This is a genomic window from Proteus sp. G2626 (assembly GCF_009915985.1).
In the GTDB taxonomy this organism is placed as follows: domain Bacteria; phylum Pseudomonadota; class Gammaproteobacteria; order Enterobacterales; family Enterobacteriaceae; genus Proteus; species Proteus vulgaris.
This window is the reverse complement of record NZ_JAABNH010000009.1, coordinates 57672-115342: the sequence shown is the minus strand read 5'-3', so window position 1 is coordinate 115342 and position 57671 is coordinate 57672. Positions and strand designations below refer to the sequence as shown.

Genomic DNA, 57671 nt, shown 5'->3' with positions numbered 1-57671 from the left:
AATTCTCTTTTTAGCGCAGGCGACGCCAAAGCCACAATCCTTTTTAGATGAAATAAACCAACTATTATGTGAGTTTAGAGATGAACATAATATGTCTACAGGATTAGTGGTTGCACAAGGTAATAAGCTATTTTTAACACGATATAATCGCAGCTTTAAACATGTCGATATCGATTTTCTACCCGATACGCCTGTACCTTATAAAATTAGTGCCGCAGGCGCTATTTTTGCTGTTTTTAGTGATTTAGAGATAGATGCAGGCTTGTCAGAAAAACAGAAAAATACGATCCGCCAACAAGGTTTTGCTATTCGCCATGAGCCAGCTGATGGTATTCCTGGTGCTCAATCTATTTCATGCCCCGTGTTTAGTAAAAAAGGAAATATGGTTGCGGCAGTATTAACGATGGGTTTTATTGAACCTGATAGGCAAATAGAGCTTGGTAATGCATTAAAAGCAAAAATGACATCTTTTTCACATTAGCCAAATAAAATCATGATATTAGGCACTTTGCTTTGCCTGCCAAAGTGCCTAATATGCAGAGAAGAATTAATCAAATAGCCCTTTTGCAAGGGTATCACCTTGGTGTGAAATACCGGGTAATACAAAGTAGTATCCACCACCAAAAGGCTTTATATAGCGCTCTAAAGGTTCACCGTCTAAGCGTTTTTGGGTATCAATAAAGCCTTTTTTAAGGTTATTTTGAAATGAGATAAAAATCAGCCCCATATCTAGTTGACCTGAAGGTGTTAAACCTAATGAATAGCTGTAACTGCGTCGGCGTAGTTTTGCACTGTAACGCTCTGGATTTCTTGGTTCAGCTCTTCGCATATGAGAATCAAACAGCACTCGGTCGCCATGAGGATCTTTTTCAAACTGTGGATCGTCCATCTCTTGCTTCATACCTATTGGGGCACCTGTTGATCGATGACGACCAAAGTTATTCTCTTGATCTTCAAGAGGTGTTCTATCCCAAAATTCCAATGCAAACCGAATAAGACGCACTGCTTGATAGCTTCCGCCTAAACACCATTGCGGCTCTTTTTGTTCTTCCGTGATCCAGACTAGCGAGTCCATCAAGCTATTATCAGATGAAGGCGCGTTGCCTGAACCATCTTTAAAACCAAAAAGGTTAATCGGTGTTTGGTGATTATCAATATCACGAGCAGGAAGAAAACCATCAATTTTCCACACAGCATAAACTTGACCAGAAAGGTATTTTAAAATATCTCTTAACGCATAAATGACGCTTTCTTGGCTATTAGCACAAAACTGGAGTAGAACATCGCCACCACACCATTTAGGATCAAGTCGGTCATTAGGAAAGGGTTTCATGGGTTCTAAGCGTTTGGGTTTTTTAGGTTGGAAACCAAAACGATTATCAAAAAAGCTATCACCTAACGCGACAGTGATGGTTAATTCATCTGGGTGTAATTGAGTGCCCAGAATACCAGATTCAGCAGGGGGAAGATGAGGGTTTGTTCTCTGCTCTAGTTCACGAGGTTGTGTTAAAAATGCAATTCGTTGTGTCAGAGTTGCGAATATTTTTTTCACTTCATCAATAGTCGTGACCGTTAGATTAAGTGCAATAAAGGAGGCATGTTTTTGTTCTGGTGTAATAACACCGGCTTGGTGTTTACCTAAGTATGCAATAGCACGCTTATAGCGCGGTATTGATACTCCATGAGTTGAGGCTTCTGTTTTTGCACCAATACTTGCCAGTAATAAGCTCCCGCCTAGCCATTTTAGCGTCGTACGTTTTTTCAGGTTAACGGGCATTTTTATTAATGATTTAACGAGATTTTTATTTTTCATCACTTGTTTCTTTATAGTGATAGTAAACATCAATATCGAGCATGCTACGTAAATTTGCCACTTGCTCTGCTAATTGCGTTACTTGAGAGAAAAGCCAACTTCTTTCTGTTTTAGAAAGTGTATTCAAAGGTTGAAATAAACCGTCATCACGCTGATATTTTAAAAGCAGAGCACCAATATCATCATATTGCTTGATCAGAGATTGATATTCAGTGGAGGGAATATGCTCGGATAAGATCTCCACAATTAAGCGTGATCCAGATAAATTTGCATAACTATCACCCAGATCGCTATTTGAGTATCGGTTTTCGATCCCGGCTAATTTATCCGTTAAAATAAACTCTAAGTTATCACCCGCCGATTGGACTAATTTAGGAATGGGAATATCTTCAATAGTTAAACGTTTCTTTAAATCACTAATGCCTCTTAATAACGCTTTTGCGGACTCTGTGGTTTTTTGTGTGTCTTTTAATTTAAAGAGTTGATATTCAACTAAATGAAATCCTGAAAAACGAGGTGAATTCTCTCTTTCAAGAAAGAAATCAGCTCGGTTATTTAATAAACGTTCACTTGATCCAAAAAGCGCAATAATAGGGCGGATGACTTCATAATGATAATGCGCTTGTTGATAAGCATTTTGAGCATTAATAAGCTGATTTTTTTCGCTACTTACTATTAACTTATTGAGCGCTTTTTCAACTTGGGTTAATTGCTCAACGGCCTTTTCTCGATATGTTAAAATATCGGTTTTAAATTTTTCAGGAGTAGGAATATCTCCTTTTGCTACGATGATATTTTCGCTATTTTGAATAATACCTTGAATGATTTTTTCAGCGTAAATAGGTAGAGAAAACAGCAAAAGAAAGAAAAAAATAGCCATGTTTTTACTTTTAAATTGTGTGTTATTTAGCATATTTAGCACCTCGCTTAAATAACAGTGCAACAACCACCCAATACACAATAAATGTCACTACACTTAAACCAATGGGTTGAGAGCGATAAGCGAAGAATGAGACTAAGAAATTACCAAAGACACTTGAATCATCCAGAATATGGCTGATATCCCAAAGCGGATATATCAAGAAATCAGGTAATTCAAAATCTATTTCAATGAGTAGATTTGCAATTTCTTCTACGGCTTTTAAGAGCAAAGAAACAGCAAGGAATAGCAGTAAAAAACCCGTTACAGTAAAGAAATAACGCCACGAAATAACTTTTGACGTCAGTAAAAATAGCCATAGAGTGAATGCTGCAACAAATAAACCAATAAAGACTTCAATAAAGAAAGGCAGTGCTGTTTGTGCATTTAAGGCCATTATATGGCTAGATAAAAAGACCACAACCTCGCTACCTTCTCGGGCAATAGCGATGGCAATAATCAGTAATATTCCCCATGCACTTTGTTGCTGTGTCTTTTGTGTGAGCTCATTTTCTATATTGGTTTTTAATGACTTTCCTTGCCTATTCATCCAATAAACCATTTGAATAATAAGTACACAGGCGAGGATCTCCATGGCGATCATAAATAGAGATTGCCACACATCCTCTAGTGAGCTAAATACGCCATAAATGCTCAGCGCTAAGATAACAGCAAGAAACAGCCCTAATATAACGCCACTCCATAGGTATTTCATACCTTGTTTTGGCGTTGGAGAGCGTTTTATCCACGCATAAATAATGCCAATAACTAATAGCGCTTCAAAACTTTCTCGCCACACAACAAACAGAACTTGTCCCATATTTACTCTGCCTTTTCAGTTGCAACAATTTCACCGTGAGGGTGAGAAAGGTGAAAATCATCAAAGAAGGTATAACGACCCGGTTTTAGTGGCGCTATCACAATGACAGAATTTGCGCCGGGTGCTAATACTTTTTCTTTACGTAACTGTGTACTTTCAAATTCAACAGGGCTGGTGCCTGTATTACGGATTTTTATTCTAATGGGAGTTTTGGCAGGTACTTCAAGTACTTGAGGAATAAGTTCACCATCTTTCATTTCTAATTCAACGGTGTATTTCTCTGCAGCAAAAACAGAGCTTGTTATCATTAATAGCAGTAATAACGTGTATTTATAGAGATGTTTCATCATCAGCATTTCACTTAAAAAAAGAGAAAAAGGATAAACCCTGTTTTGTTGGGTTTATCCGTTATCAAGCTAATTAATAACTACCTTTGCGACCTGTACCGCTGTAGGTGAAATCCCATGAAACTTCAAAGGGTTCAAACCAAGGCGCAACACCGGTTTCTTTATCGATATGGCGACCAAAAGCAATATCTTTATTGTATGAAGGCGGGTAAATCTTATAAGTGACATTATATTGACCATTACCATCGAGTTTTAGATTCTCGCCATAGTGAGGGCCATCATTAGCCACCATTGCCATAAAAACGCCTTGTTGTTTTTTCGCTGGCGCATCTGATTTTGTCACGGTGTATTCAACAGTGAGGTAAGGGATCCAGTCACCTTCTGCAAAGCCATTAGGATTATCTTCTGTAGCATGGATATCGGCTTCTAAATGGATATCAGCTTTATCCGCGGCGAGATGGTTCATTGCATGATGACCTTCTTCGGTATCCATCGTGATAGGTTGAAGGTAAACCCCTTGAATTTCCATGCCATTTTTAATAATCGGATGGCCTACTGGGTACTCTAGAGCAAAAGCCGAGGTGGAGAGAAACGATAATGCAGTAAGAGAGAGTGCATAGCGATATTTCATATTTAACCCTTATTTATTGAATGATAATTGTTATTATTCTTAATAAGGTTAACACAATTGGTGTTAGGAATAGGAGATAATCGATACGAAAAATATCGCTTAAGTTTAGGAAAAAACCAGTAAGAAATGTATTAACATTTTCTTTTATAAAAGAAAAAAATTTGTTGTTTTAAATGGAAAGGATAAATAGAGTTGATCGTTATAAGTGATAATAACCATAAAAATCATCAAATTAAGAATGGCATATGGAAATCTTATTTATTATAGCAAGGTGATAAAAAGACAGATTTCCATATATGACATTAAATTTGGCTTTGAGCGCTCCAAAATTGTTTGGATTGTGTCAGCGCTATAGCAGAAACTTGTTCTTCATTAGGTGGTAAAAAAAAGGCAGGTGTCACTTTGAGTTCTTGCGCAATATGAAAAAGCATATCAACATCAATTTTGCAGAGCCCATTTTCATATCGTGAAAATTGTTGTTGGCTAATACCTACTCTTTCAGCAACAACCTTTGCTGATAAGCGAAGTTGCTGACGTTGCTTACGAATTTTATGCCCAATAATTTGAGAAATGGGATAAATCTTTGACATTAGTGACCTCATTCTTCCTATCAACCACCAATAATATTCAATAATTTGAATATCCTGTTTCTGTGATGGATCTTCAAAGTAAACAAGCACTCCGGCTTGAATGAGTAAAATCCATTCTATAGTGTTATCGGTTAATGGGATGAATTATTTATACCCGTCAAGCTATAAGATGATATTAATTTTCATTAAACAATTTTGATATCTTTCTTTTTTCTAGCAGGATAATCGAGATAATTTTGATAAACAGTGCTATATATTGCCTAAATACCATTTTATCTATTATTTGTGCTCGCATTTATGATTAATAAAGAGTAAATAATGACGCTATAACAAAAAAGATAAAGCCCTCTTTGACTGTGTTTATACTCGAAAATACCTTTTATATATTTTTTATGATGGTTATTTTTGAGTTTTTTTTTGTATTGGCGAAATGTTGCTTCTTAAATAGCGCAAAATCTAAATACCTCTTTTTACTTTATTGAAATTAATAAAATTACATTCACTTCTAATAGCCTACGGCGTTAAGATTGTTAACTATAATACTTAGGCAAGATTATAAGTATTACAGGGTTATTATCTATTTATCGTCAAGGTCGAGATTATGAATGTAAAAGATATCATTCGTCATGAACCATTTGGAACATTGCTAGGTTATGCGCCTGGTGGTGTCGCGATTTACTCATCTGATTACAGCAGTATCGATAAAGAAGACTATGCCGCTAATGATTCATTTCGTAGCTATATTGGTAATGAATATATGGGGCATAAGTGGCAATGTGTTGAGTTTGCTCGCCGTTTTCTCTATTTGCATTATGGCGCTGTGTTTACTGATGTAGGAATGGCTTATGAGATCTTCTCATTGCGTTTTTTACGTAAAACGATAGATGACGATATATTGCCATTACAAGCCTTTGCAAATGGTAGCAAACAACCGCCTGTAGTGGGAGCTTTGCTGATTTGGCAAGAAGGTGGTGAGTTTAAAGTAACAGGGCATGTTGCGGTTATTACTGAAGTACTTGAAGATAAAATTCGTATCGCAGAACAAAATGTTATCCACACGAGACTGCCGGCAGGGCAACAGTGGACACGAGAATTACCTCTTAAAGTGACGGATAACGGTTACTTTATTCAAGATACTTTTGACAATACAATACTATTAGGTTGGATGATCCAAACAGAGCCTAATGCTTACAGTCTTCCTCAACCTAAAATAGCTTCCGAACTGTTAAATATCCATGCCGAACAGCTTGATAATCAAGGTCAATTAGATGGCAAATGGTTAGATGAAAGCTCTCCATTAGAAAAAGCGTATGTCCTTGCGCAACATGGTCATGTTATCAACCAAAATAGCTATGAATACTTCACTATTTCAGAAAGTGCGGAGCAAGAGCTTATTCGTGCAAGTAATGAAATGCATTTGATGTATTTACATGCCACAGAAAAAGTGTTGAAAGACGATAATTTATTACGTTTATTCGATATTCCAGAGGTGTTGTGGCCTCGTATCCGTTTATCATGGCAAAATCGGCGTCATCAAATGATCACCGGACGATTGGATTTTTGTATGGATGAACGCGGTGTCAAAGTTTATGAATATAATGCGGATTCCGCCTCTTGCCATACAGAAGCCGGTTTAATTATCGAGAAATGGGCACAGAAAGGTGGCGTTAAAGAGGGTTTTAATCCGGGGGAACGCTTACTTGATGCATTGGCCGATGCTTGGAAACACAGTGATGCGAAACCTTTTGTGCATATTCTTCAAGATGATGATAGTGAAGAAGATTATCATGCTCTTTTTATGCAACAATCGCTGACGCAAGCAGGCTACGACAGTAAAATTCTACGTGGATTAGATGAGCTTCATTGGAATAGTCGTGGTCAATTAATTGATGCAGATAAACGGGTTGTTGAATGTGTCTGGAAAACATGGGCTTGGGAAACGGCTTTAGATCAACTCAGAGAAGAGAGTGAACAACAAGCACTGATCCCTATTCGTACAGGGCACCCAGATGGTGAAGTACGTTTAGTCGATGTGCTTTTGCGTCCTGAAATTACGGTTTTTGAGCCACTTTGGACGTTGATCCCAAGTAATAAAGCGATTTTGCCGATTTTATGGCAACTTTTCCCAGATAACCCTTATCTGCTAGATACGGATTTTACGATCACTTCACGTCTTACACAAAGTGGTTATGCCGTTAAACCGATTGCTGGCCGTTGTGGTAGCAACATTGGGTTAGTTGATCATAAAGAGAATGTACTAGATGAAACTAATGGCCAATTTGATCACCAAGAAAATATTTACCAAGAATTATGGTGCTTACCAAAAGTCGCTAATCGTTATATTCAAGTTTGTACCTTCACTGTGGGTGGGCATTATGGCGGATGTTGTTTACGTTCAGATCCTACAAGGGTCATTAAAAAAGAGAGTGATATAGAACCGTTGATTGTGGTTGAAGATAAATACTTTTTAGAAAAATAAGACAACCATATTTTGGTATTAATAATAGCCCGCCTTATTGGCGGGTTTGTTTTAAATAACAGTCGATTGTGAGGTGAATAAATAAAAATGATAAAAACATTCTTAACCCTTGATGAATTATTAACGTCGCTCTCGATACTTGAGCCAAATGAATGGATATATACTGAGATTACAACATGGAATAGTTATCCTGAGCAGGCTGTTTTTTATTATATTCCTTGGGATTACATCCAAGAATTACCTGATGATGAAATTTATCTGGATGATGAAGATATGGAAATGCCAAAAGCTGTTGAAGATAAAAATTTATGGGGCTGGATGGTGGTTTGTGATTTGGTTTTATTTTATCAAATCCAACAAGCCGAACAAAAAACCTTGCAGTGGATCATTGAAGAAATTAACTATTATCGTGAGTATGATGCTTATCGATGTTTGAGTTAGGTTTTATTTTAACGTTATGTTTAATAAAGAATAGTCTCAATATTAGGCCAATCATCAGCATAATGATCTGTCATTAATAAAAAACATTCGGCAATAGCACGGTTGAGTGATTTATGTTCAACAGTGTCTTTTTCTACTGAAGTGACAGACCATACTTTGTTTTTTTGATGATAAGAGCATGTCATTTCACAATCTTCTAATAAAGAAAGCGCATCATCTGCATTTTTGAGTAAATCAAATGGTGCACCATCGGGATCTAAAGCGCTCCAAACTTTTTCGGTTTCTGCATCAAATTCGATTTCATAACCATAACGGCGATAGATAGCGGTTAGGTTTATTTGAAAATCCGTATAATGACTATAGTGATGAATAGGTGGCTGATAGGTCTCTGGCTCTTGGGTTTCTCGATTATTTTTATAGTCTTGAATTTGTTTCTCGCGAGCTTGTGCGCGTTGATAGCCCTCGTCGCTAAATTCTAAAATACCTGCTTTACGATGAACGTTACTAAAATCCAGTATCGCCGCTCCGTAATAAAGTCCTTCCTCTGTTTTCACATCCAGCAAATCAACGAGGATATAGCGTTTATTTTCTGTGATATTTTCTTTATTAGTGATCGTTAGCCCTGCATATTCCGAAATAGCAATAATCTGTTGTGTTGTAAAGGTCATCTCTTTCATCAGATTTTCCTTAAAAAATTACATGCTTTCCTTGATTTGTTTTTTCAGCCACTGAATGAATAATTGTACTTTAGCATTATTTTTTTCATTTCGGGTCACTAGGTAATAACGCTGAGCACAAAAAAGCTCACAATTATCAAAAGGAATAATTAATTCTTTATTGGCCAATTGTTTTTGTACTAAACGCTTTCTTCCCATTGCGACGCCAGAGTGATTAATGGCGGCAATCACAGCAAGATCAGAACGATCAAAACAGATATTACTGCGATTAGGAAAGAGTGAAAGATCCATATATTCACTCCACGCTCGCCATTCATCAAAATCAGAGTTATTGCTCCATGCTTGTCTATCATGTAGTAAAGTGCAGTTAGAAAGATGATGAATATTATTTATAAGCTCATGTTTTTTAGCATATTCTGGGCTACAGACAGGAATAATTGATTCTGAAATTAAGTCTTCACAATACAGATTTTTTAACTGTTTATCGTCAAAATAAATTGCAAGATCAATACCATAACCTCGAAAGTTAATATCATCATTTCCTGTGAGTAGATTTAATTCAATGGATGGATAACGTTCCGTAAAATCTGAAATACGAGGAACTAGCCAACATTGAGCAATGGAAGGGCGTGAATAAACAGTTAGCACACCAGAGATTTCTTGATTATGAATATCCAAAATTTCTTGGTTAATATCTTCTAACGTTTTTTTAAGTGCCCAATAAATACGTTCACCTTCTTCTGTTAACTCAATTCGACGATGAAAGCGATTAAAGAGTTTAATGCCCAACTCTTCTTCTAATGTATTAATACGGTGACTAATGGCACTGGGGGTTAATGATAACTCTTCTGCAGCTAAAGCAAATGAAAGGTGACGCCCTGTTGCTTCAAAAGTGTGAAGTCTGGCTAATTGATAACTGGATAATCGTTTATTTCTTAAAATCACGCTAGAAGATTCAAACATTCTTTTATTCTCATTTCATTATTGATAGTAACCATGGTTAACAATCAAGGTAATATTAAGATGAAACACTATGCCACTATTCGTCATAATATGATTATTTGTGATTTTTATCACCTAATTGAGTTAATTGAGTTCATCTTAGTGCAAGTTTTCATCATTTGTAAGTACCGAATGATTAATATTCAATATGTTTAACAATAAATAAAATGTTTGGGATGGATATATGGATTCAACGTTATGGGTACTAGGTACTCTTATAATTAGTATCTTGCTCATTGTTTTTACTATAATAAAACTTAAGTTTCATCCGTTTTTAGCCTTACTATTGGCTAGCTTCTTTGTCGGTACCGCAATGAAGATGAACCCTTTAGAAATGGTCAATGCGATTGAAAATGGTATTGGTGGTACATTAGGGTTTTTAGCGGCAATTATTGGTTTAGGTACCATTCTCGGTAAGATGATGGAAATATCAGGTGCCGCAGAGCGCATCGGTATTACATTACAAAAATGCCGTTGGTTATCTCCAGACGTTATTATGGTATTGGTTGGCCTTATTTGTGGTATTACACTTTTTGTTGAAGTGGGTGTGGTATTACTTATTCCTCTTGCTTTCTCTATTGCGAAAAAAACAAATACATCATTATTAAAATTAGCAATTCCATTATGTACAGCATTAATGGCTGTTCATTGTATTGTTCCTCCTCATCCTGCAGCTCTATTCGTAACAAATGAATTAGGTGCGGATATGGGGACCGTGATTGTTGCCGGACTTGCTGTTGGTTTAGTTGCCTCATTAGTCGGTGGTCCGTTATTTTTAAAAGTACTAGGTGAACGTTTGCCATTTAAAACCGTACCTGAAGAATTCTCAGATATGGAAATTCGTGAAGAAAAAGATTTGCCTTCATTAGGTGCCACACTTTTTACCGTATTATTGCCAATTGTTCTGATGCTGATAAAAACGGCTGCAGAACTAAATATGACAAAAGGTACCTCGCTTTATACTGCTTTACAGTTTATTGGTAACCCAATTACTGCAATGTTTATTGCTGCTTTTGTCGCTTATTATGTGTTAGGTATTCGCCGTAATATGGGGATGAATATCTTATTGAAGAAAACAGAAGATAGCTTTAGCTCTATTGCTAATATCTTATTAATTATTGGTGCGGGTGGTGCTTTTAACGGCATTTTAAAAGGCAGTGGTTTAAGTGAGTCTTTAGCACTAATTCTTTCTAACTTGGATATGCATCCTATTTTATTAGCTTGGTTAGTTGCCATTATCCTTCATGCGGCTGTTGGTTCTGCAACGGTTGCAATGATGGGAGCTACAGCAATTGTTGCACCACTGATGCCTTTATACCCAGACATTAGCCCAGAAATTATTACCTTAGCAATTGGTTCTGGTGCTATTGGTTGTACCATCGTCACAGACTCATTGTTTTGGTTAGTGAAACAGTATTGTAATGCAACTTTAAGTGAAACTTTTCGTTTTTACAGTGTCGCGACCTTTATTGCCTCCTTTGTCGCATTAGGCGGTACATTTATGCTTTCTTTTGTCATATAAAAGAGAACGACTATGAACCATATAGATATAAATAAATTAATAAGTAGTTATCCACTTGTCCGTGACTTAGTGGATTTAAAAGAAGTGGTTTGGTTTAACCCAAAAGTGACCACCACTGACCAGGGACTTCCATATGTTGGTTTAACGCAAGATGACGTAATTGACGCACAAGCACGGTTACAACGTTTTGCACCTTATTTAGCTAAAGCATTTCCAGAAACATCTGTTACTAAAGGGATCATCGAATCAGAAGTGATTGATATTCCTAAGATGAAAGTTGCTCTTGAAAAGCGTTATAACACCGCTATTAGTGGCCAATTGCGTTTGAAAAAGGACAGTCATCTGCCTATTTCAGGTTCAATTAAAGCACGTGGTGGAATTTATGAAGTACTGACTCATGCTGAGAAATTGGCGATTAACGCAGGATTATTAAGTACAGATGATAATTATGAAAAATTATTTTCTGATAAATTCCGTGAGTTCTTTAGCCAATATAGTATCGCAGTAGGTTCAACAGGCAACTTAGGTATGTCTATTGGGATCATGAGTGCGAAATTAGGCTTTAGTGTGAGTGTTCATATGTCTGCTGATGCACGTCAGTGGAAGAAAGATAAATTACGCTCTCATGGCGTAAATGTTGTTGAATATGAACAAGATTACAGTATCGCGGTAGAAGAAGGTCGTAAAGAAGCAGAAAAAGATCCTAACTGTTTCTTTATTGATGATGAAAACTCAAAAACCTTGTTTTTGGGTTATGCCGTTGCCGGATTACGTTTGAAACATCAATTTGAAGAACAAGGTGTTCGTGTTGATAGTGAACATCCTCTGTTTGTTTATCTACCTTGTGGTGTTGGTGGTGGCCCTGGTGGTGTTGCGTTTGGGCTAAAACTGGCATTTGGTGATGCAGTGCATTGTTTATTTGCAGAGCCTACACATTCGCCTTGTATGTTATTGGGCGTTTATACCCAATTACATGAAGGTATTTCAGTACAAGAAATTGGTATCGACAACGTGACTGCTGCTGATGGCCTGGCTGTGGGGCGCGCATCAGGCTTCGTGGGGCGTGCAATGGAGCGCTTAATTGATGGTTATTACACTATTGATGATCAAGAGCTTTATGACTTGTTAAGTCTGTTAAATAAAGAAGAAGGAATTAAATTAGAACCTTCGGCTTTAGCTGGAATGGCGGGAGCTGTACATGTCACTCAAGCTAAAGATTACCTGCAAGGTTTATCACTAGATAGTCAAAATATGCAAAATGCAACGCATTTAGTGTGGGCGACAGGTGGTGGTATGGTGCCAGCAGATGAGATGCAGAAATATCTCACTCAAGGAAAATAGAGTGCAGGATAAGGACGAGAAGCTTTTGTCTTTATCGTCTCATATAAAAACAAAAGGGAGTGGTACGAGTATCCATAATTGTTTTTTAAAATAATAAAATATAAGCAATGTATTACACCAAGTGTTACATCAAATATTCACACCAGGATGTCACACCAGGGAAAAATGTCGTAGTATTATAATCATAAAAAAGAGGCACCCATTGGGTGCCTCGCTTATTTAAATGCATTGTTAAATTAAAATATTTTAGAAATCAATTTTGACATTGACCCCATAATTTCGACCCGGTAAAGGAGCTAAATATTTTAGTTGAGAAGAAGCCGGTCTTGCTTCAGTATCGGTGAGGTTATTAATCATAAAATCGACAGAAACATCAAGTTTATCTAAATGATATTTTTTACCTATACCTGCATCGACTAAAGTATAGGAAGGAAAAGTAATATCTCCACCATACATTAATCCGCCACTTTCTTTTTGTTTTTTATAGTAAGTAGCGCTACTAAATGCGGTTAATTCACCGTGTTGGTAATTAATACTGACACCATATTTTTCGTTAGGTAAGTTTGGTAAATAATTACCGGCAATAAATAGCTTTCTTTTACTTTTATTTTCGACAAAATCACCGAATAGCGTAAAGGTAAGGTTATGCTCGTGAGGCATTTCATATAAATACTTAAATTCGTATTCTAAACCTTTTGTTTCTAGATCAGTTTCATCCCATTCCATAACGGTAACACCACCACGACTAATTCCTGTTAATCGTCTAAATTTAAAATCACTGTAGTCTGTTTTATACAAATTAAGTTTATTAGAGAAATTACCAATCTCAATAACAGATGATAATTCAATACTTTTACTTTTCTCTGTATTAAATTTACTATTTCCCTGTTCTTCAATCAGATAAGCGTAATGAGGGCCATGCGTATAAAGCTCATTAATTTCTGGTGCTCGATAGGAAATATGTTGTTGTAGCTTTAATGTCCATTCATCAATTGGCATAAAAGATAATGCTAATGTATTCGCACTGGTATCAAAATGACGGTTTTGTAAATTTGAACCTTGTCCTCTACCACTATTATAATTATCTGGGATATTAAGATGGTGTTGAGTATAACCTTTACGGTATCCCGCGGTGATTTCAAAAGGAGATAAATTTAGCGACTCAATCCAATATATCCCGTACTCTTTGGTTAATACACTTGGTAAATAAGCATCATAACCAGACGTTTTCAGATCACGATAATTACCGTTAACGCCAACTGCACCATTTAACCGATTAAAGAGTGGTTCGTGTGCTGTTTCCAATGCTAATTGGTGACTTTTTGTCTCAAATACTGATGATGCAATTTGCCCCACTAATTCTTCATCTTTAGACTCAGAATAAGAGTAATAAAAAGCACTGTCTCTTAAAAAAGGCGTTAAGTGATCATGTTTTCCTTGTATATCTATCCGCCGATTATGATTTGAAACTGAAACTGGTTTATACATTTCTCGGCTAGTCTTTGTGGTGAGGTAAGCATATCCCGGTACACCGTAAGAGGTTTGAAAATCAGTAATAGATAAACCTAAATAACTATCATCTCTAATATAAGAAAGGGATGCATTACCACTTTGGCTTTTTAAAAAGCTATTTGGGATCTCTTTATTGTTATTTTCAACATAATGCTTAGGCGGGGTGACATGTTCAATCGATGTCGGGCTACCTGGCTTATATTGTGCGTTTGGTTCATTATTGACATAGCCAATACCTGAAAAATAATCTTTATCTTTAAAGGTGTATTTATCACCTTCACTTAACTCATATTCAACCTTATATTTTTTCCAGAACTCACTAATATAAGGATAAGCTTCAGGGTTACGACTGGTAAAAACTTTCATATCCACTTGGCATTGATCACGTAATGCAAAGTGTTCTTTAAGTTGCTGAAAGCTGTAGCAAGGCCCCGCTTTAGAATTCGTAGGAATTTTATATCTAGAGACACGCTTCGTCGCACCAGAAAGATTAAAAATCCAATTTTCTTCATCGCTGAGTTTAATATTTGCAGAGCCACCATTACCGTTATTGGTACTTCCATTAAAAGTCACTGCACCTGAAATGGCTTTTTCAGGTAACTGTGTCAGTATCCTATCATCCCATAAATGAATGGCACCACCGCTTGTACTACCACCATAAAAGAGTGCTTCAGAATTCTTACTGATCGATATTTCATTAATTCGGTTCATATCAATGGGAATAGGCATATTTCCACTAATAAATGAAACATCATTAATTGGCAGATTATTGACTAAAATACCGACACGATTTCCTGATAAACTTCGAATAACAGGTCTTGCAGCATTAGGTCCAAAACCTTCGGCTTGTACGCCAGCGACTTTTGCAACGGTATTACCAATAGTATTCGTTTTTATTTGTTCAAGTTCTTTTCCTTTTATTTCTTCTCGGTTATTAAGTAATAAAGAGGAAAACGTCTCTTTATTTTTTATTAGTGTGCCTTTAACTGTTATTGCATCGTTTTGATTTTCTTTTTCTTTGCCTTTATCATCATTGCTCTCTTTTCCATATAAAGGAGATGACAAAAGCATAAGAAAAATAATAGAGAGTTTACTTTTTTTCATGATATTTATATTAGAATGTAAGAGTAGCGCCTAAGATAATATTACGACCTGGTAAATACATTTCATCTTTAATATAAGAGGTACTGTCTTTCCCTTTTGCATCAAAGATATTATTAATCTTGGCATATAAGGTATAATCGGTGTTGTCTAAATAACCAATATATTCACTACCTAAACTAACCGTGTTATAAGCATCCGTAGGTGTTTCATACTCGGCTGTTTTATTCTGTTTTCCAAAATGATCAATACGGATTTGTCCCGTTAAGTTTCCTGAAAAATTATGTTTAATATAAGTACTTAATCGATAAGCCGGTATTCTTGGTATATTTCCTTTGTTATGAAGTAAATTTGCTCTGATATAATCACCAGAAATACCAATTAAGCTATCTTGGTTATAGTAATAATCAATATTTCCTTCTACACCTTTAAATTGTGCATCATGTTGAACATATTGTAATGAACGATAACCATTATTTAATTCAGCACCAGTAAACTTACCGTAAATATAATTATTGATACGATTGTAATAGGCACTCATATTAAATTGAATATCGCCTGTTACTTTAGTTACTCCAATATCAATATTATTTGCGGTTTCTGCAGTTAAATTAGGATCGCCTTTTTCAATGGTTCTACTTGCGGCATGAACACCATTCGCATAGAGCTCTTCTGCGACCGGTAATCTTTTTGTGTGTGATAGTGATAAATTTAAAAAATAGTCTTGTGTAAAATTCCAGGCTAATCCAGTAGAAATGGAAGATGCACTTTGTTTATTGGCTTTTTGAGTTTCTCTATTTAACAGTGATTGCCACTCTTGGCGAAATCCTAATTCATAGCGAAAATCACCTAATTGATATTCTTCTAATAAAAAGAGTGAGTGACTTTTTGTTTTTGTTGCGGGGACATAAGCCTCTTCACCGTCAGCACTAAAATCACGTTGATTAAATTGCCCGCCAATAACACCATGCCAACCTAAAATAGGTTGATGAGTGAAAGAAAACCTTAATTCATCTCCTTTGTTTTTAAATTGGGTACTGACTTCATGACCTTCTTTTTCATCATGATGATAATCGGTTCTGGCTGCACTGAAACGTAGAGATTCAATACCAACAAATGGATTGTTTTTTTCACCACGTAGATCCCATCGCTTACTCTCCATAATAATATAAGGAATACCATGTTCATGTTGTTCATCAGGGTATCCATGATTGTGATCATGATGATGATGGCCGACTAAAGGAGGGGTTATAGATGCGTGGTGGTGATCCTCATCGTGAAAATGAGTATGACCAGGCAATCCATATCGACGATGTTGTTCGCCATAACCAATACCAATATAACCGTCATCGAAGATCCAAGATGCGCCGATATTGGCCGATTGATTATCTTGATAAGAGCCAGCTAAACGGCTAGGTTCTCCTTGATGCAAGGAGGCTGGTTGTTTGTAATCGCTTTGATAACGTTTAGTGCCTTCAATACGCAACGCTAGATTATCTTGTCCTAATGTTAATCCGGCTGATCCTGTATTTCCTTTAGAAACAGAATCGTACTGATACTGTAATTCTCCCTCGTAGCCTTTTTCAGGCACTGACATAGGAATTTTGCTATCAATCACATTAATTGCACCGCCTATTGTTCCTCCACCATAAAGTAATGTTGCAGGTCCTTTTAGTACTTCAATTCGCTGGCTTAAAAAGGGTTCGCTTGTGATTGCGTGATCTGCACCAATAGAGGAAACGTCCATAAGATCACTGCCACTGTGTAATACCTTGACTCTATTCCCTGACAGCCCTCGAATAACGGGATGTACCGAACCGCCACCAAAAAAACTGGCATGAAAACCTGGCAAGGATGTCAACGTTTCAGCAATAGATGCACTACGATTAGCACGTAGATCCTCTTGTGTCAGAACCACAACGGGTATTGCCATTTTTTCTTGTGGTGTATGCAAAGGGGTCGAATAGACCTTTAATACATCAAAAGTCTGATTTTCTTTTTCCTTTATTGCAGAGTCTGCATTTACAAACAAAGAATAACTTATTGAAATAAAAAGTGTTGTATAACTAAAAATAGATTTTTTCATACCATTTATCCTCCTTGTTTTATTATGTTATAACGTAACATTTTGTAAATATTGTAAGTAAATATAATTATCATTAGCAAGTAATGATTTTTTAAAAACGATAAAAAATTTATAATTATTTGTAATTTAAGAATAAAAAAACAAAAAAGAGAATGTAAAAAAGAAGGAATAAAAAGGCGCCATAATGGCGCCCTGAAGAGAAATGATAAAATAGGGTAAAGGTGCTTATTCTAAAATAAACATACCATAAGGATGGATTTGGAGATAATAACTGTCGCCTACGTTAGGTTGAAGCTGTGTGGCATTGACTTGTAATAGCAAAGTTTGATTTTGCCATTCGACGGTTACCTCATATTGAGGACCCATATAAGCTACATGCACGATTTTGCATTGCTGACAGGCTTCGCCTTGTTGAGATAAGGTGATCGCTTCAGGCCTAACACCGACTCTGACTTCTGTTTTAGTCGTATTAAACGTGTCTGGCTTTGGTAGGCGATATTGGAAGATATCAACATAATCAGCGCCTAATGTGGCTGGGAATAAGTTTGCATCTCCCATAAAACTGGCCATAAATTCAGACGCAGGTTGGCGATAAAGGGTTTGTGGAGATCCTAATTGCATTATCTTGCCTTTATTCATCACCAATACCATGTCAGAAACCGCAAATGCTTCACTTTGGTCATGGGTCACGTAAAGAGAAGTGATATTAAACTGTTGTTGTAATTCACGAATTTTCTCTCTCATGCTACGACGTAAATTTGCATCAAGGTTACTGAGTGGTTCATCAAAAAGCAGTACTTTAGGTTTTAAAATTAAGGCGCGAGCTAATGCAACACGTTGCTGTTGCCCACCCGATATTTGGTCAACAAAACGGTCTTCAAATCCTGCTAAATCCACCAGCTCTAAAGCTTCTGTTACTCGTTGCTTGATTTCTGCTTTCGGGCGCCCGAGCATTTTTAACCCATAGCCAATATTTTCCCCTAATGACATATGAGGAAAAAGCGCATAAGACTGAAACACCATACAGATATCACGTTGTTGAATTGAGCGATCAGTCACATCTTCACCGTCGATAAAGATTTTACCTTCTGTGGGTTTTTCTAGTCCTGCGACTAAACGTAAAACGGTTGTTTTACCGCAACCAGAAGGCCCTAATAATGAAACCATTTTACCTTGTGGAATAGACAAACTGAGCTCTTCAATAACCGTATTAGAGCCAAAACGCTTAACGACATTTTTCAGTTCAACGAAATGTTGTTGTGTCATGATTTATACTCCGTATTACTGTGCATTTTTGGCTTTAGAGCGTGAAACACGGGCTTCGCCAATCAAATAGTCAAATAAGAAAATAATTGCCAACATCACGACGATTAAAATCGAGCCGTAGGCAATTGCGACGCCGTATTCACCGTCTTCAACACGGTTTAAAATATAAGCAGTTGCAACACGTGTATCAGGTGTAACAAGGAAGACAATGGCACTGACAGTAGTAATTGCACGCACAAAACTATAAATCAGCGCAGACAGAATAGCAGGGCGCAATAACGGTAATAGGACATAGAAAATGGTTCTCATTGAATTTGCTCTCAAGCTTAAAGACGCTTCATCGAGAGATTTATCAATTTGTCCCAATCCCGCAATACCCGCACGTATCCCTACTGGCACATTACGCATTGTCATAGAGATAATCACAATCGCAGCAGTCCCTGTTAAATAGAACGGGGAGTCGTTAAACGCAAGAATATAAGAAACACCCGCAACGGTTCCTGGTACGGCGAAACAAAGCATTGTTGTGAACTCAATACTTTTCTTACCTTTAAAGTCTTGGCGCACAACGATATAGGCGATTAACAATCCAAGAATAGCCGTAATAGGTGCTGCGATGCCGGCATATAACAAGGTATCCAATAACGAAGGCCATGCACCGTCACTCATTCCTTGACCAAATAACTTGATAAAGTTATCAAGGGTTAAGGTGTAATCAACACCCCAGTTAACGGTAAAGCTACCGTAGAAAATACTGCCATATAATAAGATATTAAAGACAACCCAAATACCGAGAACGGTTGTTACAAAGGCAATCAATGACGATGGCAAAGGTTGAACATCACCACGATAAGATTTCCCTGATACGGTGACGTAAGAGCGTTTACCAATCCACATATACTGCACACAGAACACTAATAGTGAGAATACTAAAAGTGAGGCACCTAATGTACTGGCGGATTGATAATCCAGTTGAGAGCCAGTGATATAGAAATAAATCTGTGTGGCAATAACGTCAAAGTTACCTCCTAAAACCAGAGGATTACTAAAATCAGCAAGCGATTGCACAATAACAATTAAAAATGCATTAGCTAACGCTGGCTTAAGTAACGGTAAAAAGACGTTAAAGAAGGTTTGATAACGGCTGGCTCTTAAGGTGTAAGAGGCCTCTTCTAATGACGGGTGAATGGTTTTAATTGCACCATCTAAAATCATAAACGACATTGGTGTAAACGCGAGGACTTGTGCTAACCAAATACCTGTAAATCCATATAACCAGTTGGTATTTTCAAGGCCAGCATAAGTAGCGAGAAACTCTGTCACATAGCCAGAGCGTCCCATCATGAGTGTGACCCCTAAACCCACAACAAAAGGTGGTGTAACAATGGGTAATATGGAAAATACACGGCCAATAATGGCAGAGCGCACCGCAATACGTGATGTGTAAATAGCTAGAATTAAACCAAAGAAAGTACAACCCATGCCGACCGCGATAGAAAGTGCGATAGAGTTCAGCATCACTTGTACAATATGGGCTTGGCTTAAAATGGCGATAAACTCAAATGGGGCAAAATTGCCTGCACTATCTTTAAACATCGGAATAAAAATAGCGATACTAGGGAAAATAATAAAGGCGCCAATCAAAGCAACAACGGTGATTAATGATCCAATAACGAAGCTATCACCGCCAAGCCATTCCAAGCGTGTTAAGGCGGTTTTCATGATCATTCCCAGTGAAATAAAGAGGATGATCGCAGAGTAACCTAAACCACGTCCTTCAAGTGTTGCGCTAACTATCGTAATAAAAGCACAAAGTAAGGCAAAACTCGCATCAAAATAGTGGCGAGAACGGTTTTCACGCTTAGGTGCGATTAATGGGCGAAAGAGCAGTAAACTCGGTAATACAAACCAGAGCCAACTAATATTGACGCTACTCCAGCCATAAGAGGTGAGCAATTCATCTGCTGTAGAATCTAAAAGACCGTAATCAAGGCTCCATGACGGCAGTAAAGCAAATGCCATCCAAGCAATTAGGATCCATAAAAATATGGGATCCCGCCTCTTTTTTTCAGGTAAAGCGAGTGTGTGAGACATAAATCCCCCGAGAGTAAATGTATTTATTATTATGAGAAAAAGAGAGCGAGAGGTTATCTCGCTCTGTTAATGAGCTATTTACCCATTTTTACTTCGGTTACCCATTTATTAATCAACTCTTTACGCACATCACTATCGCCATATTTATCCATGTCGTAGTTAATGAGTTTTAAGTCTGATAATTTTAGTGCCATTGGTGAAGATTCGGCCGTGGTATTGGTGAGAATTTGGTAAGATTTACCTTCTTTCCAGCTAATTTCTTGTGCTTCTTTTGAGAGTGTCCAGTCTACGAATAATTTTGCATTATCCATATTACGGGCATTTTTAATGATACTGACTCCCCCGATTTCATAACCAGTACCTTCACAAGGTGAAATTAATTCAAGTGGGGCGCCATTTTCAACTTCTAATGAGTAGTCATGTAAGAACCCAATACCAATGGCGGCTTCACCACGGGCGGCATTTCGTGCTGGGGCAATCCCTGACTTGGTGTATTGTGAAATATTCGTATTAATTTTTTTCAGATAATCAAAGGCTTGCTCAGTACCCCATAACTGGTCAAAGGTTGCCAATGCGGTGTAAGCGGTTCCTGAGCTTTGAGGATCGGCAATTTGAATTTCACCTTTATATTCAGGTTTAATTAAATCTTTCCAACAAGTTGGAATAGCGATGCCTTTTTCTTTTAAGCGATCTTTATTGACACCAAAACCTAAGATGCCGACATAAACCGCAGAAGAGTAGTTACCTTTACGTTTCGCGGGATCACGAAACTGTGGCATGATTTGATCAAGGTTAGGAGAGACATAAGGCTCTAACAGATCCATTTCACCCGCTTGTGAATGAGGATCCATCGTTCCGCCATACCAAACATCAGCTTGTGGGTTACGTTTTTCAGCTTCAATTTTAGCTAAAGTACTCCCTGAACCATTACGAACAAAGGTCGTTTTAACATCATATTTTTCGGCAAAGGCTTTTGTTTCGGCTTCACACATCGCATTTGTCGCACTACAGTAAACCACTAAGCGACCTGCAGCATTTGTAGATAAGCTAACAGCAGAAAGTGCCAGACCAGTAGCAACGAGTGTAGAGAGGGTTTTCAATTTCATGTTCAGAACCTTTTAAATGTGTCGTCATCGGAAAATGAAAGAGGGCCTACTAAATGCTCTTGTTTGCTGACATCAGCAATCAATAACGGCATTAGCAGAAGTCCCATTAAGGCCGCAGCACTGGTTAATAATGCGAACATCCCAGTCCAACCATAATGCGCCATGACCTGACTTAATGGCCAACCTGCCATTGCTGCCCCTAAGTAGGCATACAATCCCAAGTAGCCAGTTACCGTGCCTGCTGCGTTTTTATGGCAATATTCTGTTGCAGCAAGCCCGATTAACATCTGTGGTCCGAACACGAAAAAACCGATACTAAAAAAGCAGGCTGCGAGCAGAGCATAATGATGAATTGGAATTAACCAAAGTGCTGCTACTGCGGTAAAGAGTCCGAGTGAAAACAGCAATATCATGGGTGCTCGTTGGCCTCGGAATAATAAATCCGAGCCCCAACCTGAACATAACGCCCCTAATAAACCACCCACTTCAAATAACGAGAGAATGGCATTAGCACTCAATAAGTTGGCGCCATGTGTTTCTGATAACCAGATATTTCCCCAATCGTTTATCGCCATACGTATGAGATAAACCAAAATATAAGAAAATCCTAGCAACCAAATCATTCGGTTAAATAAAATGCTCTCTTTCAAAATAGTCAGCATCGGTTTGGGGGGAGAGGCTTGCTCTTGACGTAATTCAAAAACATCGCGTCGCCACACACCGACAGTAGGCAATCCTTCTTCTACTGGTGTACCTTTTAACTGAACACAGAGCCATAACCCAATAATAATGCCGATAATACCAGGTACAAGCAGTGCCACTTGCCAACTATAATGCGTCGCTAACCACGCTGTTAAAATGGGAAGACTCATCCCGCCAAGGTTGATTGAGATATTCCATAATCCCCACCAGAAACCGCGTTCATTGCGAGAATACCAGTGTGTTAACAACCTTGCACAAGGGGGCCAACCAAAACCTTGAAAGAAACCATTTAATGCCCAGACCAAAAGTAGTGCAGGAAACGAAAGACAATAGGCAAAAATAATATTCATAATGCCTGTCATCACTAAACCCACACCCATAAACCAGCGGTATCCCCATTTGTCATGGAAAACACCAGAAACAAATTTAGATAAACCGTAAGTCAGATAAAACAAGCTGGCGAGCCAACCGATATCCCCTTTATCTAAATTCAATTCAATTTGCATAACAGGCATAACAAAGTTGACGCTTTTACGTGTGAGGTAGAAAGTGGCATAACCAATAATCATCGACAGCATTAAGTTTCTGCGCCAAAAGTTATAGGTCTTATTTATTGATGCCGAATTTTTACCTGACATAACATCCTCTTTGATGTTGCAAATGTAAAAAAAATGTCGCGAAAAAGAATGAGATAAGGTTGTAGATGACTAAGACTTATTCTTAGTTTTCACTGTTTTCTTTTGAATTTGTGGGTAAGTTAACAATTATTTTCGTGCCGTGATGATTGATCACTTCCCATTCTCCGCCTAAAGCGCGAATGCGCTCTTCAATGCCACGCAATCCAAAACCGCTACTTTGTTGTGTTGATAATGATGTGGGGAGCATACCAATACCATTATCACTAATGATCAGTCTTAGGCGGTTTTTGTTTTGGGTTAACGAAACTTCAATATAGGTTGCGTTGGCATGTTTACTAATATTATTTAATAACTCTTGTACTAAACGGTAGAGGGTAAAAATTATGGTTTCGTTTTCAGGCTCTTTATCTAATGAATAATTAAAATTACAGGTGATGCCATTATCATTGAAGGCAAATTCATTGATTAAATGGTGAAGGGCTTTTTCAAGAGACATTTCTTCTAAAACAGGTGGGCGCAATTGTCGGAGTAGTTGACGTGTAGATTGATGAATTTGTAATGCTAGACGTTCTATTTGTTCACCAGTTTGTCGCGTTTTATCGTTATTGGCTGTTTTCTTCATTAGCATTGATTGAATTTGGATTGCGGTGATATTTTGTCCAATCTCATCATGTAATTCACGGGCAATCGCTTTTTTCACATCTTCTTCTGTATGAACCAGTTGCTCCATTAATTCACGTCTGGCTTGAAGTTCTTGCTCTAAACGTAATCGATAATGGCGTAAATTATGGGCTAATTGCTGTTGGCGGCTGATTGCTATCCCTAAACCAATGCCAATAATGGCTTGTGTAGTTAAGAACATTTCTAATTCACGTAAGTCATTAAATGCACCGTTTACTTGTCGAGCAAAGGTAATCATTAAGCTTCCGAGTAATGCCGATAATACGCCACCTTGCCAGCCATAACGGTAGGCCATAAAGACGTTAGGAATAAAAACGAGAATAACTAATAAGCGCTCTATTTCAGGTGTTAAAAAAAACTGAGCGCTTAATCCGATAAGGCAAAATAGAAATCCCCACATCAGTAAGGAGGTTCTTAGTGGTGGATCTGGGGTGCCATCAGCAATTAACGTTCGACTTTGTAATTCACGAAGATACTCATAAAGTAAAAAAACAAAGGGCGCGAGCAAGATCCCTCCGGTGACGGAGGTTAGAAAAATTCCGCTGGTGGTATTAATAAAAAAGCCAAGCATAAAGGCTTGTAATAGGCTATTAAAGCCCACAGCACCAATTAGTAGGGTTAAGCGTTGCCAATAAAGCGGATACCGCCACCAAATGCGTTGAACTTCTAAGGCGATAATTAGGCTCAATAATGGGGAAAGATAAATAATAGCATGTGTAATTAACTGCTCTTGTGTTAGCCAGTAATAAAGCCCCCATTCAGCAAACAACATCGGGAGCCAAAAGCGTCGCCAAAGCAAAATAATTAAAGCTAATCGCAAGCCTTGAGGTAAGAAAAGGGCGGCTTGTTGCCCATTCTTACTTAAATAGAAACCAATTACCCAAAGTGATAGCCAAAGTAAAGAGTAGGTAAGTAATAAAAAGAGGGATTGAAGAAGAAAACGCAGTCCTCTTTTCATGTTACAGCGATCCTGTGATCAACTGATTTTTTAAGGCGAAATGGACTAAATCGATGGTTGTCTCACAACTTAATTTGCCAAGGACATTGGCACGATGAACGTGCACCGTTTTATGGCTAAGGTTAAGTTGTATTGCAATTGTTTTGACATTAACGCCTTGCACTAAAAGATTAAAAATTTCTTTTTCACGGGGGGTTAATGTGTGTAATGCATCTTCTTTTTCAGGAGTATGCCGTAATGCTTTCATGGCGTCAGCGCAGAGATAACAACCACCTTGATGTACAGCTCGTACAGCTTGAACTAACTCTTCGGGGCCACAACGTTTTGTTAAATATCCATGAGCACCTGAGTCTAGCGCACTTTGAACGAAGGCTGGGGTATCGTAAATACTTAAAATAATTGTACGAAAGTCAGGGCGTTTTTGTTTTAAACGGCTTTGCAGTTGCAAACCACTTTCACCTGGCATTGAGAGATCCATGACGGCAACATCAATATCATCATGGGCTAAATAAGGCCAAGCTTCTTGCCCATTAGAATATTCACCGACTATATGAATATCAGGTTCCAGCATTAGCAATTGTGCAAATCCAGAGCGCACAACAATGTGATCATCTACTAAAGCAACTTTTATCATAATTTTTTATTAGTCAGAGAGTAGTCAGACAATACTTATCTGATTTATAACAAGCTACAGAAAGATAAGCGAGGAAAAAGGGAGAAGAAACTCGGTTTTGAATCTTATGTCTCGTTTTTATCGAGGTGAATCGTGACAAGCAAATAATAATAGATTATTTATTATTCTTGTTATGATCTCCCATAAGCAGGGAACCTCTGCTTATGGGATGTGAGTAATACTTTATTGATTAAGCAACTTGAACAGGCACGGCTTTTGCAATACGTTTCATTTCATTATTGTCTTCAAAATAAGCAATATTGGGTTTATGGCTACGCGCATCACTATCAGGTATTTGCACATAAGAGCAAATAATTAAGCGATCGCCAACGGCGGCTTTACGCGCAGCTGCGCCATTAACTGAAATAATTCGTGAGCCTCTTTCCGCGCAAATGGCGTAAGTTGAAAAACGTTCACCATTATCTACGTTATAAATATCAATCGCTTCATTTTCAAGAATACCCGCGGCATCCATAAAATCCTGATCAATCGCGCAAGAGCCTTCATAATGAAGATCGGCTTGTGTCACTTTTACGCGATGAAGTTTACCTTGTAACATAGTGCGTAGCATTGTTGTGTTTCCTATATTCTAATAATTAATACACCAGATTAACCTGCTGGTTATCAATAAGGCGAGTATTACCCAGCCATACAGCCATTAAAATAACCGCGTGGCGACTTTCTTCTGTTAATGGTGTGAGTGTATCTGCATCGCAAATAAAACACTCATCTGCACGGAAACCTTGTTGTTCTAAGGTGCTTTTGGCATTTTGAAGTAGCTGATTAACATCATGATTGCCAGACTTTAATTGTTCAGCGATTTCTTGCATTGCTTGATAAAGTGCAGGGGCTTGCTGTTTTTCACTATCAGATAATAGGCGATTACGTGAACTTAATGCTAAACCCTTTTTGTCACGGACGATAGCAACAGGAACGATGCTGATATCCATACATAAATCACTGACCATCTTCTTGATAATTTGTAGTTGTTGGAAATCTTTTTCACCAAATATCGCCACATCGGGTTGTACAAGATGAAAGAGCTTACTAACAACCGTTGTTACTCCACGAAAATGCCCTGGACGGCTTGCACCTTCCAGAACAGTAGAAAGTACTGGTACATCAACGGTTGTTTGGTTTTCCATGCCATGTGGATACATCTCTTTTGCTGAAGGAGCGAAGATAATATCGACATTTTTATCACGGAGTAATTCGCAATCTTCTTGTAAAGTGCGGGGATAATTGGCTAAATCCGCTTCTCTATCAAATTGAAGTGGGTTAACAAAAATAGACGTGATCACTACATCTGCGTGAATACGTGCTTCTTCTATTAATTTTAAGTGACCTTCATGAAGATTACCCATTGTTGGAACCAATGCAATGCGTTTACCTTCTTGCTTTAATCGCTTGATTTCTCTGCGTAAGATAAGCGTGGTTTCAATAATTAGCACGGCGTGACTCCTTTAAATGATGTTTATAAATTGAGATGATAAATCAGTTAAACGAATGTTGTTCTTGGGGAAACAGGCCTTGCTCTACTTGCTGAACATAAAGGCTGACAGCACCTTTTAATGAGCCCGCTTCTTGTAAAAAATCTTTTGAGAATTTAGGTGCTTGAGGTGTTAAACCTAATAAATCATGCATAACAAGAATTTGTCCATCAGTGACATTTCCTGCACCAATGCCAATAACTGGCATCGTCAGTGCGTCTGTGATCATTTTTGCCAGAGTCACGGGAACACATTCTAATACGGCTAGTTGTGCGCCTGCTTTTTCAAGGGCGATAGCATCTTGCTTCAATTGTTCTGCTTCATTGCTCTCTCTTCCCTGAACCTTATAGCCACCAAATACGTTAACAGATTGAGGTGTTAGACCTAAATGAATACACACAGGAACTGCACGTTCTGCCAGCATTTTGACAGTAGGAATTAACCAATTTCCCCCTTCAATTTTCACCATATTTGCCCCTGCTTGCATCAAAATACCGGCATTAAGACAAGCGTGTTCTGGGGTTGAATAGGACATAAATGGCATATCAGCAATTAAAAAAGCGTTCGGCGCTCCAGCTCTAACACAACGGGTGTGGTAGGCGATTTGTTCAACTGTAACCGGTAATGTACTGCTATGGCCTTGTAACGTCATTCCCAACGAATCACCAATTAGCATGGCTTGAATACCTTCTTGTGCAAAAAGGCGAGCAAAGCTTGCATCATAAGCGGTGATCGTAGCGAATTTTTTCTTTTCTTGCTTATAGCGATTTAGCGTTGAAAGCGTTGTGGGTTTCATTATAACAAACTCCATCATTGTTGGTTTTTTGTGTGCAGAGAAAATAAATTGCTTTACATAATCATTTGTTTATTAAGGGAATTATTAAATCATCAATATAAAGCCGCTTTCGATTGTAGCACTTAAGGGCTAAAAACGAAGAAAAAGTAATTAAATGAGTAATAAAAAAGAGTAATTAATAAGTGTTGTTTATGTATATCAATAAGTTAGCGATGGAAATAAAGATAGAACTACTCAAAAATTGAGGAAATATAAAAGCGGGGATGACTTGCTGTGAATGCATGGACTATAAGGCAGAGGCTGATACTGTGCTTATTTTTGACAGTATCAACCTTTTAGCTTTAGTGATGTATTTGTTTTGATTCACCACTTTTCCATGCCGTTTTCAGGCACTAACGCTAATCTATCTGCTAATAATTCACCATCAGGAAAGCGAAGATCAGGTGCTAATTCGGCTAATGGATAGAGCATAAATTCACGGACTTTTAATCCGTAATGAGGCACCGTTAAACGCTCTGTTTGAATAATCTCATCACCAAATAACATGATATCGAGATCGAGTGTTCTCGGACCCCAGCGGTTGCCTTTTTTTCTGACACGACCTTGTGCTAATTCAATCGCTTGGGTGTTATCAAGTAAGGCTTCCGGTGTTAATGTCGTATCAACGGCAACAGCAACATTAAGAAAATCTGGCTGGTCTTGTGGTCCCATTGGGCGAGTACGATACCAGGAAGATTGAGCAATCAGTGTAGTTTGTGGGATTTCACTGATTGCTTTAATTGCTGAATTCACCTGATTTTCGGGTGAATTCAAATTGCTCCCTAAAATGATATAAACACGTTTTGTCTGTTTACTCATTGTTGTTCTCTTGTCTTGATGCCGGTTTTGCACTTGGATGACGAGGACGCTTGCGTGGGCGAGGGCGTTTACGAACGGGCGCTTGACCTAATTCTGAGACCATTGATCGCTGTTGCGTATTGTTAGAGACTTGGAAATCAGCCCACCAGCTGGCTAACGCTTCAAGTTCTGGATTACGTTGTACATTGGCGCGTAATTCTAGCAAATCAAATGCTGCACGGAATTTAGGGTGCTCAAGCAATTTATTTGCACGGCGACCTTGGCGTTTAGGTAGACGTTGTTGTAATTGCCAAATATCACGCATCATGGTTGTAATGCGCTTTGGAATTGCAATCGTACGGCATTGTTCATCTAAAATATCATTCATCGCCATGGCGAAAGAATCATAGTAGGAAAGACCACTTTCTTGGACTAATTTCTCAGCATGCTCGATTAATGGATACCACAGCATGGCCGCAAATAAGAATGCTGGATTGACACGCATATTTTTATTGATGCGATAGTCTGTGTTTTTGAGAACTTGATCCAGCATTCTCTCCATCGGCGTATCATGTTGCTCTGTCATTCTAGATGCTACCAGAGGGAATAGTGGCTCAAGCAGTTGGTGACGACACATGAGCTTGTAAGTTTTATAGCCTTGCCCTGTTTGCAATAATTTCAGCGACTCTTCAAAGAGGCGAGCGGATGGAATATTACGTAATAATGGTGCAAGCCTGCTAATTGGCTCTGCGGTTTCAGGGGCAATTTGCATATCAAGCTTACTGGCAAAGCGAATGGCTCTTAACATCCTAACAGGATCTTCGCGATAACGCGTTTCCGGATCGCCAATCAAACGAATAATACCCGCTTTAAGATCCGCTAAACCACCAACGTAATCACGCACAGCAAAGTCATCAACACCGTAATAGAGGCTGTTCAATGTAAAGTCACGACGAATAGCATCTTCTTCGATGGAGCCAAAAATATTGTCACGCAGTAACATACCGCTTTGTGCTTGTTGTGATTGATTGTTATCTGAAATTTCATGATCTTCATGAGAGCCACGGAAAGTAGCCACTTCAATCACTTCAGGGCCAAACATGATATGTGCAAGACGGAAACGACGACCGACTAAACGACTGTTGCGGAATAATCGACGTACATCTTCAGGGGTTGCATTTGTGGCAATATCAAAATCTTTTGGTTTTTTTCCCAGTAATAAGTCACGGACACCACCACCGACTAAATAAGCCTGAAAGCCAGAGTTATTTAGGCGATAAAGTACTTTTAATGCATTGTCACTGATGTCTTTACGTGAAATTGGGTGTTGATCTCTTGGGATCACGGTCATTGGCAAATCACTCCCGTTCGCCTTTTCTTTATTACTCTTTTTCTTACGGGGACGGTCTGCAGATATAGCAGGACGCCGACGCACAGGTTTCTGTGTTTCTTGAATTGGTCGGTCAGGTGCAGTTGTGACTGGCCTTTCACTTGCTACCGATGGTGTGTCTGATGACGTTGTTTGTCGCCCTAGCAGATTACGGCAGAAATGTGCTACTCGATTAAAAATATGACACCTCGAATAATAAATTCTAATAATTAAAAAAATTAAGCGGCTAATCATAGCCTACTGAACATTTTTTGAGAATGCTTTGTGTCGTTTATTCGTACCCTTGTTGTTGATGATTGTGTTTTAAAATCACAGAAGGTGACCATTGTGCAATCGCAATCTCTAATAATGATGCTAACGAATAATCTTGCCAGCCAGCGATAATAGGTTGATTAAGAAACTGTAAAGCATCAATAATGACGGGTCTTGGATCAGAATCCGGCAATGCATGTGCGTGATTTTGCTTCGATAATTTATTACCGTCATGATTTATTGCTAAAGGCAAATGTGCATAACGCGGAATAGGTAACTTCAGTTGTTTATGTAAACTGATTTGTCGCAATGTAGGAGCGAGCAGATCAGCGCCTCTCACCACTTCGGTCACTCCTTGATAATAATCATCAATTACCGTCACTAGATTATACGCAAATAAGTTATTTTTTCTGTGAATTATCATATCTTCGAGTACGATAGATGTACTTTTAGAATAATACGTACCTTGAATAAGGTCTTCAAAATGATAAATAGGATGCTGTTGGATCAGCCTCCATGCACTGTTTTTATCAAAAGGTGTATCACGATTCGTTAATGGGGTGTGGTGACGACATTGGTTATCATATACGCCCCCTAAGTCATGTAAACGATGACGACTACAATGGCAGTGGTAGCAAACACCTTCTTCCCAAAGAGTGAGTAATATTTCACGATAAACATCATGGCGTTGAGATTGGTAAAGGATTTCGCCATCCCAGAACAAACCATAATGTTCTAATGTGTGAATAATTTGGGGGACGATGTTGGGAGGTTCTCTAAGAGGATCGATATCATCAATGCGTAGAAGCCAACGCCCGTGGTGTGCGCGAGCTTGAAGAAAACTGCCAAGTGCGGTAACCAATGAGCCAAAATGAAGTTGACCCGTTGGCGATGGCGCAAAGCGCCCAATATAGTCTGTAATCTCGTGCATCGAAAGATTCAGATAAACGCCTCAACGTATTAGGTTGAGGCGTTGGCTCATTAATTAGCCAGCCATCTGCTTTTCACGGATTTCAGCTAGCGTTTTACAATCGATACATAAATCGGCTGTAGGGCGAGCTTCTAAACGGCGGATGCCGATTTCTACGCCACAAGATTCACAGAAGCCGAAGTCATCGTCTTCGACTTTTTTCAGTGTCTTCTCGATTTTCTTAATGAGTTTACGTTCACGATCACGGTTACGCAGCTCAAGACTGAATTCTTCTTCTTGTGCAGCACGGTCAACGGGATCGGGGAAGTTCGCCGCCTCATCTTGCATATGAGTAACGGTGCGGTTGACTTCATCCCTGAGCTGATTGCGCCAAGATTCAAGTATTAGCTTAAAATGCGCTAATTGGGCTTCGTTCATGTACTCTTCGCCCGCTTTTTCTTGATATGGCTCAACGCCAGCAATAGCGAGAATGCTCATGGACGATGTTTTACGCTTTTGCCCTTCTTGCATAATGCTTCTCCTACATACGCATTTCTGAATAATCCCCACCTTCAAAACAGGAAGGGGAAAAAATAGGGCGCTATAAATAGCAGATGCCCGCGAGGATAGCAATTATTCCTTGAATAAGTTTTCTCATGGTGTGAAGACACGCAAGTAAATGTCCCTTTTTAGTTGAAAAATATTTAACTAAAACGATGAGAATCAATTAACCATTTGAAATAAAAGGTAATTGCTGTCCAATTGTTAAATTGTATTCACTAATATTGATGCGATAACACAAGATTTCAACCCCTGCGTCATGTGCTTCTTTTAGTAATGAAGCATAGTCAGGGTCAATCTCTTTAGCAACAGTCACTTCCGTAATGCCAGTATGGGGAACTGCGTAGAATAAGACAGCCCTTAAACCCAATTTTGCGATAGCGGTCAACTCTCGAAGATGTTTCTGTCCACGTTGTGTTTTGGCATCAGGGAAATAACCTATTCCATTGTCTAACAATGTGACTGATTTCACTTCAATATAACAGTCAACTTTATGATTTGATTTAAGTAAAATGTCAATACGGCTATTCTCATTCCCGTATTTCACTTCTCGTTTTATCTCTTCATATTCAGATAATTCTGGAATGTCACCCGCCTCAATAGCATCAGCAATAATCCCATTCGCTCTTAAAGTATTTACACAAATCCAATCGTTGGTTTGAGTTTGTGTAAGTTCCCAACTGTGCGGGTATTTTCTTTTTGCATTTGAAGAGGTGGAATACCACACGGTATCACCGGGCGTCGCACATCCTGTCATTGCACCTGTGTTGGCGCAATGGAGCGTGAATTCTTCCCCATTTGGGGTAACAACGTCTGCTAAAAAACGCTTATATCGTTTTAGTAAAGTAGCAGATTGTAGAGGTTGCTCAAATTTCATGACAACTCCGATGAAAATACGATCTTTAGTAAAGCGCTAATGCTACAATGCCAAGCCGAGAAAGTTAATGAGTCATGGAGTCTGTGTGCATTTATTGCCAATCTTTGAAGTAACGGAGAATATCCTTACTGCGTTAAAACAATTCCCACAAGTCTTACTTCATGCACCAACAGGTGCAGGTAAATCAACAGCACTTCCCCTCTATTTACTTCAGCAAAACCACTTTGATGGCAAAATCATTTTATTAGAACCAAGACGAATAGCCGCTAAAAGTATCGCTTATCGTTTAGCAAGTCAGCTTAATGAAGCGGTGGGTCATACGGTAGGTTATCGTATGAAAGCGGAAAGCAAAGTGAGTCAATACACTCGACTGGAAGTGGTAACAGAGGGGGTATTAAACCGCATGTTACAACAAGATCCGGAATTGACTGGCGTAAGTCTTGTGATGTTAGATGAATTTCATGAACGCAGTTTACAGGCTGATTTAGCGCTGGCGCTATTACTCGATGTTCAAATGGGATTACGCGATGATTTGCGTGTTTTGATTATGTCCGCAACTTTAGACAATCAAAAACTTACCTCCTTATTACCCGATGCTCCCATTATTAGCGCACAAGGACGCAGTTACCCTGTCGAAAGAGTTTATTTTCCAATCAATACGCATCAACCTTTTGAGCAAGAAATTGCTAACATGGCTTTGCGATTACTGGCGCAAGAAACTGGTTCCATGTTGATATTTTTGCCGGGTAGCGCAGAGATTATGCGCGTGACTGAAATACTAAAAGATAAAGTGGATAAACATGTTTTGTTATTCCCACTTTATGGGGCGTTGTCATTAGCAGAGCAACAAAAAGCGATTGAACCTACAGAAAGAGGTTATCGAAAAGTGGTACTTGCGACCAATATCGCAGAAACCAGCTTAACAATTGAAGGTATCCGCCTTGTATTGGATAGTACGATTGAGAAACGCGCTCAGTTTGATTTAAAAAGTGGTGTCACCAGCTTGCTACGCCAGCGAATTAGTCAATCATCACAAACACAAAGAGCAGGGCGTGCGGGTCGCCTTGAAGCTGGAATTTGCTGGCATTTAATGAGTCAAGAGCAGGCTGAACGAGTTGCCTCTCATCAAGTACCAGAAATTTTAAGTAGCGATTTATCCTCATTATGGCTTTCTGTTTTGCAATGGGGATGTCGCGACATTAATCAACTAAGTTGGTTAGATACACCAACAACACAAGCATTAAATGTAGCTAAAGATTTATTGTATCGCTTAGGCGCTGTTGATAAACAATGTGGATTAACACCTCGAGGCTTGCGCATGGCGCAATGGGGCATAGAGCCTCGATTAGCTGCAATCTTGGATTATGCGAGTGAGCAAAGTGACAATCATCTTGCAACGGCAGCACGCCTATGTGCAATCTTAGAAGAGCCACCCCGAGGACAAGAAATTAATCTGGAGTGGATTGCTCAACAAAAAAACACTTTCTGGACACGACGTGAAAAACAGCTTTCTCAACATCGGAAAGGGATGTTTTGCCCTGAATTGTTAGGTTTATTATTAGCTGTCGGATTTCCGGATAGAATTGCTAAAAATCGGGATAACCAAGGGCGTTTTCGTTTAGCGAATGGGCAGGGTGCAATGATGGACGACACTCAAGCAATAAGTGGCGCACCTTGGATTTTAGCGCCGTTGTTACTTCAAAGTACACATTATGCTGATGTGCGTATTTTATTAGCGCTACCTATTGATATTGATGAAATATCAACGACCTTTTCTGAACTTATTGAAGAGAATACCACGGTTGAATGGGATGAAAAACGCGGTACGTTAATCACTTGGCAACAACGTCAATTAGGGCGACTAACCTTAAGCCAGCGTCAATTAGACAAACCCAATAAACAGCAAATGCAACAAGCACTATTGAACTGGTTAAGAGATAACGGTTTAAATGCATTAGCACTTAGCGAAGAGACTAAACAGCTTTTTATTCGCCTTGCTTTAGCGAAAAAATGGTGCCCAGAAGCCTTATTACCTGATTTAGATGAAGCTGTGTTACTTGAAACTTTAGAAACATGGTTATTGCCTGAGCTTGGTGATGTACAAACATTAAAAGCATTACAACAAATTGATATTAATATGATGATTAAAAATCAATTAACGTGGCATGAAAATCAGTTGCTACAAAGTTTATTTCCAACGCATTATTTAGCGCCAACTGGTACAAAAGTGGCGATCCAATATGATTTAGAGTTACCACCGGTGATCGCGATCCGCATTCAAGAAGTTTATGGTGAGAAACAAAGCCCTATTGTAGCGAATGGTCAATTACCCGTTGTGATGGAATTATTATCACCTGCTCATCGACCTATTCAGAAAACACAAGATTTAGCAACGTTTTGGGCAGGAAGTTATAAAGAGGTGCAAAAAGAGATGAAAGGGCGTTATCCAAAACATTTATGGCCTGATTCACCCGCAGATACAGCCCCCACACGGCGAGTAAAAAAATATAGCCAATAAATGTAAGTTTTACCCTAATATTATTCGTATTTGAGAGCTTTCTTGTGTGATCACACAGAAAAATAGCGACAATGTTAGGCTTCTTTATCCCGTGATAAAGGGGTTTTAATGAGAGATACAGTTCATGAGTAGAAAGAAAAGACCAGTGAAACAAGCCAAAAGAGGTCGTTCTTGGTTTTGGTTATTTGTCAAAATCGCCATTGTGGTTGCGGTTTTAATGGGGATTTATGGGGTTTATTTACATTCTCAAATCAAAGAGCGCCTTGATGGCAATGTTTGGGAATTACCTGCCGCAGTTTACGGACGCACCGTTAACTTAGAGCCGGGCATGAATTATAGCCAAAAAGAGATGGTGAGCTTACTTGAAGGCATGCAATACCGTAATGTCAACAAAATCACACGTCCCGGCGAATTTGTGGTAAGAGGCAATACAATTGAAATGTTGCGCCGACCTTTCGATTTCCCTGATGGTCGTGAAGAGCAAATTTTAGCTAAATTAGCCTTTGAGCAGAACTCACTCGTTAGTATTACTAACATGGATAATCAGCGCCAATTTGGCTTTTTTCGTCTTGATCCTAAATTGATCACTATGATGCAATCCGCCAATGGTGAGCAACGTTTATTCTTGGCAAGAGATAAATTCCCACAATTATTAGTAGATACATTAATTGCGACAGAAGATCGCCGTTTCTATGAGCATGACGGTATCAGCCTTTATTCTATAGGACGTGCAGTATTAGCGAACTTTACTGCAGGTAGAGCTGTTCAAGGTGGTAGTACCTTAACGCAACAATTAGTCAAAAACTTATTTCTCACTAACGAAAGAACCTTAAAAAGAAAGCTTAATGAAGCCTATATGGCGATCATTATGGATGCAAGTTATAGTAAAGATCGCATTCTAGAATTATATCTAAATGAGGTTTTTTTAGGGCAAAGTGGTGATGAACAAATTCGAGGCTTCCCTTTAGCTAGCCTTTACTATTTTGGTCGTCCCGTTGATGAATTAAGCCTTGATCAGCAAGCACTTTTAGTCGGTATGGTAAAAGGTGCATCGGCTTATAATCCATGGCGTAATCCTAAAGCAGCGTTAGAACGCCGTAATGTGGTATTAAAGCTACTGCAAACACAACAGATCATCGATGAAGAACTTTATAACGTACTCAGTGCGCGTCCTTTAGGTGTGAAGCCTCGTAGTGAAGCATTAACCCCTCAACCCGCATTTATGCAACTCGTTCGTCAAGAGTTACAAACAACCTTAGGCGATAAAGTGAAAGATTTATCAGGGACGAAAATTTTCACTACATTAGATCCTGTTTCGCAAGATGCAGCCGAAAAAGCGGTTGAAGTAGGGGTCGCAGATTTACGAAAAGTGCGTAAAATTGACGATCTTGAAGGGGCGATGGTTGTTGTAGATCGCTTAAGTGGTGAAGTGAGGGCCTTAGTGGGAGGATCACAACCACAATATGCAGGCTTTAACCGTGCTTTATCAGCTCGTCGTTCTATTGGCTCTCTGGCAAAACCGGCGACCTACTTAACAGCATTAAGTGAACCTGAGCGTTTTCGTTTAAACACATGGCTTGCGGATGAACCTATTTCTGTGCCAATTCCTGGGGGAAAACCTTGGCAACCCCGTAACTACGATCGTGGTTATAAAGGTAAGTTAATGCTGGTAGATGCATTAGCAACCTCACGTAATATCCCTACTGTAAACCTCGGGTTAGAAGTGGGATTAGACCGAGTGATCAAAACATGGATTAACTTAGGTGCACCAGCGGAAAATCTAGAAAAAGTACCCGCCATGCTTCTTGGGGCGTTAAATTTAACACCAATGGAAGTGGCTCAAACCTTCCAAACGATTGGTAGTTTAGGGAACAGAGCAAAATTATCATCACTGCGCTCTGTTATTGCTCAAGATGGTACCGTGCTTTACCAAAGTTATCCTCAAGCTGAAACGACTGTTTCGCCTCAAGCCGCTTATATGACGTTATTTGGTATGCAACAAGTGGTTAATTCAGGGACAGCATGGCGTGTATTAAAACCAAAATTTGGTAATTACAACCTTGCAGGTAAAACTGGTACCACTAACGATTTGCGTGATAGCTGGTTTGCGGGAATTGATGGAAAAGAAGTCACCATTGCATGGATGGGGCGTGATAATAATGGTCCAACGAACTTAACGGGTTCAACAGGGGCATTATTGCTGTATCGTAATTATTTAGAGAATCAAGCTCCGCTGAAACTAACGCCATCTGTGCCAGAAGATATTGCTGAAATGTCAGTGGATGCTCAAGGTAACTTTGCTTGTTATGGTGGTGGTGTTCGTACACTACCTGTATGGACAGCGAATCCAGATGGATTGTGCACACCTATTCAGCAAGATACTGATGAAAGTGGTGCACCAAAATGGTTACAAAATCTGTTTTCTGAGTAGGTAATCACATAGATTAGCTAAAATAAAAACGGCACATAAGTGCCGTTTTTTGTTTATTCGCATCTTATTTTTATTAAAAAACGAATCGAATATTAGCTCTTCATCTGAGCAAAAGCATATTCCGCAGCATCAATAGTGCGCTGAATATCTTCTTTAGTATGAGCAATAGACATAAAGCCAGCTTCAAATGCAGAAGGTGCAAGGTAGATGCGTTTTTCTAGCATTAAATGGAAGAACTGTTTGAAGCGTTCAACATCGCAGTTCATCACATCTTGATAGCAAGTGACTTCTTTTGCATCGGTAAAGAACAGACCAAACATCCCGCCAACATGGTTAATAACCATTGGAATACCCGCTTGTTGTGCTTTTTCAAGCAAACCATCAGCCAGCATTGTTGTTAGCTCATTTAATGTTTGATGAACACCCGGTTGTGATACTTCGTGTAAACACGCGAGACCTGCTGCCATTGCAATTGGGTTACCTGATAAAGTACCTGCTTGATAAACAGGACCAATTGGTGCGAGTTTAGACATCACTTCCATATGTCCACCAAAAGCACCCACTGGCATACCGCCACCAATGATTTTACCTAAGCATGTTAAATCAGGATCAACATCGTAATAAGCTTGTGCGCCACCTAATGCCACGCGAAAGCCGGTCATAACTTCATCAATAATTAGCAATGCACCAAACTCATCACATAATGCACGCAAGCCCGGTAAGAAGTCGGCTTTTGGTGGTACGCAGTTCATATTGCCCGCAACAGGCTCAACAATGATACAAGCGACTTCTTCAGGGTAATTTTCAAATGCTTGGCGTACAGAATTCAAATCGTTGTAAGTACAGGTTAAGGTGTGTTTTACAAAATCAGCGGGTACACCCGGTGAATTTGGTTGTCCCATCGTTAATGCGCCAGAGCCTGCTTTTACTAATAGACAATCGGCATGACCGTGGTAGCAACCTTCAAATTTAATGATTTTGTCACGACCTGTATAACCACGAGCAAGGCGAATAGCGCTCATTGTCGCTTCTGTACCTGAGTTCACCATGCGAACCATATCCATGGAAGGTACAAGTTCAGTCACTAGGTTTGCCATTTCAACTTCAGCCGCCGTTGGTGCACCAAAGCTTAGGCCTTTTTGTACCGCGTCAGTAACAGCATGGCGAATAGAAGGGTGGTTGTGGCCTAAAACCATTGGTCCCCATGAGCCGACATAGTCAAGGTAAGCTCGTCCATCAACATCATAAATATACGCACCATTAGCACGTTCAATAAAAAGAGGGGTTCCACCTACACCGTTAAATGCTCTAACAGGTGAGTTGACACCGCCGGGGATCACTTGTTGTGCGAGATTATAAAGCGTTTCAGACTTGCTCATGTCAGACTCCTAATGATGGGTGAGCGTAAGATTAAGGCGTATTCTAAATCACCACGCAGATGAAGCCAAATATACGGCAACAACATTTTGATTTATCACTGTTATTGAGGGTACGTGGTTTATCGTAAAAAGTGATAGGTAGCAAAAAGTGTATTTTATCCACAACAAACTTGAAGGTTATGAGCAGGTATTAGATAATCATCACATTATATCAGCAAGAAATATAAATTTTTGCTGGCTGTTTTTTTGCTGGAATACCCAGTCTGGAGTGAACAATGAGTGATGATATGGCTCTGCCGTTACAATTTACTGACGCGGCTGCAAATAAAGTAAAAGATTTGATTGCGGATGAAGAAAATCCAAATCTGCGTTTACGTGTTTATATCACGGGTGGCGGTTGTAGCGGATTCCAGTATGGTTTTACCTTTGATGATGCAATGAATGAAGGTGATATGACCATAGAAAAACAAGGCGTTGCCTTAGTGGTTGATCCGATGAGTTTGCAGTATTTAGTGGGTGGCTGTGTGGATTATACTGAGGGGTTGGAGGGTTCGCGTTTTATTGTGACGAATCCTAATGCTAAGAGTACGTGTGGTTGCGGCTCCTCCTTTAGTATCTGATCCTTCTTTGGCGTCGTGGCTGTGCAGTAGTGCCACGGCGTTAGAGCAGTGCTCGCAATGCTCACATACTAATGTATGCTCCGCTTACTGTGCGCTGTCTGCCTTGTTGCACTGCTTGCTCGCTCACGACTTTTGTCTGTGAGAGTTTGTTGGTTACTTTTTTCTTTTTTTCTTCTCTTCTCTTCTCTTCTCTTCTCTTCTCTTCTCTTCTCTTCTCTTCTCTTCTTTTCGTTATTTATTCTTTCTGAGCTTATTTCATAAAATCACTCTATGGGTGATATTTTTGCCTCTATTTAAATAGATCTTCTGCGATACACTAAATTTTAGGTGCGCATTTTTTGTCCTTTGAGAATAAGAATCGTAGTTTGCGTATTATTTTGAAAATAGGACTATTTTTTCCTTACAAATCAACGCTATTACAATTTGAAAAAAAATACACATTTTGTTACATATTAAAAATCCATGTACATTAGAACTGACTGGCTTTAGCGAGATTTCGGATATTTACGAAAGAGAATGATATAAGTAAATACACTTATTTTAAGAAACGAAAGCAGTAAATAACGTGTGAACAATTATTTTACGCTAAGTCACTTATCCTACGAGGATACAACGTCCTTCTTACCCGTTATCACAAAACACAACGGGTGACGTTCATCAGCAACACCCTGTATTTGAAAGCTATGGCCGTTTTCAAGAAGAGGCAGAAGCTCAGCCATTGAATCAATTGCGCTATGAGCAATCTCAAAATTATCGTCAAACAGGCTCAGCAAGCACTAACTGTTTTGCGTTAATGCCGGGCAAAGTGTTTACCTTAACCAATCACCCGAGTGCGCGTATGAATTCACGTTGGCAGGTGATCAGCGTTTCACATCATGGTGTACAACCCTCTGCGGATAACGGTGGCGGTGAGGGAACTCAACTTTCAAACAATGTCACTTTTATTCCCGGTACGCAGGAATGGCGACCGCCTTTTCATTATAAACCGCTGGCAGATGGTGATGAGTTGGCGACAGTCGTTGGCCCTGAAGGTGAGGAGATTTACACCAATGAACAAGGCGCAGTAAAAGTTTATTTTCATTGGGATAGACGCGGAAAGCCTGATCATAGTGGCTCGTGTTGGTTGCGCGTTGCACAGGGTTGGAATGGTGATGGCTTTGGCTTTATGGCGATCCCTCGCATTGGGCAAGAGGTGATTGTGTCTTATTTAAATGGCGATATTGATAGACCAATTATCACCGGTTGCACCTATAACGGTCGTAATGCTCTCCTGCTTGATTTACCCAAAGAAAAAACCCGAACCACATTTCGTACCAAAACGCATAAAGGCAGCGGGTTTAATGAACTGCGATTTGAGGATGCCGGCGGACGCGAAGAAGTGTATTTACATGCGTAGAGGGATCAAAATACGCATATTAACCATAATAAATTTCAATATATTGGTAAAAATGAATCTCATGAAGTTGCAAATGATCGCAAACATGAGGTTTGTCATGATGAATTTATTCGTATAGTTAATGAGCAACATATAAATATTGGACTAAACCAATTTGAAGAAATTAATAAAGATAAAATTATAAAAATTGGTAATGCTAAGACAGAAACGATTTTCTCTAATTTCATAGAAGAAATCGGTGAGGATAAATTATCTAATATAAAGAAAAAATATCATATAAATGCATCAGATGGAATTCATTCAAATACTAAAATATATACTTTACAGGCTAGTGAAACTATTTTAATAAAGAGTAAGTCAGGTTCTATTTTGATTGACTCTCAAGGCATAAAGTTAACAGGTAATATTAATATTTTGGGGAATGTCTCGATTGAATCAGGGAGTCCAGAATCAGTATCATCTTTAGATAATGCCTCAAATGAAGGATTAGCATTAGCTGAAGACTGTCAAAAATTGGATGATTGATAAAGGGAATTTAATGTTATCTCTATTTGAAAAAATTAAAAAAATTTGGGTTCTTGAGTATTATTTTGAATCAACTGAAAGTAAAATTGAGGGAAAGCTATTAGTAAATTCTGATACTGAAGAAAGCGCTATAGAAAAATTTAGAGATTATTTCTCTACATATGAAAAATCTTTTTTCTATTATAAATCAATATTGTTATTTGAAAACTATATTAATCAAAGTGAAAAATCAGAACTATTATGTATAAATGCAATGGATAATATAGATAAACAGGATGTGATTATTTTTGAAGAACGAGAAGTATCGTTTCCATTAGCAATTGAAAGTTCAGCTATTATATTGAGTAAAATAGAAATAGAGTATGATTTTATTGATAGTAATACTTTTATATTAATTGATGCTAGTAAATATGAGCATTTAAGTGGTGATTTCGTTTTAACTAAACTACATGTTCTTGGGTTTGATTGGACGTGTTTACTTAAAGGAAAAACTCAATCAATTCTAGAAAGAAGTGCTCCTTATTTAATAAAAATAAAAAATAGAAGTGAAATGGATATAATTCAAAAGCAATTTGTAAAATTATGCTTGGATAATCCAATTTGCATTTTCATTAAAACAAGTTTAAGTTTACTTGAGTTAAGTAAACATTTGAGAAAGTTTACATATTTAGAGGTGTATGGAAAAGATAATTGGAGCTATTTTAGGTTTTATGATCCTAATATATTTTCATTGGTTTTAGAACATTTGAATGAAGTTGAGTCTAATATTTTTTATAAAAATATAGATGAGTTCTTCTTTTTAAAAGATAATTGTTTTTTTCTTTGAAAAATAATACTGTTGATTATAATTTTGATTCAAAAAATAAATTAATAATAACACCATATTTACAAAAAGCTTTTAATGATTATCAACAATCTATTTTTATGAAGAAAATAGCTATTAATTTGCCAAAGTATAAAATTAATAAAAGAGATTTAAATGTTAAAGAAAAAAAGAACTTATTAATGAATTAAACAAAGCATATTTATTGGGTTTAACAAATCCTAAAGCAATATATTATTTTATAATTGCTCAAATTGATTTTTTCAATGAAGAATTTTTATCATTATGGAATGAAGCAAGCCATTACTCATCATCACAAGAAATTAGAGCATTACATTATCTTGATTTAACTATTAATAAAATGAGTAGAGATAAAATATGAACTTTCCAATAAATAATAATCTTATAAAAATAGTTATCAAGAAAAAAGACAACCGTGCAAACCTTGTGGTTTTTTACCTATAAAGAAAGATGTTAAAAATATAAGTATATTATTTAGTGATGTACCTTTATCGAAAAGTATTCTGGAAAAATTAAACAATAATATTGCCTATAGAAGGCATATGATGCAATTTATTAATTTAGATACAGAAGAAAACTATTCATTAGAGTTAAATAAAGAAAATTTATCAGATTTAGTTGAAGATTATAAGATTAAGAATGAGCAATTTAATTGGTGCTATAATGAATTGAAATTAGATGATGGTTGTGGTTATCAATTGAGTTATGGTACTACACAACAGAGCTATTATATAGATCCAGAAAAAAAGATAATATATTTAGAGCTTATTGTAATAAAGGAGAAAAAGGAACTTTAGTTATTTTACATGACCCTGTTGGTAGACAAAAAGATATATTGGAAGTTTATAGTTTTTTAGTTACATACTTAAAGTCTTATATGGAAAGTTATAATTATCCAATAACTATTGGGAATTATATTGAAGCACTGCTCAAAAATGACTCTAGTGAAGTCCGTGAAACGGTAAGATCAAGTTTGAATGAAGATGAATGGAATACTAACTGGAAAGAAATTAAAAATAATATTTCCAATATTCATGCAAGAACGGCAGAAATTTTATCCTTATATAATGCATTTGCTTTTAATTATAAACTGTCTTCAGAAAAATATGATGGGCTTAAATTACATTTGACAGGTTTATTTAGTTTTTTAAATGAAACTGAATTGTCAGGTGAAAGCTATATTGATGAGGTTTATATTTTTTCTGGATTATTTTTTGATATTACAAATTCTCTTCAGTTTACAGAATTAGGCTCTGTAATATTAGATAGATTCTTTAATAAAGAGTTAACACCAAAATCTGTCATTGAAAAACTCCAAGAACGCTCTAGCCTAGGAAAATACATACTTACTTATTCATTAATGGAGTCATATGATCTTTTGCCTACTGTCGCAACAACTATGCTTGATACAGAGGTTGGTAAAAAGGCATTTAAAAAATTTTCAGATACACTTCCAACTGAAGATGATAATTTAATTGATGATTGGAAAGATACTTTAGTTTCATTAAGAACATTTCTGGATAATAAGCTTGTGGAAAATCCAGAATTAAAAAAATTATTAGTTAAATCTTTTGATAAATTATTAATTGTTTTTGGAAAAAGCTTTTCAACTTCACTAGTTTATATGGGGAATTTACCTAAAAATTCATCCATTCTAAAGGGAAGAAAGTTGATGGCTGATTTTACTATTGAAATTGCTAAATTATCAGGAATTAAAATTAATATTAATATAAGTAAGCTCTTTACAGGGAGTCAGTTAGAAATTGAGTTGAAAAAAATTGGGGTGTTATTAAAAGATAAACTTAGACCTGACAATTTAAAAATGGGCAATAAATTGTTTAATTGGGATAAAATAACTTCAGGATTAAAAAATGAAGCATGGATAAAATTGCCAAGTATAGATAAAATAACATCATCATTAAAATCAATAGGTTCTAAAAATAACCGGTTAAATGGGAAAAGTATAGTTCCTTATATAGATAAAGCTATTCCAGGATTAGCATTTTGTGTTAATACATTAATAGTATTATCTTTAAATAATCAAAGTTTTTATAATAAAAATAATCCATTAAAGGCAAGAAGTCTAGGATATTATTCATTTAAAATAGCTGAAGGTTTTGTTGCTATTGCTGAAAATAGTAAGTTTACAGTAATGGGAGTAAATCAACTACAAAAAATGAAATTATTTGCTAATAGCAAAATAATGCGTTCTATTGCTAATATACCTAAACCACCTGAAATAGTAAAAAGAGTAATTATAAAAAGTTTTCAGTATTTATCAACAATTAGTTTTTCTGTATTAGCTGGGATTTCTTTTTACGAGGCTTATAACTCTTGGCGAATTGGAAATGATTTAAATAGTATTTTCAAAGGAATTACTGGTGTTGGCTATAGCTTATTAGCTATTGAAACTCTTGGTGCTATATTCTTCGAATTAGCTCTATGGCCTATTTTTATATTTTTAGGGATAGCTTCAATGCTAGTAGGAACAGTTGGTGATTTAGCTACAACATGGGGGGATTTAGAAATATTAATTAAATGTAGTTTTTGGGGGAATTCAGATAAATATCCATTTTTGAATACAGAAAAAGGAAATTTCAATAAAAGATTTAAATTAATAAACAGTGATGAAATAAAAGTCACTAATGGTTTTTTAATAGAAAATCAAGAGTTTATAAATATATTTCATATGCCGAAATTAGAATGGGAATATAGTACTAAAAAACTAACCATTAAAATGGAGTTAAATAACTTTATACCTTATGAATCTCAAGTTTTTTATCAAATTTGCCGTAAAATGACCTCAAGAATTCCAAGTGTTTATACCGAATACAGAGAAAAAGATAAATTATTTCATTACGATAATAGTATATACAAAAAAATAGATTATACAGAACTAGATGCTGAGTTTAATGAGAATATAAAAAATAGTTATATTGATAATAATGGAAGTTCTATCTTAGAAATGGTTATAAAAACACCAGAAAATTTTTATTATGGAAATGAAATATTTTTCTATTACAGACCATTTGAAGATAATATTGTACCCTTACGATATGATTGGGATGATAATGAAATTTTAGATCTTGAAGTAAAGCATTATGGGTTAATGAAACAGAGAGCAAAGGGAAATCCATGGAGTTAAAACACAAACTCAGTGATCATTGTGAATCACTACTACAAACAGAAACACCAAAAATGACACAATATCAAGCAGGTGCACTTGATTTTGTGGAAGAAATAGAAAATTTGCGTATTGGTAATACGCCATGTTTTTTCTAATGGAAGGACTATGTTAGCGATTCCTTTTGTTATCGGCTTACTTTGGGCTTTTAGCTATGGTGTTAAAACAATTTATATTGATCCTTGGAAAAATACAGAATCTCTTTTCCTTAGAATATTAGATAAGAAAGATAATAAGAATAATATATTTATATTACCTCAGCATAGGGATAATGATGAATTAGAAAAAAAATATATTCAGAATGGAAAGCTTTCTTTTATAAATTATTGGGACTATTATTACTATAGCAATTCATTTATAAGAGAGAAAAGCATTATTTTAGATTTGTTTTTACTATTATCTCCATTATTATGTTCTTTACCAATGATCTATTTTGGTTTTATTGCTAGAAATAGACCTTACCTAATATGTGATCGAGAAAAACAATTATTTTATACTTGGGATATGAAAATGAATGTTTATGTTGCTAAATATTCTCAAATTAATTTTTCAGATATGAAACCAACATTAGCAGTTATTTTATATCGAGTTGATGAAAATAATAAGTTGATAGAACATAAATATTATCCAAACTTAACGATGTTTAGTTTTTTAGGAGGTGGAAGTAGTAATGATAAAGCATGGGGATTAGGATATATTACCAAATATTTATTTTATGGATTAGCACCTTTGATTGAAGGTAAGTACACAAGAAAAAAATATTCTATTTTTAGAGAAGCGCCTATTCCCAAAGATCTTGATAAACAAATAGAACAACAAGTTGTTCTGGTTGATAAAGAGCTGCCACCTTGTAAAGAAATAGAAGATAAATTATCGGAAGCAATTAAGCATTCTATTTAGATTTTTTAGCTAAGTTTACTGTTAATAGTTTATAAAAGGATATATAAACATGCGTAGCTCAATTCAAGGACGAAAAATCATTTTAAAAAATGATACTACCAATACTAAAGGAACCGTATTAAGCGGTTCTTTATTAGCAAAGCAAACGCATGAAATTGCCTGTTTAGACGATGACGTCTATTGTCCCGCTTGTCAGCAAAAAGGCAAGATAATAGAAGGGGATACCATGATGAAAATAAACAATATCCCTGTCGCGTTAGAAGGACATAAAGTGCAATGCGGTTGTTTAAAGGGTTGTGTATTAGTGGCTATTGAATAATTAATTATTTTGCTAATGGTTTGTTGCTATTGCCTCACAAATTTGCTGTGCTGCATTAATAATACGCAGTGCAGGTCGGCTAAAACTGTCTTCATCAATAGCAATAACCGGTACAGTAAGCTGAGGTTGCCAAAATGCTCGTACTGTAGGTATTTGATCTGCCTTACCACTGAATATAATTAAATCAGGTTGCTTTGTAAGTACTTGCTCACGACTTACTTGAGGCCATGCCACAGGGCTATTAGCGAAGATATTTTCACCACCACAAAGTTCAGTAATATGGCTTTGTAATGTACTGTTTGATGTAGTAAATAACGGCTGCATCCCAAATTGAATAAACACTTTTTTGTTGGGTTGATTCGATATAGTTGATGCATATTGTTGCTGTAACATTTGATATTTCTGGCGTAATTGTTGGGCATTTTTTATTGCAATATCAGGATGATGGCTATAGCTGGAAAGAGTAATGAGATCGTCTGCGATTTCTTCAATACTTTGTGGATCAGAATAAATGATAGAAATACCCAAAGCTTTTAATTGATCTAATGGGCGTTGTGGATTACCGCCTTGCCATGCAATCACTAAATCAGGCTTTAATAATAGAATGCGTTCGATATTAATACCCTGCCAATTGGCAACTTGTTCGATACTTTTGGCATCCTCAGGATAATCGGAGTAAGCACTAACTCCGACAATATTATCCCCCATCCCTGCGGCATAAGCCATTTCAGTGGCTGATGGTGATAGCGTAATAACGCGATCTGCAGGCGTGATAGCAATAGCAAGGTTTAGCCAAAATAATGAACAGAGTAATAATCCAAGATTGATAAGTAAACGCATTGCTTTTCCAATAATAAAAAATACCCACCTATTTTTTATCTTAGAATAAACAAAAAAATAAAGGTGGGGTATTAATAAAACGATATTAGGATTATCTCGACTTAATTAGTCTTTTAATTTATCCAACATCGCGGTCACCATTAAACTTGATTGTTCTGCGGCAACAGATAAAAATTCATCAAAGCTTAAATGCGATTCTTTATCAGCTACATCAGAAATAGCGCGAACTACAACGAATGGTGTGTCGAACTGATGGCAAACATGACCAATCGCGGTGGATTCCATTTCTACGGCAGCAACATCTGGGAATGTACGTCGAATGCGCGCTAAAGGCTCTGCACCATTAATAAAGGCATCACCACTACAAATTAAACCACGAACAGCATTTAATTTTAGCGACTCAATACACTCTTCTGCGATGCTAATAAGTTTAGGATCTGCAATAAAAGCAGGCGGACATTGTGCCATTTGACCTGGTTCATAACCAAACGCAGTCACATCTGCATCGTGATAGCGAACTTCTGTTGAAACAACGATATCACCGACATTTAATCTTGAGTCTAAGCCACCCGCAGAGCCAGTATTGATAACGACATCAGGGCGAAAATGCTCAAGCAATAAGGTTGTACCAATCGCAGCCGCAACTTTACCAATACCTGATTTTAATAATGCAACATCAACACCGTTGATTGTGCCTGTATAGATTTCACAACCGCCACGAGATAAGATTTGGCAATCTTCAATTTTCTCACGCAGAAGTGTGACTTCTTGCTCCATTGCACCTATTACGCCAACTCTCATTGTGTCATACTCACTTGTAGGTTAATAATAAATAGAGTTTAACATCTATCGGAAAAACACGATATAACACAAAGAATAGAGAATTCGTTTCATCGAAACCAGAAAGAGGACAGAAATGATCGATTTTAAGCTGAAGTTAAATTATCAACGCAAATATAACAGCAGTGATATCGATATTAACGATGAAATACAGGTTTCTCGTCAATTTGAAAGTGATCGTGGCCGCATTATTAACTCAGCTGCCATTCGACGTTTACAACAAAAAACACAAGTCTTTCCTTTAGAGCAAAATTCAGCAGTCCGTAGCCGTCTTACTCACTCTCTTGAAGTTCAGCAAATTGGTCGTTATATCGCTAAGCAAATTATCGGTGAATTAAAAAAGCAAAATAAGCTGGAAGTGTATGGCTTAATTGATCGCATCGATAGCCTTGAAAGTTTAATTGAGATGGCGTGCTTAATGCACGATATTGGTAATCCACCTTTTGGGCATTTTGGTGAAGCTGCTATTAAGCATTGGTTTGAAAAAGTATTATCACCAGAGGCGACAGCAGAATTCGATAGTTGCCCGTTTATCCCAATGCAGTATTCAGCAAAAGTGCAATTAAATGAATTACGACAAATTTTACGCCAAGATTTATGCCAATTTGAAGGCAATGCTCAAGCTATTCGAATGGCGCATCATCTTCTTAAATTGAATTTAACCTATGCTCAAATTGGCTGTGTATTAAAATATACTCGTCCTGCTTATTGGCAAGGAGAAATCCCCAAAGAATATAGCTATTTAATGAAAAAACCGGGGTATTACTGGTCTGAATTAGCTTTCGTAAAAGAAGTGCAAGAAAAATTAGATATGGATGAATTTTGTCGCTTTCCTCTCACATATATTATGGAAGCTGCCGACGATATCTCATATTGCATTGCAGATTTAGATGATGCGGTAGAAAAGGGGATTTTTGATATTAATCGTCTGGTTCATTTATTACGTGATGCGTGGCGTGAAAATGGTGATGTAACTGAAGGTGATTTATTCGATATAACCGTTAATCGAGCTTATAAAAAAGTCGACCAAAATGAAGCAAAACGCAGTATGCAAGATCAGTTTTTTATGTACTTGCGAGTTTATATTACAGGAAAGTTAGTCCCTTATACCGCACATCGTTTTATAAAAAATCTTCCTCAAGTTTATGAGGGACGTTTTAATCATGCTTTGTTGGAAGGAAATAGTGCTGAACATCGTTTATTGACGACATTAAAAAATGTGGCTAAGAAATGGGTATTTAGCCACCCTGAAGTAGAAGAGCTAGAAATGAAAGGGTATCGCGTGATCAGTGGATTACTCGATATCTATAAACCTTTATTGTTATTATCAACTGAAGATTTTTTAAGATTGCATAAATATAATGAACATCCTAAATATGTTATTGAGACGCGTTTATATCATAAGCTTTCTGTTAAACATAAACTGGCATATAACGAAATGTTAGAAAAGCTAAATGATATAAATACGGAAAGAGGTAAAATCTTAGAGTTTTATTATCGGACAAGATTAATTCAAGATTATATCAGTGGAATGACTGATCATTATGCTTATGAAGAATATAGAAAATTAATGGTTTGTGATTGATTTGTAATCATTAAGAGAAAAGCTATCTAATTGATTGGTGTTAACTTTTAGAATTTTCCTAGTGATAATAAAGATTTATTAAAATAACAGAAAATAGATGTTATTAATTGTAAATATATTCAATATAAAAGTTATATATAATATTTGTTAGTTATAGAACAATATAAAATTCATAAAACGAGTGCCTTAGGTTGTTATCATTAAAAGATTTCTCAAATTAACAAAAATATTGCTTATATCAGTTAAGTAAATAACTTGTTCGATGTTATACTCTTCCCATGTTTTCTTTTGAAATGCATAGTCATTCATGTCACGCTGAAAAACGTACAGCGTATTCTAAAACGGCGTCATTTCACTGTTAATCTGTTATTGATACTTAATTTAATACTATGGTGCAGTTTTATTCCCCTAAAAAACGCCCTGTGAAAAAACAGGCAACAACGTTGGAAGTGACCGCCAGCGCACTAGATGCAAATGGTCAAGGTATTGCTCATGTTGAGGGCAAAACGATTTTTGTCAAAGGATTACTCCCACAAGAAACTGCTCGAATTCGTTTAACAGAAGAAAAGCGCCAGTTTGCGAAAGGTGAGGTTATTAAGCGTTTAACGACCAGCGAACAACGTATCACACCTTATTGTGAGTATTATGCGCGCTGTGGTGGTTGTCAGCAGCAACATGTGCCAATTACATTACAACGAACAACAAAAGCGAGTGTGTTATCGCACCTTATTAAGCGTGAAACCGGTGTCCTGATTTCAGCTGAGCCTGTGATTGCAGGCTCTGAATATGGTTATCGTCGTAGAGCAAGATTGGGATTACGCTATCAACCTGAAAAAGGGTTGGTAATGGGCTTTCGGCAAGAGCGCTCGAACGACTTGGTAATGATAAAAAAATGCCCTGTGTTAAAACCACAGCTAAATGATTTATTAACACCTCTTTGGGAGTGCCTCAAGCAGTTATCAGCAGTGCGTGATTTAGGGCATGTTGAAATGGTGCTCGCTGATAATGGGCCGTTAGTGATTTTACGCCATTTATCACCATTGCCAGAGTGTGATAAACAGAGTTTGCGTGATTTCTCTCAAACTCATCAAGTTACGATGTATCTTGCAGGTGATAATAGCGAGATAGCACGATTAACTTCAATTGAGAAGGAACCCTTCTATCAAATAGAAGGTCTTAATTTACGTTTTGCACCCACTGATTTTATTCAAGTGAATGATGAAATAAATCCTAAGATGGTTGCTCAAGCCATTGAGTGGCTTGATTTATCACTAGAAGATCGCGTATTAGATCTGTTTTGTGGTATGGGGAATTTTACTTTACCTATCGCGAAACGTGTTAGTGAAGTAGTGGGTATCGAAGGTGTGCCCGCATTAGTTGAAATGGCGAAACAGAATGCAAAACTAAACCAATTAGGTAATGCGCATTTTTGGCATGCAGATTTATCGGCTGATTTTTCTGCGATGTCGTGGTCGAAAGAAGGATTTAACAAAGTGTTGTTAGATCCAGCAAGAGCAGGGGCTTTGGAGGTAATGTCACATATTGTGAAGTTATCCGCAGAAAAAATTGTGTATGTCTCCTGTAATCCGACCACGTTAGCCAGAGATAGTAAGATATTATTAGATTCTGGATATCAGCTAACCGGTTTAAAAATGTTGGATATGTTTCCACAAACGGGTCATCTGGAATCAATGGCACTATTTAGTCGAAAATAAACAGTTAGCCAGTAATAAGTCGCAAATAAGATTTATACCGTGTAGGGAGAGAATATGGTTGCAGTAAGAAGTGCTCACTTAACACCTGCAGGCGAGTTTGCTGTTGATAAATGGGTCAACAGTTTGAACTTAACCCATGCCAATGCAGGTAGTGAAATCATGCAAGCCTGGGAATACTGCCATCGTACTGTTCAAGGGCGTGAAGATGCCGAACTGTTATTGTGGCGTGGTATTGAAATGGTTGAGCTTCTTTCGACACTAAGCATGGATAAAGACAGCATGAGGGCAGCGCTCCTTTTCCCGCTTGCTGAAGAAAATCTTATTGATCAGGAAGTCGTTACTGAACATTTTGGCGATGCTATTTGGAGCTTAGTGCGAGGTGTTATGGAAATGGATGCCATACGCCAATTAAAAGCGACACATACCAATGAAACAAGTTCGGTTCAGGTGGATAATGTACGTCGTATGTTGTTATCCATGGTGGAAGATTTCCGTTGTGTGGTCATCAAACTTTCAGAGCGTATTGCCCATTTACGTGAAGTGAAAGATGCCACAGAAGATGAGCGCGTACTGGCGGCCAAAGAGTGTTTTAATATTTACGCGCCATTAGCCAACCGATTGGGTATTGGCCAATTAAAATGGGAATTAGAAGATTTTTGTTTCCGCTATCTTCATCCTGATGAATACAAAAAAATAGCAAGCTTGCTTCATGAGCGCCGTATTGATCGCGAACAGTACATTGATAATTTTGTCAGTACAGTACGCGGTTATATGAAGGAAGAGAATGTCGATGTAGATATCTATGGACGTCCCAAACACATCTATAGTATTTGGCGTAAAATGAAGAAAAAGAATCTCGCATTTGATGAGTTATTTGATGTGAGAGCGGTACGTATCGTCGTTGAACGGCTTCAAGACTGCTATGCGGCATTAGGGATTGTGCATACTCATTTCCGCCATTTGCCTGATGAATTTGATGATTATGTTGCAAATCCAAAACCTAATGGCTATCAATCTATTCATACCGTTGTGTTAGGGCCTGAAGGCAAAACGGTTGAGATCCAAATTCGTACTCGCCAAATGCATGAAGATGCAGAATTGGGTGTGGCTGCGCACTGGAAATATAAAGAAGGTGCAACTGGCGCTGCGACGAAAGGCGGTACAGGCAGTTATGAAAACCGTATTGCATGGTTACGTAAACTGATTGCATGGCAAGAGGAGATGGCAGATTCTGGCGAAATGTTGGATGAAGTCCGTAGCCAAGTCTTTGATGATAGGGTTTACGTCTTTACACCAAAAGGTGATGTAGTTGATTTACCAGCAGGCTCAACACCACTTGATTTTGCTTATCATATTCATAGTGATGTAGGGCACCGCTGTATTGGGGCGAAAATTGGTGGACGTATTGTGCCATTTAGCTATCAGTTACAGATGGGCGATCAAATTGAAATCATCACGCAAAAACATCCTAACCCAAGTCGCGATTGGTTAAATCCTAACTTAGGTTATGTCACCACAAGTCGTGGGCGTGCGAAAATTCACAATTGGTTCCGTAAGCAAGATCGCGATAAAAATATTCTTGCGGGGCGTCAGATTTTAGATAACGAATTGGCACATATGGATATCAACATGAAAGAAGCAGAAAAACTGCTGATTGCGCGTTATAACGTGCATAGTGTTGATGAAGTATTAGCTGGTATTGGTGTCGGTGATATCAGAATTAACCAGTTAGTGAACTTTATTCAAAGTAAATTAAATAAAGCCACTGCGGAAGATGAAGATAAAGAAGCATTACGGACACTAGAGAGTAAAACACCAGCACCAAGAAACACAGGCTCAGGGAGTAGTATTGTTGTCGAAGGTGTGGGTAACTTAATGCACCATATAGCACGCTGTTGCCAACCTATTCCAGGTGACAATATTGTTGGTTTTATTACTAAAGGACGAGGTATTTCGATTCACCGAGCAGACTGTGAGCAACTTGCTGAACTGCTTTCTCATGCACCAGAACGTATCGTTGATGCTGTATGGGGAGAAAATTACTCTAGTGGTTATTCATTAGTCGTTCGTGTTGTTGCTAATGATCGAAGTGGATTATTGCGCGATATCACCACTATTTTAGCGAATGAAAAAGTTAATGTGCTAGGCGTTAGTAGCCGTAGTGATGTGAAGCAACAAATTGCGACAATCGACATGAATATTGAGATTTATAATCTCCAAGTATTAGGTCGTATTTTGGCAAAACTTAATCAGTTGCCTGATGTGATAGAAGCGAAACGCTTTTCTCACTAAAATATGAAAATGATAAGATGCCGAGACAACTGTTCTCGGCATTTTTTTATCTAAAAATGTGTTAAACAGGATAACGCTCACTCTTATTTAAAAGGCTATGTGATGTCAGAAAATCGTGAAATCTTTCGTTTATTAGAAATTATGGCGCAACTACGTGATCCTAATACTGGATGTGAATGGGATAAAGTGCAGACTTTTGACACTATCGCACCTTATACCTTAGAAGAAACGTATGAGGTGTTAGATGCTATTACTCGTAAAGATTTTGCTGATTTAAAAGAAGAGTTAGGCGATTTGCTTTATCAAGTTGTTTTTTATTCAAGAATGGCGCAAGAGCAAAAGTTATTTGATTTTAATGATGTTTGTGAAGCCATTAGTAATAAGCTAGAACGTCGTCATCCTCATATTTTTGCCTCCGAAAGCGAAAATAATTTATCAACGGAAAAACATCGCTGGGAAAAACTTAAAGCGCAAGAGCGTGAGGCTAAAGCACAATTTTCATTATTAGATGATATTCCTGCCACATTACCCGCTTTGATGAAAGCAGAAAAAATTCAGAAACGATGTGCTTCTGTTGGATTTGATTGGAATGAACTTGAACCTGTTTTAGGTAAAGTGTTTGAGGAAATTGATGAAGTGATGGCTGAAGTGAAAAAAACACCTCAAGATGCGTCTAAAATTGAAGATGAATTGGGTGATTTATTATTTTCAGTTGTAAATTTATCTCGGCATTTAAAACAAAAACCAGAACAAGCATTAAATCGAGCATGCCGTAAATTTGAACAACGCTTTCGCTTTGTTGAAAAAACGCTCTCGGAAGATGGCATAGGCATAGAAAATGCTTCATTGGAAGAGATGGAGATCTGTTGGCAGAAAGCAAAGAAACAACAGATTGAGTGAATTGTGACACGCAAATTAACGCCAGCGTGACATAAAATGCGATAAAAATAGTCTATAACATCTCGTTTTTTCAGCCATTTTTATAAAAAATTTTAAAAAGCGAACTTATAAAAGTTAATTTCGTTTTTTTGTTTTTAGATGATTTTAAATATCGAGATTACATTTTATTGCATTAAAAGTGTGATTAACCTCAAAAAAATTAAACGCATGATCAGAAGCAAAATATCGCGCTAGAAACCTGCTACACTTAATATCGTGAAAAAAATAAAGCATCTCTTCTGTAAAAGTGATATCTTAGCTGAAAGGATTAAGCTAAGATGCTTGAGAAATATTTTCACGGGTTTAGTTTATTGAATTTTTACTGTTTTTTCGTGTTTAAACGGATAAGTGGCGTGATGAAAAAGAACTTTATACTACTAAGAATGTTTGTAGCGAAAATAAGGTTCGGGTATACTGTGTTCCCGTCCAGTTATATCCATCATCCTAATACACCTAAACTTTCAGGTTCAGCATGAAAACGAATTATATTTTTGTGACCGGCGGGGTCGTATCCTCTCTGGGTAAAGGCATTGCCGCAGCCTCTTTGGCGGCTATACTCGAAGCCCGTGGACTCAATGTCACCATGATGAAGTTGGATCCGTATATCAACGTCGATCCAGGTACTATGAGCCCAATTCAGCACGGGGAAGTCTTCGTCACTGACGATGGTGCTGAAACTGATCTCGACTTAGGACACTATGAGCGTTTCATTCGCACGAAAATGACTCGTCGTAATAACTTTACGACTGGTCGCGTATACTCTGAAGTATTACGCAAAGAGCGCCGTGGTGACTACCTTGGGGCTACAATTCAAGTTATTCCTCATATCACTAATGAAATCAAAGAACGCATCATCCGTGGTGGCGAAGGCCATGATGTCGTTTTAGTTGAAGTCGGCGGGACTGTTGGTGATATCGAATCTTTACCTTTCTTAGAAGCGATTCGCCAAATGGCAGCAGAAGTGGGTCGTGAGCACACATTCTACCTGCATTTAACGTTGGTGCCTTATTTAGCCGCTTCAGGTGAAGTGAAAACCAAGCCAACACAGCACTCTGTAAAAGAATTACTGTCAATCGGTATTCAACCTGATGCGTTGATTTGCCGTTCAGACCGCGTTATTCCTGCTAATGAACGTGCAAAAATTGCGCTGTTCTGTAATGTACCAGAGAAAGCGGTTATTTCATTAAAAGACGTTGATTCCATTTATAAAATCCCTGCACTATTGAAATCTCAGGGATTAGATGATTATATCTGTAAACGATTCAGCTTGGATTGCCCAATTGCAAATCTTGCAGAGTGGGAACAAGTTATTTATGAAGAAGCTAACCCTGAAGGCGAAGTAACCATCGGTATGGTTGGTAAATATGTTGAATTACCAGATGCCTATAAATCAGTGATTGAAGCCTTAAAACATGGTGGTTTCAAAAGCCGTGTTGCTGTAAATATCAAACTCATTGATTCACAAGATGTTGAAACCCGTGGCGTAGAAATGCTTAAAGGGTTAGATGCAATTTTAGTACCAGGTGGTTTTGGTGAACGTGGTATTGAGGGCAAGATTATGGCTGCTCAATATGCACGTGAAAATAAAATCCCTTACTTAGGCATTTGCTTAGGTATGCAGGTTGCTATGATTGAATTTGCACGTAATGTTGTTGGTATGGAGGGTGCGAACTCCACTGAATTTGCACCAGATTGTAAATATCCAGTTATCGCATTAATTACCGAATGGCGCGATGAAGACGGCAACATTGAAGTACGCTCAGATGAGAGTGATTTAGGTGGCACGATGCGCCTCGGTGCTCAGCCTTGCCATTTAAGTGGTGATAGCTTAGTACGTACACTGTATGGAAAAAACACCATTACAGAGCGCCATCGTCATCGTTATGAAGTAAATAATCTACTTTTAAAACGTATCGAAGATGCGGGTTTACGTATTGCAGGTCGTTCAGTAGATAACAAGCTGGTGGAAATTATTGAAAATCCAAACCATCCTTGGTTTGTTGCTTGTCAATTCCACCCAGAGTTTACCTCAACGCCGCGTGACGGCCATCCGTTATTTGCAGGCTTTGTGAAAGCAGCCTTTGATAACCAAAAAGGTTTGCTGAAATAGGATATATGAGAAGAGATAGGGTATCTCTTCTCGGAAATTTAACTTGTACAGAGGAAAACCGAATGTCCAAAATCGTTAAAGTACTTGGTCGTGAAATTATTGATTCTCGTGGCAACCCAACTGTTGAAGCTGAAGTTCATTTAGAAGGTGGTTTTGTTGGTATGGCGGCTGCTCCATCAGGCGCATCAACAGGTTCTCGTGAAGCATTAGAATTACGTGATGGTGATAAATCACGTTTCTTAGGTAAGGGTGTTCTGAAAGCGGTTGCAGCTGTTAATGGCCCAATCGCTAAAGCTATCCTTGGCCAAGATGCAAAAGACCAAGCTAACATCGATAAAATCATGATCGATTTAGATGGTACTGAAAACAAATCAAACTTTGGTGCAAACGCAATCCTAGCGGTTTCTTTAGCAAACGCAAAAGCAGCTGCTGCTGCAAAAGGTATGCCTTTGTACGAGCACATTTCTGATCTGAACGGTACTCACGGTCAATACTCTATGCCTCTGCCAATGATGAACATCATCAATGGTGGTGAGCACGCAGATAACAACGTTGATATCCAAGAATTCATGATCCAACCTGTTGGTGCACCGACTCTGAAAGAAGCTGTGCGTATGGGTTCAGAAATCTTCCATCACTTAGCAAAAGTGCTGAAAGCAAAAGGTATGAACACTGCAGTGGGTGACGAAGGTGGTTATGCACCAAACTTAGAATCTAACGCT

Annotated in this window: 46 protein-coding genes and 2 pseudogenes (2 of these 48 cut by a window edge); 21 read left to right on the top strand and 27 right to left on the bottom strand. The window is 37.7% G+C overall.

The annotated features are described in order from the left end of the window. On the top strand, nt 1–481 hold the 3' portion of the coding sequence (locus GWJ05_RS04970) for an IclR family transcriptional regulator (RefSeq protein ID WP_036932811.1). It extends 209 nt beyond the left edge of the window; only the last 481 of its 690 coding nucleotides appear in the window; its start codon lies beyond the left edge, outside the window; its stop codon occupies nt 479–481. A gap of 66 nt (nt 482–547) precedes the next feature. On the opposite strand, the gene efeB is transcribed toward GWJ05_RS04970, so the two are convergent. From efeB to GWJ05_RS04940, 6 genes are all read right to left on the bottom strand, one after another. Further along, nucleotides 548–1813: an iron uptake transporter deferrochelatase/peroxidase subunit gene (efeB, locus tag GWJ05_RS04965; protein WP_036932809.1), complete on the bottom strand. Its 1266-nt coding sequence runs from the start codon at nt 1811–1813 to the stop codon at nt 548–550. Then, nucleotides 1803–2726, bottom strand: coding sequence for an EfeM/EfeO family lipoprotein (locus GWJ05_RS04960; RefSeq protein ID WP_036932807.1), 924 nt, complete (start codon nt 2724–2726; stop codon nt 1803–1805). The genes efeB and GWJ05_RS04960 overlap by 11 nt, the downstream gene beginning before the upstream one ends. Then, the gene (locus tag GWJ05_RS04955) at nt 2716–3552 is read right to left on the bottom strand and encodes an FTR1 family iron permease (protein ID WP_036932805.1); all 837 of its coding nucleotides are present in this window, start codon (nt 3550–3552) and stop codon (nt 2716–2718) included. Before GWJ05_RS04955 ends, GWJ05_RS04960 begins: the two co-directional genes overlap by 11 nt. Before the next feature lie 2 nt (nt 3553–3554). Next, nucleotides 3555–3902: a cupredoxin domain-containing protein gene (locus tag GWJ05_RS04950; RefSeq protein WP_115370453.1), complete on the bottom strand. Its 348-nt coding sequence runs from the start codon at nt 3900–3902 to the stop codon at nt 3555–3557. 70 nt (nt 3903–3972) lie between these two features. Further along, nucleotides 3973–4530, bottom strand: a complete 558-nt coding sequence (locus GWJ05_RS04945; protein WP_036932803.1) for an iron transporter — start codon at nt 4528–4530, stop codon at nt 3973–3975. A 302-nt stretch (nt 4531–4832) separates the two neighbouring features. Further along, the gene (locus tag GWJ05_RS04940) at nt 4833–5120 is read right to left on the bottom strand and encodes a helix-turn-helix domain-containing protein (protein WP_036932801.1); all 288 of its coding nucleotides are present in this window, start codon (nt 5118–5120) and stop codon (nt 4833–4835) included. Between the two features lie 601 nt (nt 5121–5721). Between GWJ05_RS04940 and gss the strand changes: the two genes are divergently transcribed. Together gss and GWJ05_RS04930 are read left to right on the top strand one after the other, a co-directional pair. Further along, nucleotides 5722–7599 (top strand): bifunctional glutathionylspermidine amidase/synthase, encoded by a 1878-nt coding sequence (gene gss / locus GWJ05_RS04935; protein WP_087802994.1) that lies wholly within the window; start codon nt 5722–5724, stop codon nt 7597–7599. Nucleotides 7600–7686: 87 nt separating this feature from the next. Then, nucleotides 7687–8040 (top strand): hypothetical protein, encoded by a 354-nt coding sequence (locus tag GWJ05_RS04930; RefSeq protein ID WP_087802996.1) that lies wholly within the window; start codon nt 7687–7689, stop codon nt 8038–8040. A gap of 20 nt (nt 8041–8060) precedes the next feature. On the opposite strand, the gene GWJ05_RS04925 is transcribed toward GWJ05_RS04930, so the two are convergent. Beyond that, entirely contained in the window at nt 8061–8717 is a 657-nt protein-coding gene (locus tag GWJ05_RS04925) for a hypothetical protein (RefSeq protein ID WP_036932797.1), read from the bottom strand. Nucleotides 8718–8735: 18 nt separating this feature from the next. Continuing rightward, nucleotides 8736–9680, bottom strand: coding sequence for a DNA-binding transcriptional regulator DsdC (dsdC, locus tag GWJ05_RS04920; protein WP_036932796.1), 945 nt, complete (start codon nt 9678–9680; stop codon nt 8736–8738). 223 nt (nt 9681–9903) lie between these two features. Between dsdC and dsdX the strand changes: the two genes are divergently transcribed. Together dsdX and GWJ05_RS04910 are read left to right on the top strand one after the other, a co-directional pair. Further along, on the top strand, nt 9904–11241 hold the full coding sequence (gene dsdX / locus GWJ05_RS04915) for a D-serine transporter DsdX (RefSeq protein ID WP_036932794.1): 1338 nt from the start codon (nt 9904–9906) through the stop codon (nt 11239–11241). Nucleotides 11242–11253: 12 nt separating this feature from the next. Continuing rightward, on the top strand, nt 11254–12582 hold the full coding sequence (locus GWJ05_RS04910; protein ID WP_036932793.1) for a D-serine ammonia-lyase: 1329 nt from the start codon (nt 11254–11256) through the stop codon (nt 12580–12582). Nucleotides 12583–12828: 246 nt separating this feature from the next. Here GWJ05_RS04910 and GWJ05_RS04905 read toward each other — a convergent pair whose 3' ends face one another. The 16 genes from GWJ05_RS04905 to sfsA form a co-directional block, all read right to left on the bottom strand. Next, nucleotides 12829–15198 carry a TonB-dependent receptor domain-containing protein gene (locus tag GWJ05_RS04905; RefSeq protein ID WP_161681131.1) on the bottom strand — a complete coding sequence of 790 codons (2370 nt, stop codon included), beginning with the start codon at nt 15196–15198 and terminating at the stop codon, nt 12829–12831. A 10-nt stretch (nt 15199–15208) separates the two neighbouring features. Then, nucleotides 15209–17281: a TonB-dependent receptor domain-containing protein gene (locus GWJ05_RS04900; RefSeq protein ID WP_115370451.1), complete on the bottom strand. Its 2073-nt coding sequence runs from the start codon at nt 17279–17281 to the stop codon at nt 15209–15211. A gap of 225 nt (nt 17282–17506) precedes the next feature. Next, a complete protein-coding gene (gene fbpC, locus GWJ05_RS04895) occupies nt 17507–18547 on the bottom strand; it encodes a ferric ABC transporter ATP-binding protein (protein WP_036932788.1) in 1041 nt (346 codons plus the stop codon). A 15-nt stretch (nt 18548–18562) separates the two neighbouring features. Next, a complete protein-coding gene (locus tag GWJ05_RS04890) occupies nt 18563–20641 on the bottom strand; it encodes an ABC transporter permease (RefSeq protein WP_087803000.1) in 2079 nt (692 codons plus the stop codon). Between the two features lie 74 nt (nt 20642–20715). Next, complete coding sequence (locus GWJ05_RS04885) at nt 20716–21747, bottom strand: ABC transporter substrate-binding protein (protein ID WP_036932785.1); 1032 nt, start codon at nt 21745–21747, stop codon at nt 20716–20718. A 2-nt stretch (nt 21748–21749) separates the two neighbouring features. Beyond that, nucleotides 21750–23102 (bottom strand): MFS transporter family glucose-6-phosphate receptor UhpC, encoded by a 1353-nt coding sequence (gene uhpC / locus GWJ05_RS04880; RefSeq protein ID WP_082239417.1) that lies wholly within the window; start codon nt 23100–23102, stop codon nt 21750–21752. 67 nt (nt 23103–23169) lie between these two features. Beyond that, a complete protein-coding gene (locus GWJ05_RS04875) occupies nt 23170–24726 on the bottom strand; it encodes an MASE1 domain-containing sensor histidine kinase (protein WP_036932783.1) in 1557 nt (518 codons plus the stop codon). 1 nt (nt 24727) lies between these two features. Then, nucleotides 24728–25360, bottom strand: a complete 633-nt coding sequence (locus GWJ05_RS04870) for a response regulator transcription factor (RefSeq protein ID WP_036932771.1) — start codon at nt 25358–25360, stop codon at nt 24728–24730. Nucleotides 25361–25589: 229 nt separating this feature from the next. Then, nucleotides 25590–25970, bottom strand: a complete 381-nt coding sequence (gene panD, locus GWJ05_RS04865; RefSeq protein WP_036932765.1) for an aspartate 1-decarboxylase — start codon at nt 25968–25970, stop codon at nt 25590–25592. A 25-nt stretch (nt 25971–25995) separates the two neighbouring features. After that, a complete protein-coding gene (gene panC, locus GWJ05_RS04860) occupies nt 25996–26850 on the bottom strand; it encodes a pantoate--beta-alanine ligase (protein ID WP_036932762.1) in 855 nt (284 codons plus the stop codon). Nucleotides 26851–26893: 43 nt separating this feature from the next. After that, nucleotides 26894–27685, bottom strand: a complete 792-nt coding sequence (gene panB, locus GWJ05_RS04855; RefSeq protein WP_036932761.1) for a 3-methyl-2-oxobutanoate hydroxymethyltransferase — start codon at nt 27683–27685, stop codon at nt 26894–26896. A gap of 363 nt (nt 27686–28048) precedes the next feature. Next, the gene (folK, locus tag GWJ05_RS04850) at nt 28049–28543 is read right to left on the bottom strand and encodes a 2-amino-4-hydroxy-6-hydroxymethyldihydropteridine diphosphokinase (protein WP_036932759.1); all 495 of its coding nucleotides are present in this window, start codon (nt 28541–28543) and stop codon (nt 28049–28051) included. Further along, nucleotides 28536–29873: a polynucleotide adenylyltransferase PcnB gene (gene pcnB, locus GWJ05_RS04845; RefSeq protein WP_036932758.1), complete on the bottom strand. Its 1338-nt coding sequence runs from the start codon at nt 29871–29873 to the stop codon at nt 28536–28538. The genes folK and pcnB overlap by 8 nt, the downstream gene beginning before the upstream one ends. 310 nt (nt 29874–30183) lie before the next feature. Continuing rightward, nucleotides 30184–31095: a tRNA glutamyl-Q(34) synthetase GluQRS gene (gene gluQRS / locus GWJ05_RS04840; protein WP_036932756.1), complete on the bottom strand. Its 912-nt coding sequence runs from the start codon at nt 31093–31095 to the stop codon at nt 30184–30186. Nucleotides 31096–31149: 54 nt separating this feature from the next. Continuing rightward, on the bottom strand, nt 31150–31605 hold the full coding sequence (dksA, locus tag GWJ05_RS04835) for an RNA polymerase-binding protein DksA (RefSeq protein ID WP_023580786.1): 456 nt from the start codon (nt 31603–31605) through the stop codon (nt 31150–31152). Between the two features lie 196 nt (nt 31606–31801). After that, complete coding sequence (sfsA, locus tag GWJ05_RS04830; protein ID WP_036932754.1) at nt 31802–32512, bottom strand: DNA/RNA nuclease SfsA; 711 nt, start codon at nt 32510–32512, stop codon at nt 31802–31804. 85 nt (nt 32513–32597) lie between these two features. On the opposite strand from sfsA, the gene hrpB reads away from it, so the two are divergent. Both hrpB and mrcB read left to right on the top strand, forming a co-directional pair. Continuing rightward, the gene (gene hrpB, locus GWJ05_RS04825; protein WP_123821939.1) at nt 32598–35030 is read left to right on the top strand and encodes an ATP-dependent helicase HrpB; all 2433 of its coding nucleotides are present in this window, start codon (nt 32598–32600) and stop codon (nt 35028–35030) included. 124 nt (nt 35031–35154) lie between these two features. Continuing rightward, nucleotides 35155–37461, top strand: a pseudogene (gene mrcB, locus GWJ05_RS04820) (bifunctional glycosyl transferase/transpeptidase); the annotation flags it as partial. A gap of 92 nt (nt 37462–37553) precedes the next feature. On the opposite strand, the gene hemL reads toward mrcB, so the two are convergent. Further along, nucleotides 37554–38840 carry a glutamate-1-semialdehyde 2,1-aminomutase gene (hemL, locus tag GWJ05_RS04815; RefSeq protein ID WP_036932747.1) on the bottom strand — a complete coding sequence of 429 codons (1287 nt, stop codon included), beginning with the start codon at nt 38838–38840 and terminating at the stop codon, nt 37554–37556. Between the two features lie 275 nt (nt 38841–39115). Between hemL and erpA the strand changes: the two genes are divergently transcribed. The 8 genes and pseudogenes from erpA (at nt 39116) to GWJ05_RS04775 (ending at nt 46628) form a co-directional block, all read left to right on the top strand. Beyond that, nucleotides 39116–39460: an iron-sulfur cluster insertion protein ErpA gene (erpA, locus tag GWJ05_RS04810; protein WP_006534944.1), complete on the top strand. Its 345-nt coding sequence runs from the start codon at nt 39116–39118 to the stop codon at nt 39458–39460. A 613-nt stretch (nt 39461–40073) separates the two neighbouring features. Further along, nucleotides 40074–41381, top strand: a pseudogene (locus GWJ05_RS04805) (type VI secretion system Vgr family protein); the annotation flags it as partial. Between the two features lie 13 nt (nt 41382–41394). Then, the gene (locus GWJ05_RS04800; RefSeq protein ID WP_161681127.1) at nt 41395–42207 is read left to right on the top strand and encodes a DUF4123 domain-containing protein; all 813 of its coding nucleotides are present in this window, start codon (nt 41395–41397) and stop codon (nt 42205–42207) included. Nucleotides 42208–42665: 458 nt separating this feature from the next. Beyond that, nucleotides 42666–43022 (top strand): hypothetical protein, encoded by a 357-nt coding sequence (locus GWJ05_RS04795; protein ID WP_323795805.1) that lies wholly within the window; start codon nt 42666–42668, stop codon nt 43020–43022. Between the two features lie 80 nt (nt 43023–43102). Next, nucleotides 43103–45370 (top strand): hypothetical protein, encoded by a 2268-nt coding sequence (locus GWJ05_RS04790; protein ID WP_115370446.1) that lies wholly within the window; start codon nt 43103–43105, stop codon nt 45368–45370. Beyond that, entirely contained in the window at nt 45361–45507 is a 147-nt protein-coding gene (locus GWJ05_RS04785) for a hypothetical protein (RefSeq protein ID WP_158482366.1), read from the top strand. The genes GWJ05_RS04790 and GWJ05_RS04785 overlap by 10 nt, the downstream gene beginning before the upstream one ends. A gap of 10 nt (nt 45508–45517) precedes the next feature. Then, complete coding sequence (locus GWJ05_RS04780) at nt 45518–46309, top strand: hypothetical protein (RefSeq protein WP_161681124.1); 792 nt, start codon at nt 45518–45520, stop codon at nt 46307–46309. A gap of 49 nt (nt 46310–46358) precedes the next feature. Beyond that, complete coding sequence (locus GWJ05_RS04775; protein ID WP_036932737.1) at nt 46359–46628, top strand: PAAR domain-containing protein; 270 nt, start codon at nt 46359–46361, stop codon at nt 46626–46628. Between the two features lie 12 nt (nt 46629–46640). On the opposite strand, the gene btuF is transcribed toward GWJ05_RS04775, so the two are convergent. Next, nucleotides 46641–47468 carry a vitamin B12 ABC transporter substrate-binding protein BtuF gene (btuF, locus tag GWJ05_RS04770; RefSeq protein ID WP_161681122.1) on the bottom strand — a complete coding sequence of 276 codons (828 nt, stop codon included), beginning with the start codon at nt 47466–47468 and terminating at the stop codon, nt 46641–46643. 105 nt (nt 47469–47573) lie between these two features. Beyond that, entirely contained in the window at nt 47574–48269 is a 696-nt protein-coding gene (mtnN, locus tag GWJ05_RS04765; RefSeq protein ID WP_036932734.1) for a 5'-methylthioadenosine/S-adenosylhomocysteine nucleosidase, read from the bottom strand. A 115-nt stretch (nt 48270–48384) separates the two neighbouring features. Here mtnN and dgt point away from each other — a divergent pair, with 115 nt between their 5' ends. The 6 genes from dgt to eno all read left to right on the top strand — a co-directional run. Next, nucleotides 48385–49893, top strand: a complete 1509-nt coding sequence (gene dgt / locus GWJ05_RS04760) for a dGTPase (RefSeq protein WP_036932733.1) — start codon at nt 48385–48387, stop codon at nt 49891–49893. A gap of 389 nt (nt 49894–50282) precedes the next feature. Continuing rightward, the gene (rlmD, locus tag GWJ05_RS04755) at nt 50283–51608 is read left to right on the top strand and encodes a 23S rRNA (uracil(1939)-C(5))-methyltransferase RlmD (protein WP_036932732.1); all 1326 of its coding nucleotides are present in this window, start codon (nt 50283–50285) and stop codon (nt 51606–51608) included. A gap of 54 nt (nt 51609–51662) precedes the next feature. Next, a complete protein-coding gene (gene relA, locus GWJ05_RS04750; protein WP_036932731.1) occupies nt 51663–53900 on the top strand; it encodes a GTP diphosphokinase in 2238 nt (745 codons plus the stop codon). A gap of 102 nt (nt 53901–54002) precedes the next feature. Further along, nucleotides 54003–54800: a nucleoside triphosphate pyrophosphohydrolase gene (mazG, locus tag GWJ05_RS04745; RefSeq protein ID WP_087803017.1), complete on the top strand. Its 798-nt coding sequence runs from the start codon at nt 54003–54005 to the stop codon at nt 54798–54800. A gap of 511 nt (nt 54801–55311) precedes the next feature. Beyond that, nucleotides 55312–56949: a glutamine hydrolyzing CTP synthase gene (gene pyrG, locus GWJ05_RS04740; protein WP_036932724.1), complete on the top strand. Its 1638-nt coding sequence runs from the start codon at nt 55312–55314 to the stop codon at nt 56947–56949. 62 nt (nt 56950–57011) lie between these two features. Then, nucleotides 57012–57671 carry the 5' portion of a phosphopyruvate hydratase gene (eno, locus tag GWJ05_RS04735; protein WP_036932722.1) on the top strand. 642 nt of this gene lie beyond the right edge of the window, so only the first 660 of its 1302 coding nucleotides appear in the window; the start codon lies at nt 57012–57014; the stop codon falls past the right edge of the window.

Coding starts and splice junctions, on each gene's coding strand:
- efeB (WP_036932809.1), bottom strand. CDS start 1,813: ATGAAAAATAAAAATCTCGTTAAATCATTAATAAAAATGCCCGTTAAC.
- GWJ05_RS04960 (WP_036932807.1), bottom strand. CDS start 2,726: ATGCTAAATAACACACAATTTAAAAGTAAAAACATGGCTATTTTTTTC.
- GWJ05_RS04955 (WP_036932805.1), bottom strand. CDS start 3,552: ATGGGACAAGTTCTGTTTGTTGTGTGGCGAGAAAGTTTTGAAGCGCTA.
- GWJ05_RS04950 (WP_115370453.1), bottom strand. CDS start 3,902: ATGATGAAACATCTCTATAAATACACGTTATTACTGCTATTAATGATA.
- GWJ05_RS04945 (WP_036932803.1), bottom strand. CDS start 4,530: ATGAAATATCGCTATGCACTCTCTCTTACTGCATTATCGTTTCTCTCC.
- GWJ05_RS04940 (WP_036932801.1), bottom strand. CDS start 5,120: ATGTCAAAGATTTATCCCATTTCTCAAATTATTGGGCATAAAATTCGT.
- gss (WP_087802994.1), top strand. CDS start 5,722: ATGAATGTAAAAGATATCATTCGTCATGAACCATTTGGAACATTGCTA.
- GWJ05_RS04930 (WP_087802996.1), top strand. CDS start 7,687: ATGATAAAAACATTCTTAACCCTTGATGAATTATTAACGTCGCTCTCG.
- GWJ05_RS04925 (WP_036932797.1), bottom strand. CDS start 8,717: ATGAAAGAGATGACCTTTACAACACAACAGATTATTGCTATTTCGGAA.
- dsdC (WP_036932796.1), bottom strand. CDS start 9,680: ATGTTTGAATCTTCTAGCGTGATTTTAAGAAATAAACGATTATCCAGT.
- dsdX (WP_036932794.1), top strand. CDS start 9,904: ATGGATTCAACGTTATGGGTACTAGGTACTCTTATAATTAGTATCTTG.
- GWJ05_RS04910 (WP_036932793.1), top strand. CDS start 11,254: ATGAACCATATAGATATAAATAAATTAATAAGTAGTTATCCACTTGTC.
- GWJ05_RS04905 (WP_161681131.1), bottom strand. CDS start 15,198: ATGAAAAAAAGTAAACTCTCTATTATTTTTCTTATGCTTTTGTCATCT.
- GWJ05_RS04900 (WP_115370451.1), bottom strand. CDS start 17,281: ATGAAAAAATCTATTTTTAGTTATACAACACTTTTTATTTCAATAAGT.
- fbpC (WP_036932788.1), bottom strand. CDS start 18,547: ATGACACAACAACATTTCGTTGAACTGAAAAATGTCGTTAAGCGTTTT.
- GWJ05_RS04890 (WP_087803000.1), bottom strand. CDS start 20,641: ATGTCTCACACACTCGCTTTACCTGAAAAAAAGAGGCGGGATCCCATA.
- GWJ05_RS04885 (WP_036932785.1), bottom strand. CDS start 21,747: ATGAAATTGAAAACCCTCTCTACACTCGTTGCTACTGGTCTGGCACTT.
- GWJ05_RS04875 (WP_036932783.1), bottom strand. CDS start 24,726: ATGAAAAGAGGACTGCGTTTTCTTCTTCAATCCCTCTTTTTATTACTT.
- GWJ05_RS04870 (WP_036932771.1), bottom strand. CDS start 25,360: ATGATAAAAGTTGCTTTAGTAGATGATCACATTGTTGTGCGCTCTGGA.
- panD (WP_036932765.1), bottom strand. CDS start 25,970: ATGCTACGCACTATGTTACAAGGTAAACTTCATCGCGTAAAAGTGACA.
- panB (WP_036932761.1), bottom strand. CDS start 27,685: ATGAAACCCACAACGCTTTCAACGCTAAATCGCTATAAGCAAGAAAAG.
- folK (WP_036932759.1), bottom strand. CDS start 28,543: ATGAGTAAACAGACAAAACGTGTTTATATCATTTTAGGGAGCAATTTG.
- pcnB (WP_036932758.1), bottom strand. CDS start 29,873: ATGACCGTGATCCCAAGAGATCAACACCCAATTTCACGTAAAGACATC.
- gluQRS (WP_036932756.1), bottom strand. CDS start 31,095: ATGCACGAGATTACAGACTATATTGGGCGCTTTGCGCCATCGCCAACG.
- dksA (WP_023580786.1), bottom strand. CDS start 31,605: ATGCAAGAAGGGCAAAAGCGTAAAACATCGTCCATGAGCATTCTCGCT.
- sfsA (WP_036932754.1), bottom strand. CDS start 32,512: ATGAAATTTGAGCAACCTCTACAATCTGCTACTTTACTAAAACGATAT.
- hemL (WP_036932747.1), bottom strand. CDS start 38,840: ATGAGCAAGTCTGAAACGCTTTATAATCTCGCACAACAAGTGATCCCC.
- erpA (WP_006534944.1), top strand. CDS start 39,116: ATGAGTGATGATATGGCTCTGCCGTTACAATTTACTGACGCGGCTGCA.
- GWJ05_RS04800 (WP_161681127.1), top strand. CDS start 41,395: ATGTTATCTCTATTTGAAAAAATTAAAAAAATTTGGGTTCTTGAGTAT.
- GWJ05_RS04790 (WP_115370446.1), top strand. CDS start 43,103: ATGGAAAGTTATAATTATCCAATAACTATTGGGAATTATATTGAAGCA.
- GWJ05_RS04785 (WP_158482366.1), top strand. CDS start 45,361: ATGGAGTTAAAACACAAACTCAGTGATCATTGTGAATCACTACTACAA.
- GWJ05_RS04780 (WP_161681124.1), top strand. CDS start 45,518: ATGTTAGCGATTCCTTTTGTTATCGGCTTACTTTGGGCTTTTAGCTAT.
- GWJ05_RS04775 (WP_036932737.1), top strand. CDS start 46,359: ATGCGTAGCTCAATTCAAGGACGAAAAATCATTTTAAAAAATGATACT.
- btuF (WP_161681122.1), bottom strand. CDS start 47,468: ATGCGTTTACTTATCAATCTTGGATTATTACTCTGTTCATTATTTTGG.
- mtnN (WP_036932734.1), bottom strand. CDS start 48,269: ATGAGAGTTGGCGTAATAGGTGCAATGGAGCAAGAAGTCACACTTCTG.
- dgt (WP_036932733.1), top strand. CDS start 48,385: ATGATCGATTTTAAGCTGAAGTTAAATTATCAACGCAAATATAACAGC.
- rlmD (WP_036932732.1), top strand. CDS start 50,283: ATGGTGCAGTTTTATTCCCCTAAAAAACGCCCTGTGAAAAAACAGGCA.
- relA (WP_036932731.1), top strand. CDS start 51,663: ATGGTTGCAGTAAGAAGTGCTCACTTAACACCTGCAGGCGAGTTTGCT.
- mazG (WP_087803017.1), top strand. CDS start 54,003: ATGTCAGAAAATCGTGAAATCTTTCGTTTATTAGAAATTATGGCGCAA.
- pyrG (WP_036932724.1), top strand. CDS start 55,312: ATGAAAACGAATTATATTTTTGTGACCGGCGGGGTCGTATCCTCTCTG.